46 protein-coding genes and 1 pseudogene are annotated in these 57,671 nt (G+C 45.9%); 33 read left to right on the top strand and 14 right to left on the bottom strand.

Features of this window, described 5'->3' with window-relative positions; translation table 11 throughout:
• Window positions 1–305 precede the first annotated feature (305 nt).
• The 8 genes from mtnB to A8709_RS13940 all read right to left on the bottom strand — a co-directional run bounded on the left by mtnB (window position 306) and on the right by A8709_RS13940 (window position 9,607).
• Window positions 306–941, bottom strand: coding sequence for a methylthioribulose 1-phosphate dehydratase (gene mtnB, locus A8709_RS13905; protein ID WP_065852981.1), 636 nt, complete (start codon window positions 939–941; stop codon window positions 306–308).
• Entirely contained in the window at window positions 938–1,600 is a 663-nt protein-coding gene (locus A8709_RS13910) for a 2-hydroxy-3-keto-5-methylthiopentenyl-1-phosphate phosphatase (RefSeq protein WP_065852982.1), read from the bottom strand. Before A8709_RS13910 ends, mtnB begins: the two co-directional genes overlap by 4 nt.
• Complete coding sequence (locus A8709_RS13915; RefSeq protein WP_065852983.1) at window positions 1,597–2,871, bottom strand: 2,3-diketo-5-methylthiopentyl-1-phosphate enolase; 1,275 nt, start codon at window positions 2,869–2,871, stop codon at window positions 1,597–1,599. Before A8709_RS13915 ends, A8709_RS13910 begins: the two co-directional genes overlap by 4 nt.
• A 58-nt stretch (window positions 2,872–2,929) precedes the next feature.
• Window positions 2,930–3,799, bottom strand: a complete 870-nt coding sequence (proC, locus tag A8709_RS13920; RefSeq protein WP_065852984.1) for a pyrroline-5-carboxylate reductase — start codon at window positions 3,797–3,799, stop codon at window positions 2,930–2,932.
• Window positions 3,800–3,827: 28 nt separating this feature from the next.
• Complete coding sequence (locus A8709_RS13925) at window positions 3,828–5,075, bottom strand: glutamate-5-semialdehyde dehydrogenase (protein ID WP_065852985.1); 1,248 nt, start codon at window positions 5,073–5,075, stop codon at window positions 3,828–3,830.
• An 11-nt stretch (window positions 5,076–5,086) separates the two neighbouring features.
• Window positions 5,087–6,793, bottom strand: a complete 1,707-nt coding sequence (locus A8709_RS13930; RefSeq protein ID WP_065852986.1) for a proline--tRNA ligase — start codon at window positions 6,791–6,793, stop codon at window positions 5,087–5,089.
• A gap of 26 nt (window positions 6,794–6,819) precedes the next feature.
• Window positions 6,820–7,920 (bottom strand): glutamate 5-kinase, encoded by a 1,101-nt coding sequence (proB, locus tag A8709_RS13935; RefSeq protein ID WP_065852987.1) that lies wholly within the window; start codon window positions 7,918–7,920, stop codon window positions 6,820–6,822.
• A gap of 487 nt (window positions 7,921–8,407) precedes the next feature.
• The gene (locus A8709_RS13940; protein ID WP_065852988.1) at window positions 8,408–9,607 is read right to left on the bottom strand and encodes a pyridoxal phosphate-dependent aminotransferase; all 1,200 of its coding nucleotides are present in this window, start codon (window positions 9,605–9,607) and stop codon (window positions 8,408–8,410) included.
• 153 nt (window positions 9,608–9,760) lie between these two features.
• Between A8709_RS13940 and A8709_RS13945 the strand changes: the two genes are divergently transcribed.
• The 3 genes from A8709_RS13945 to A8709_RS13955 all read left to right on the top strand — a co-directional run bounded on the left by A8709_RS13945 (window position 9,761) and on the right by A8709_RS13955 (window position 12,905).
• The gene (locus tag A8709_RS13945) at window positions 9,761–10,291 is read left to right on the top strand and encodes a DUF1572 family protein (RefSeq protein ID WP_065852989.1); all 531 of its coding nucleotides are present in this window, start codon (window positions 9,761–9,763) and stop codon (window positions 10,289–10,291) included.
• Window positions 10,292–10,371: 80 nt separating this feature from the next.
• Window positions 10,372–11,172 (top strand): carbon-nitrogen family hydrolase, encoded by an 801-nt coding sequence (locus A8709_RS13950; RefSeq protein ID WP_065852990.1) that lies wholly within the window; start codon window positions 10,372–10,374, stop codon window positions 11,170–11,172.
• 350 nt (window positions 11,173–11,522) lie between these two features.
• Window positions 11,523–12,905 (top strand): glycine--tRNA ligase, encoded by a 1,383-nt coding sequence (locus A8709_RS13955; protein ID WP_065852991.1) that lies wholly within the window; start codon window positions 11,523–11,525, stop codon window positions 12,903–12,905.
• A gap of 99 nt (window positions 12,906–13,004) precedes the next feature.
• Here A8709_RS13955 and A8709_RS13960 read toward each other — a convergent pair whose 3' ends face one another.
• Together A8709_RS13960 and A8709_RS13965 are read right to left on the bottom strand one after the other, a co-directional pair.
• Window positions 13,005–13,496 (bottom strand): cysteine dioxygenase, encoded by a 492-nt coding sequence (locus A8709_RS13960; RefSeq protein ID WP_065852992.1) that lies wholly within the window; start codon window positions 13,494–13,496, stop codon window positions 13,005–13,007.
• A gap of 286 nt (window positions 13,497–13,782) precedes the next feature.
• On the bottom strand, window positions 13,783–14,652 hold the full coding sequence (locus A8709_RS13965; RefSeq protein ID WP_065852993.1) for an SDR family NAD(P)-dependent oxidoreductase: 870 nt from the start codon (window positions 14,650–14,652) through the stop codon (window positions 13,783–13,785).
• Between the two features lie 423 nt (window positions 14,653–15,075).
• Between A8709_RS13965 and A8709_RS13970 the strand changes: the two genes are divergently transcribed.
• The 18 genes and pseudogenes from A8709_RS13970 to A8709_RS14055 all read left to right on the top strand — a co-directional run bounded on the left by A8709_RS13970 (window position 15,076) and on the right by A8709_RS14055 (window position 35,962).
• Window positions 15,076–15,921, top strand: a complete 846-nt coding sequence (locus A8709_RS13970; RefSeq protein WP_065852994.1) for a helix-turn-helix domain-containing protein — start codon at window positions 15,076–15,078, stop codon at window positions 15,919–15,921.
• 426 nt (window positions 15,922–16,347) lie between these two features.
• A complete protein-coding gene (locus A8709_RS13975; protein ID WP_065852995.1) occupies window positions 16,348–16,536 on the top strand; it encodes a hypothetical protein in 189 nt (62 codons plus the stop codon).
• 805 nt (window positions 16,537–17,341) lie between these two features.
• The gene (locus A8709_RS13980; protein ID WP_065852996.1) at window positions 17,342–18,376 is read left to right on the top strand and encodes a VanW family protein; all 1,035 of its coding nucleotides are present in this window, start codon (window positions 17,342–17,344) and stop codon (window positions 18,374–18,376) included.
• Window positions 18,377–18,455: 79 nt separating this feature from the next.
• Window positions 18,456–20,186: a GspE/PulE family protein gene (locus A8709_RS13985; protein WP_065852997.1), complete on the top strand. Its 1,731-nt coding sequence runs from the start codon at window positions 18,456–18,458 to the stop codon at window positions 20,184–20,186.
• A 43-nt stretch (window positions 20,187–20,229) separates the two neighbouring features.
• Window positions 20,230–21,441 (top strand): type II secretion system F family protein, encoded by a 1,212-nt coding sequence (locus A8709_RS13990; protein WP_244163188.1) that lies wholly within the window; start codon window positions 20,230–20,232, stop codon window positions 21,439–21,441.
• A gap of 147 nt (window positions 21,442–21,588) precedes the next feature.
• Window positions 21,589–22,119, top strand: a complete 531-nt coding sequence (locus A8709_RS13995; RefSeq protein ID WP_244163189.1) for a prepilin-type N-terminal cleavage/methylation domain-containing protein — start codon at window positions 21,589–21,591, stop codon at window positions 22,117–22,119.
• Window positions 22,120–22,193: 74 nt separating this feature from the next.
• Window positions 22,194–23,192 carry a type IV pilus biogenesis protein PilM gene (pilM, locus tag A8709_RS14000; protein ID WP_065852998.1) on the top strand — a complete coding sequence of 333 codons (999 nt, stop codon included), beginning with the start codon at window positions 22,194–22,196 and terminating at the stop codon, window positions 23,190–23,192.
• A 6-nt stretch (window positions 23,193–23,198) separates the two neighbouring features.
• Window positions 23,199–23,810, top strand: a complete 612-nt coding sequence (locus A8709_RS14005) for a PilN domain-containing protein (RefSeq protein ID WP_065852999.1) — start codon at window positions 23,199–23,201, stop codon at window positions 23,808–23,810.
• Window positions 23,811–23,818: 8 nt separating this feature from the next.
• Window positions 23,819–24,541: a hypothetical protein gene (locus tag A8709_RS14010; RefSeq protein ID WP_065853000.1), complete on the top strand. Its 723-nt coding sequence runs from the start codon at window positions 23,819–23,821 to the stop codon at window positions 24,539–24,541.
• A 30-nt stretch (window positions 24,542–24,571) separates the two neighbouring features.
• Window positions 24,572–25,642, top strand: a complete 1,071-nt coding sequence (locus A8709_RS14015) for a type IV pilus twitching motility protein PilT (RefSeq protein WP_279615863.1) — start codon at window positions 24,572–24,574, stop codon at window positions 25,640–25,642.
• Window positions 25,643–26,842, top strand: a complete 1,200-nt coding sequence (locus A8709_RS14020) for an S-layer homology domain-containing protein (protein WP_065853001.1) — start codon at window positions 25,643–25,645, stop codon at window positions 26,840–26,842. It abuts the gene before it with no gap.
• A gap of 16 nt (window positions 26,843–26,858) precedes the next feature.
• Window positions 26,859–29,237 carry a vWA domain-containing protein gene (locus A8709_RS14025; RefSeq protein ID WP_065853002.1) on the top strand — a complete coding sequence of 793 codons (2,379 nt, stop codon included), beginning with the start codon at window positions 26,859–26,861 and terminating at the stop codon, window positions 29,235–29,237.
• A 35-nt stretch (window positions 29,238–29,272) separates the two neighbouring features.
• Complete coding sequence (locus A8709_RS14030) at window positions 29,273–29,803, top strand: type IV pilus modification PilV family protein (RefSeq protein WP_065853003.1); 531 nt, start codon at window positions 29,273–29,275, stop codon at window positions 29,801–29,803.
• A gap of 6 nt (window positions 29,804–29,809) precedes the next feature.
• Entirely contained in the window at window positions 29,810–30,349 is a 540-nt protein-coding gene (locus A8709_RS14035; protein ID WP_065853004.1) for a PulJ/GspJ family protein, read from the top strand.
• 26 nt (window positions 30,350–30,375) lie between these two features.
• A complete protein-coding gene (locus tag A8709_RS14040) occupies window positions 30,376–32,259 on the top strand; it encodes a hypothetical protein (RefSeq protein WP_065853005.1) in 1,884 nt (627 codons plus the stop codon).
• 35 nt (window positions 32,260–32,294) lie between these two features.
• Window positions 32,295–32,645 (top strand): annotated as a pseudogene (locus A8709_RS35130) (response regulator); the annotation flags it as partial.
• A gap of 1,243 nt (window positions 32,646–33,888) precedes the next feature.
• Complete coding sequence (locus tag A8709_RS14050; RefSeq protein WP_065853007.1) at window positions 33,889–34,668, top strand: prepilin peptidase; 780 nt, start codon at window positions 33,889–33,891, stop codon at window positions 34,666–34,668.
• Window positions 34,669–34,702: 34 nt separating this feature from the next.
• On the top strand, window positions 34,703–35,962 hold the full coding sequence (locus tag A8709_RS14055) for a methyl-accepting chemotaxis protein (protein ID WP_065853008.1): 1,260 nt from the start codon (window positions 34,703–34,705) through the stop codon (window positions 35,960–35,962).
• Here the strand turns inward: A8709_RS14055 and A8709_RS14060 are convergent.
• The 4 genes from A8709_RS14060 to A8709_RS14075 form a co-directional block, all read right to left on the bottom strand.
• Entirely contained in the window at window positions 35,944–36,255 is a 312-nt protein-coding gene (locus A8709_RS14060) for a DUF5658 family protein (RefSeq protein ID WP_065853009.1), read from the bottom strand. The genes A8709_RS14055 and A8709_RS14060 overlap by 19 nt on opposite strands.
• Before the next feature lie 40 nt (window positions 36,256–36,295).
• Window positions 36,296–37,189 carry a LysR family transcriptional regulator gene (locus A8709_RS14065; RefSeq protein WP_065853010.1) on the bottom strand — a complete coding sequence of 298 codons (894 nt, stop codon included), beginning with the start codon at window positions 37,187–37,189 and terminating at the stop codon, window positions 36,296–36,298.
• Window positions 37,190–37,337: 148 nt separating this feature from the next.
• Window positions 37,338–39,383 (bottom strand): Fe(3+)-hydroxamate ABC transporter permease FhuB, encoded by a 2,046-nt coding sequence (fhuB, locus tag A8709_RS14070; protein WP_065853357.1) that lies wholly within the window; start codon window positions 39,381–39,383, stop codon window positions 37,338–37,340.
• Between the two features lie 11 nt (window positions 39,384–39,394).
• The gene (locus A8709_RS14075; RefSeq protein ID WP_341833425.1) at window positions 39,395–40,417 is read right to left on the bottom strand and encodes an ABC transporter substrate-binding protein; all 1,023 of its coding nucleotides are present in this window, start codon (window positions 40,415–40,417) and stop codon (window positions 39,395–39,397) included.
• A 240-nt stretch (window positions 40,418–40,657) separates the two neighbouring features.
• On the opposite strand from A8709_RS14075, the gene leuC reads away from it, so the two are divergent.
• From leuC to A8709_RS14135, 12 genes are all read left to right on the top strand, one after another.
• Complete coding sequence (gene leuC / locus A8709_RS14080) at window positions 40,658–42,079, top strand: 3-isopropylmalate dehydratase large subunit (protein ID WP_065853011.1); 1,422 nt, start codon at window positions 40,658–40,660, stop codon at window positions 42,077–42,079.
• Window positions 42,080–42,150: 71 nt separating this feature from the next.
• Window positions 42,151–42,756, top strand: coding sequence for a 3-isopropylmalate dehydratase small subunit (leuD, locus tag A8709_RS14085; protein ID WP_065853012.1), 606 nt, complete (start codon window positions 42,151–42,153; stop codon window positions 42,754–42,756).
• Between the two features lie 257 nt (window positions 42,757–43,013).
• Window positions 43,014–44,456: an N-acetylmuramoyl-L-alanine amidase family protein gene (locus tag A8709_RS14090; protein WP_065853013.1), complete on the top strand. Its 1,443-nt coding sequence runs from the start codon at window positions 43,014–43,016 to the stop codon at window positions 44,454–44,456.
• A gap of 69 nt (window positions 44,457–44,525) precedes the next feature.
• On the top strand, window positions 44,526–45,116 hold the full coding sequence (locus A8709_RS14095) for a GerMN domain-containing protein (RefSeq protein ID WP_065853014.1): 591 nt from the start codon (window positions 44,526–44,528) through the stop codon (window positions 45,114–45,116).
• A 31-nt stretch (window positions 45,117–45,147) separates the two neighbouring features.
• Window positions 45,148–47,874 (top strand): S-layer homology domain-containing protein, encoded by a 2,727-nt coding sequence (locus A8709_RS14100; RefSeq protein ID WP_065853015.1) that lies wholly within the window; start codon window positions 45,148–45,150, stop codon window positions 47,872–47,874.
• Between the two features lie 196 nt (window positions 47,875–48,070).
• The gene (gene nth, locus A8709_RS14105; protein ID WP_065853016.1) at window positions 48,071–48,742 is read left to right on the top strand and encodes an endonuclease III; all 672 of its coding nucleotides are present in this window, start codon (window positions 48,071–48,073) and stop codon (window positions 48,740–48,742) included.
• A gap of 25 nt (window positions 48,743–48,767) precedes the next feature.
• Window positions 48,768–49,043, top strand: coding sequence for a hypothetical protein (locus A8709_RS14110; protein WP_028554377.1), 276 nt, complete (start codon window positions 48,768–48,770; stop codon window positions 49,041–49,043).
• 86 nt (window positions 49,044–49,129) lie between these two features.
• The gene (locus A8709_RS14115; protein WP_065853017.1) at window positions 49,130–52,846 is read left to right on the top strand and encodes a dynamin family protein; all 3,717 of its coding nucleotides are present in this window, start codon (window positions 49,130–49,132) and stop codon (window positions 52,844–52,846) included.
• A gap of 263 nt (window positions 52,847–53,109) precedes the next feature.
• Window positions 53,110–54,957, top strand: a complete 1,848-nt coding sequence (locus A8709_RS14120; protein ID WP_065853018.1) for an ABC transporter ATP-binding protein — start codon at window positions 53,110–53,112, stop codon at window positions 54,955–54,957.
• A 2-nt stretch (window positions 54,958–54,959) separates the two neighbouring features.
• Window positions 54,960–56,807, top strand: coding sequence for an ABC transporter ATP-binding protein (locus A8709_RS14125; RefSeq protein WP_065853359.1), 1,848 nt, complete (start codon window positions 54,960–54,962; stop codon window positions 56,805–56,807).
• Between the two features lie 36 nt (window positions 56,808–56,843).
• Window positions 56,844–57,191, top strand: a complete 348-nt coding sequence (locus A8709_RS14130; protein WP_065853019.1) for a helix-turn-helix transcriptional regulator — start codon at window positions 56,844–56,846, stop codon at window positions 57,189–57,191.
• Window positions 57,192–57,208: 17 nt separating this feature from the next.
• A complete protein-coding gene (locus A8709_RS14135) occupies window positions 57,209–57,631 on the top strand; it encodes an ABC transporter substrate-binding protein (RefSeq protein WP_279615872.1) in 423 nt (140 codons plus the stop codon).
• Window positions 57,632–57,671 lie beyond the last annotated feature (40 nt).

Genomic DNA, 57,671 nt, shown 5'->3' on the forward strand with positions numbered 1-57,671 from the left:
ATGTCCCCAGCGCTCTTTGAGCAGCTATATTATCAGCGGGTGGCTTAACTTAGTGACGTCTACTTTCTTGACAGAAGAGCACAGAGGTGCTTATTTGGTTAAAATTACTGCAAAATTAGAGAATAAGCAAGCCTAACTTGCTTATTCTCCGTGAAGTAACCCACCATGCAGCGATTTGCAGATAATAAGCACACTCTGTGGTCTTCATCCATCAGATGCACCGATTTAATGATAAATAAGAAAAACTAGCTTGCTTATTTATTTTTTATATTTAACGCAGATGAGCAAGCTCGACATATGCGAGCTTACTTTTGCAACAAATGCAAACGATACACATATTCGAACAAGAACTCGAACGCTTCGAGATGGCGCTTCGCTTCGAACGCATTCGCTCCCCACGCATAGATACCGTGCTTACGTAGCACGATCCCTGGAATACGCGGCACGATCGCGCCTTCGACAAGAGCGGCGATACGCGGAATTTCCGCATAGTTAGGCAGAATAGGAATCTCGATTTGAGCTTCCTCATCCCAAATATTGAACGCTTTGATCAGCTCAACGCCATCAACGGGAATACTCCCGCGCTCCCCATACAGTTCGGAAATAAGATTGTTATAAATCGTATGCACATGGAAAATGGCACCTGCGCCTGTTAAACGATAGATCTCGCTATGGATCAAAGTTTCCGCTGAAGGCTTCAAGCTTGTAGCTTCCGTTGGAACGCCTTTCTCATTAACAAGCAGGAAATCCTCCGGTGTTTGGACGGATTTATCTCTGCCGCTTGATGTGATGGCAAAGGTAAATTCACTCGGCTCAAAGCCGCCTACGCGAATAGACAGGTTACCGCTAGTCGCTGGGAACCATCCGCGCGCTGCAAGATTGGCCTTAATATCACGTAAATCAGCGAATGCACGCTGTTTTTCTTCTAGTAAAATACTCATAGGACTGGTTCAGCCTCCAATTGCTTGATGATATCAAAGAAGGTTTCGAATGGGTGATACGCATAACCTAGCTGCTCGCATCGCTCGATGAGATGAGATCGGGCAAATATCGTATCGACCAACTTGGCACCTTCGAAATCGGTGATGCTATCTCCGATAATAATGCGCTCATACCGCTCAGAATCGTAGGACCGAATGATGCTCGTTTTGCACATGCCGCAATCTGTCTTGCAGTGTTCATCGCAACGATTCGGCCATAGAATCTCAATAGTTTCGCCTTCAAATGAGCTTGCGTTGCAATAAATATGTTCCTTAGGAATCGGAAAAGATTGAAGCAGCGGATAAATGAAGAAATCAATACCGCCGCTCGTAATCAACAGTGTAATCCCTTGCTCCTTGCAATAGGTGACAAACTCAGCGAAACCGTCGCGGATCACAGCATTATTAATGGCATAATCCACGATTTCAGCTTTGCGTGAGGTAGGAAGTAGGGCGAACATAGCCGCAACACCTTCACGAATGGAAATTTGCTGTGTCACGATTTTATCAACAAGATCATCCCAGCCTTCGGGTTTGAAATGCTTCATAATCGCAACGATGTTATCGTTAACGGTAATGGTACCGTCAAAGTCACAGAAGATAATGCGTTCCTTACTCATTCTTTAATCCCCCAAGTATCGATCGCGGATTGCAATTCTGGATGTGTTTGGGCATAGTCGCGCAATGATGTACCTTGTAAAGTGGCGTCAATCGCTTGACGGAAAGCTCGTCCACCAGCGATAGTACCCATCGGATGACCGTGAACACCACCGCCCGCATTTACGATAACATCATGTCCGAAGTCACGCAAAATAAGCGGAACGAGACCTGGGTGTATGCCTGCGGATGGTACAGGGAAGCTCGATGCTAATTTCAATTCTATCTCATCTGGCGCTTGATACGTGTAATCTTTACGTAAATCTTGCGTTAAGAGCACATGCTTAATCGCTAAATTCTCTTCTTTCGGCATCACAACGGAGCCGTAGGGAGAAGGGAACAGGACTAAGTCAGCGCCAGCAAGCCGCATTAGCTTACCCAACAATACGGAAGCAGATATCCCGTAATGCGATGAAGGATACATGGCGCCGGCCATAGCCGGGTGTGCCATTATAGGGATACGGATTTCAGGATCCGAACTTAACTCATGCAGCACATCGAAACCATAGGCTAATACGTTAAATAACAACGCATTCGCACCCTCCGCGATCGCTTTCTTCGCTTGCGAAGCTAACTTGGACGTTGGTCCCGTTAAGTTAACGGCATAGAGAAGCTTTTGGCCTGTTTCGCGTGTCGCTTGTTCAGCAGCTTCGAGGCAAATTGCAATCCGTTTCTCCATCGGCGTTAACGGATTCTCGAATAGAATCTCATCATCCTTGATGAGATCGACACCGCCTGCCGCTTGCAAGTAAAACTGTTCGCGAAGTGCTGGCAATTCGTAGCCCACGACGGATTTGAAAATACTCATTAACAGCGGGCGATCATGCACGCCAAGTAGGTCACGAACACCTTGCATCCCAAATTTCGGGCCAGGGAACCCAGCGAGGAAATCGGAAGAGAAGGCAAGGTCGATCAGTTTGATTTTGCCATCCATCGACAATTTGCCAAATACCGTGACCAACAGCGCGGGAATATCTCGACTGAAGTTCACATCGGGGTACGCGATCGTAATATCCGCATAGCGGCTCGAAGCTGGCTCACCAGGAGCGGGTTCATGAACCTCAACGGACACGACCTTGCCCAAGTGCTTCTCCATGGAAGCCTTCTGGGCTTCTGGCAATTCCGTCCAGCTGCCTACAGTCAGACCAACGGCGATGCCTGTGGCTTTTTTATGGAAATCGGCTTTCTCATCGAAACTCCGATAGGTAGCTAAACAATAAGAACTCTTCGTCATGTGGAACATTCACCTGCTTTAACTAGAATCAGTGCGTTAATTAGAGTTGGAAAATAAATTAAACCGATTTGCCTACTGGGCTACTCGAGGCAATTTGCTCGCCCATTTCTTTGGCTCGCGCGGCGGAATGAAACACGGCTTGTGCCACAGCTTCGCTGAATTGGTAGCGATCCAAGGCTTCAATTGACGCTTGCGTTGCACCGTTAGGCGAGGTAACTTTGCGGCGTAATTCCGCTGGATCTTCCTTCGTAATCTTCACCATGTGTGCGGCGCCAAGTACGGTTTGAAGTGTGAGTTGCTTCGCATCTTCTTCGTTAAGACCGCCTTCGATTCCCGCTTTGATCATGGCTTCCATGAAATAATACACATAGGCAGGACCGCTTCCGGATACACCAGTAAGAACTTCGAGCTTATCTTCATCAACAATGGTTACAATCCCTACGGCTTCAAACATTTGGATTGCAAGCTGCTTGAATGTATCATTAACCTTAGAGGAGAAGCTCATTCCTGTAGCGCCTAATCCGATGGTTGAAGATGTGTTTGGCATTGTGCGAACGATCGGCATATTCGATTGCAATAACTTCTCCGCTTTCTCGATCGATAAGCCAGCAATCACGGAAATAAGTAACTGGCCTTCGTTCAGAAGGGGCCTTAGCTCTGCGAATGCGGATTCTACATCCTTTGGCTTCATACAGAGAACGACGACGTCCGCTTCTCGGATAAAAGTATCTTTAGTTGCTGGATCTGAGCTTGCTTGCAAGCCGTATTCCGAGCGGAGATAGGCGAGTCTATCTTGATTGGAGCGGTTCATCATATATACGTGCTGCGGATTAGCTACTTCTTTCTGAATGAGGCCACGGGCGATGGCTTCGGCCATAGAACCTGCGCCGACAAAGGCAATTTTCGCTTGTGATAAAGCATTAGACATCAGATCTTCCTCCTAATTGGAATAGTAACTATTCGCGTATTTGTCCGCTTCCGTAGACGCGGTATTTGGTTGAAGTTAAGGCAGGCAGCCCCATTGGACCACGAGCGTGAAGTTTCTGCGTAGAAATACCAATCTCAGCGCCAAAGCCGAACTCAAAACCATCCGTAAAGCGAGTAGACGCGTTATGATAAACGGCAGCAGCATCCACTTCCTGCAGGAATTTCTCTGCATTGGCAGCATCTTCCGTCACAATACACTCGGAGTGCATCGTGCCATACTCACGGATGTGCGCTAAAGCTTCATCCAAATCTTTGACGACTTTTATATTTAAAATATAATCCCCATATTCTGTGCCCCAGGCAGCCTGTTCAGCGACAAGCATGCTTGGAACCAATTCGCGGGAACGCTCATCGCCTCGCAACTCCACGTGTGCACCTTGGAAAGCTTCTGCAATCGCTGCGAGATGCTGCTCCGCAATCGCCTCATGTACGAGCAAGGTTTCCATGCTGTTACACACAGAAGGACGCTGCGCTTTTGCATTAATTCCAATGCGAACAGCCATATCGAGCTGTGCACTTTGATCTATAAAAGTATGACATACGCCTGCGCCTGTTTCAATGACTGGAACGGAAGCGTTATTGACAACATTTTGAATAAGTGATTGTCCACCACGTGGAATCAGCACATCGATCAGGCCGTTCAGCTTAAGCATTTCATCCACAGAGCTGCGATCCGCACTAACGATTAATTGCAGGGCATCGGCAGGGAGGGCGGAGCGCTCCAAAGCTGTATGTAGGACCTCAACAATTTTCTCATTGGAAAATAGGGCTGAAGAACCGCCACGCAGCACAACAGCGTTGCCGGTTTTGAGACATAAGCCTGCGGCATCGACCGTTACGTTCGGTCTTGCTTCATAAATAATACCGATGACGCCTAACGGAACACGAATTTTACGAATGCGCAGACCGTTTGGACGGTCAAATGACTCTAGCGTATCCCCAATTGGATCTGGCAGCTCAGCAATTTGACGAAGACCTTCGGCTATGGCGGCAATACGAGACTCGTTTAAGGCTAATCGATCGAGAAGGGAAGCACTTGTGCCAAGCTCTTTACCCTTTTGCAAATCTTTCGCGTTCGCTGCAATAATCGCTTGCTGTTCGGTAATTAAGGCATCCGCCATAAGAAGCAGGGCCTCGTTCTTCTGTTCGGTTGTGAGATTGCCCATTAATTGAGCGGCATGTTTGGCTAGCTTGGATTTACGAATAACTTCACTCATGGAAAGACCTCCTAGTTGAATAAAGATTGGCAATGCGCTAACAATTGTTCAACGTTCATTTCATAAAGATCACCGTTATGGCGCTCTTTGCATTCGACGATGCGTTCGCTCGTTTTTTTGCCAACAGTTAGTCGGAGAGGGAAGCCAAGCAAATCAGCATCATTAAATTTCACGCCTGGGCGTTCTTCGCGATCATCCCAAAGGACGGAGAAGCCTGCACGGGTTAAGGTGTGATAAATCTCTTCAGACAAGGCCATTTGCGCCTCATCGCCAACTTGAACTGTCAAGAGATGAACAGAGTAAGGGGCGATAGCTGCGGGCCAAATAATGCCCTTCTCATCGTGATGCTGCTCGATAACGGCCGCCAGTACACGTGAAACACCAATGCCATAGCAGCCCATGATCATCGGCTCGGAGAGCCCGTTCTCATCACTGAAGGTAGCACCAAGTGATTCACTGTATGTAGTGCCAAGCTTGAAGACATGACCGACTTCGATCCCTTTGGCAAAAGCGAGTTCATGTCCACAGTGGATGCAGCTTTCGCCTAGACCCACATTTCGAACGTCCACATAGGTGATGTCGCCTAGATCGCGCGAGACGTCTACGTGCTGAAGATGATAATCAGCTTCGTTTGCGCCAATAACAGCGTTCCGCAAGCCTTGAATGGACGTGTCAGCGATCAACGTAACATTTGTAAGGCCAATAGGACCAATAAATCCAGCTACGGACCCTATAGCAGTAATGTCCGCTTCAGAAAGCATTGTAACTTCTTGTACGCCAAGCACGTGGTTAAGCTTGATTTCATTGATCTCGAGATCTCCTCGGACTAACACAATGACAGGTTTACCGTCTGCTAGTACGGCGAGCGACTTAATCATTTGCTTTGTATCCATGTGAAGAAATTGACTTAGTTGCTTGATGCTTGTGACACCTGGTGTGTGGATTTTGGTTGGTTGTAGAGTTGTCGCCACATCACTAGGAGATGCTAATTCGTTGGAGATACGTCCAACCGCTTTCTCCATATTAGCTGCATACTGGCAGGCAGGACAATGAACGATCGTATCCTCACCGACTTCTGCTAATGCCATGAATTCATGGGTATCTGTTCCGCCAATCGCGCCTGAATCTGCTTCAACGGCACGGAATTGTAAGCCGCAACGGGTGAAAATATTGACATAAGCATCGTACATCGCTTGATAGCTGGCATCGAGGCCGCTCTTAGAACGATCGAAGGAATAAGCATCCTTCATTAGGAACTCTCGTCCTCGCAAAAGTCCAAATCGAGGTCTGCGTTCATCGCGATATTTCGTTTGAATTTGATATAGGGTGACTGGCAGCTTCTTATAGGAATGAATTTCATCTTTGACGAGCGTCGTGATGACTTCTTCGTGTGTAGCGCCAAGGGCAAACTCACGACCATGTCGGTCTTCCAGCCGCATAAGCTCTGGCCCGTAGACATCCCAGCGGCCGGAAGCTTTCCATAATTCGGCAGGATGGAGAGCCGGCATGAGCATTTCCTGCGCGCCAGCACGATCCATTTCTTCCCGTACAATCGTTTGGATATGTTGGAGGGCCTTGAGACCCAATGGTAAGTAGGAATATATACCGCTGGAAAGCTGACGGATCAGTCCTGCACGCAGCATGAGTCTGTGACTGGCGGCTTCGGCATCTCCTGGCACATCCCGTAAGGTTGGATTTAATAGTCGTTGTTGTCTCATTGTTGGGAAATCCTCACTTTCCTATGTTAAGTCAAAGGCACCCATTCATCGCGGTGGATCACTTCGATGCGTGAGACCTCGACACGCTTCTGGACTTCATCGGTTGAGAGACCTGCTGCGGCTTGCACTTGCCAAGCCGCATAATTGACGACGCCGCGGCCAAGCAGCGTGCCTTCCGTGCATATCACCTCGACGACGTCGCCGGGGTGGAAGTCGCCGACAGCTCCCGTGATACCAGCAGGGAGCAGGCTCTTGCCGCCGTTGATTAGGGCCGCCTTGGCGCCTTGATCAACGATGATTTGCCCTTGGGGCAGCGAGTGGAAGCCGACCCATTGCTTCTTGACCGGCAGATTGTTCAGCGCCGTGTCAAAATATGTGCCCTTGCCGGTGCCGTTCACGGCAAGCTGTAAATCTCCGGGCTCCAGCACGCGCCCGATGAAGACTGGCACGCCCCCGCGCATCGAGATGCGGGCGGCCTCGACCTTGGAGCGCATGCCGCCGGTGCCGACCGCGCTCCCTGATCCCCCAGCGAAGCTGAACAGCTCATCGCTGATCGCATCTACGCGATCGATGCGCTGCGCGTTCGCATTCTTACGTGGATCGTCCGTGTACAGGCCGTCCATGTCGGTAATGATGATCAATTTGTGCGACTTGACCAAATTACCCACGAGTGCCGACAAGGTATCGTTGTCGCCGAATTTCAATTCATCGACCGAGACGGTGTCATTCTCGTTAATGATTGGCACGACGCCGCGCTGCAGCAGCTCGTCAATCGTCATCATCGCGTTCTGGACGCGCTTGCGGTTCGAGAAGTCGTACCGGGTCAGCAGAATTTGCGCCACGCTCACGCCGTGGGATGCAAATGCTTCGTGGTACGCCTGCATTAAGAGCGCTTGGCCGACGGCTGCGGCGGCCTGTTTCTCATGCAGCACCTTGGGCCGTGTGCGGTAGCCAAGGGAAGTGAAGCCTGCGGCTACCGCGCCTGAGGTCACGAGCAGCACTTGGTTGCCTTCTTGCTGCAAGCGCGCCAGCTCCGACGCGAAGAAACGTAGTTTATCCGGATTAAGGCCGCCCGTATCTGAAGTTAAAGAGGAGCTGCCGATTTTGACGACGATTCGCTGAGTCATACCGATCCCATCCTTTGATTTTACGAATTATGTATGAGAAAACCTATATCGCGGCCATTCGAGGATGAGCGACCCTGTTTTGATGTAGGTTTTATCGCCAAATAGAAAGATGTTTTCGAGAACCGAAAACATACACTTTCTATTGTGGTAAACAAAAAAGACTCCCGTCCTTATTACATAAGGACGAAAGTCTGTTGCTTCCGCGGTACCACCTTAGATTAGCGCATGTCAAATACAAAGCGCTCAACTCTAGATTCCCTCTGTAACAGTAGGGCACTGTTCAACTCATCGTTGACGGTTCAGGGGCGGGTTCGGATTCGGTTCACGGCAAGCTCTCTCAGTCAGTGGAGCTTACTCCCTGGTTACGTGCGGCACGTATCGTACTATTCCCATCATAACGTTGCTGTTTGTAATTTTGATTCTATCTAGAATAGCATGGTACGCAAGTTTTTGTAAAGGTGTAATAGCCTTGTCTAATAAGGTCCAACTAAAAAAGATTCAACTTCCCGATCCGTTGCACGGCTTCTGCCAATCGTTCTTCTGAGGATAATAAGCCTAATCGGACGTACCCCTCGCCATGGGTTCCAAAGCCTACACCAGGCGCAACAACGACCTTTGCCTCTTCGAGAAGCAAATCGGCAAGACTCTGTGACGAATGCCCCTTAGGAACAGGCAGCCACGAGAAGAAAGATCCTTGTGATGGTTTAGCGTTCCAACCGATGCTTGCCAGTGCCGTATAGAGTGCATTGCGACGACTCTCATACACATCGCGAAGCTCGGTTACACAGTCTTGCGATGCTGTCAATGCAGTAGCAGCAGCAGCTTGAATGCCGCCGAATAGGGAGCAGTAATAGTGATCCTGCATCAAATTGATGAGGCGGATCACTTCTTTGTTGCCGAGAGCGAAGCCTACGCGCCAGCCGGCCATGTTGTAGGTTTTGGAGAGGGTATAGAACTCGATCCCGACTTCTTTGGCACCCGGCGTTTGTAAGAAGGAAATCGGCTTCTGACCATCAAAACCGATGGCGCCATAAGCGAAATCACTGGCAACGACAACCCCATTTTTCTCAGCAAAGGCAACGGTTTCTTCATAGAAAGAAGCAGGAGCGGTCGCACCTGTTGGATTGTTGGGATAGTTGATGAACATAAGCTTCGCATGGTCGAGGTCCGACTGCTTCAACTGAGCGTAATCAGGCAGGAAATTATTTTCTTCACGGAGCGGCATGAAAGCCATCTCAGCACCTGCGAGTGCTACACCGGACCAATAGTCTGGATAGCCGGGGTCAGGAACTAGGCAGACATCACCTGGATTCAAAAGGCATTGCGCGATTTCAATCAGGCCTGTTTTGCCGCCGAACAGAATGGCGACTTCTGTATCTGGATCTAGGTCAACATTGTGATCTTCCTTATAACGCTGCGCGATCGCTTGTTTTAGGAAGGGAAAGCCGCTGAAAGGCGGATATTTATGATACAACGGATTGGCCGATGCTTCTTGGATGGAAGTCACGATATGTGGAGGCGTCGGGCGGTCTGGATTCCCTTGGCCTAAATTAATGACGTCATGGCCAGCGGCGATTTGGGCATTGGCTTTGCCAACGAGCGTAGCGAAAAACTGGGTAGGAAGACCCTTCATTCTTTCCGCAGGCTGTATGGCGAATTTTGAGGAAGTTGATGATACGTTTGTCACGGTTTAATTCACACTCCGGAGGTCGGGATTTTAAAAGATACCCTAAATGTAACATGATTAAACTTTTTTTCATAGTCGATATAGATAATCGATTGTACTTCATTTTACCCCTGTCATACAATGAAGGCATTCAAGTACAGGGAGTTGATGAGGATGACGGATAATCGGCAAGTGGCTGATGTTTTTCTGCAGGAATCGATTCGGGCATTTCAGAGTATGAAAAAGCTGGCGGATAAATCTTTCTCGCAAACAGCGGATGTGCATTTTTATGAGACCCTGGATAAAGAATCGAATTCGCTGGAAGTGCTGATCACGCATATGCATGGGAATATGTTGTCCCGCTGGACGGATTTCTTAACCTCAGATGGGGAAAAAGAATGGCGAGACCGCGATGGTGAATTTGAAGCTGGCACTCGCTCTCGAGAAGATCTGATTGCCCTATGGGAAGCCGGCTGGCAAGTCCTGCTGACAACCCTGGCATCTCTCACTCCTGAGGAGGTATTATCCCAAGTTCGAATTCGTGGTGAAAGCCATACCGTTCTGCAAGCGATACAGCGCCAAGTCTCCCATTATGGGTACCATGTTGGGCAAATTGTGATGCTTTGTAAGCACTGGTCTTCACTGGATTGGCAGACACTAAGTATTGCTAGAGGGGAATCTAAGCTTTTTAAACCTACAATTTAGAAAAGGTAGATGTTGAGTTGGACGTTCATTTCGACTAATATGTACAAATAGATGTTTTTTACCGGAAGGAGTCGAATGAAATGTCCCAAACCCAATTACTTCATCTTGCTCTTATTCAAATGGATATTACGATCGGTGAACCCGACACGAATTACGCTCATTTAGAAAAACTGCTTCTCGAAGCAGTGAATGCGGCTCAGAAGCCGGATGTGCTTATTTTTCCGGAAATGTGGAATACGGGCTATGCGCTGACTGAAATTCACGAACTTGCTGATATGAACGGGGAGAGAACGAAGGCGTTCTTAAGTGAATTCGCTCGAACACACGGTGTGAATATTATTGGTGGATCTATTGCTGATAAAAGAGACGATCGTGTACTTAATACCATATACGCTTGGGATCGTGAAGGCCGCGAGATCGCCGAATATTCCAAAATTCACTTATTCCGTTTAATGGATGAAGAGAAGTTCCTTCACAGTGGGGAGCAGCTGGGGTTGTTTGAGTTAGAAGGCGTACCAGCGGGAGCGATGATCTGCTACGATATTCGATTCCCTGAGCTTTCACGCAAATTGGCCCTTGACGGCGCACGCATCCTATTCGTACCAGCTGAGTGGCCGCATCCACGTTTGCATCATTGGCGCACACTGCTGATGGCGCGTGCCATTGAGAATCAAATGTACGTTGTTTCTTGTAATCGCGTTGGGACAAGTGGTACCACGAATTTCTTCGGTCACTCGATGGTCATCGACCCTTGGGGCGAGGTGCTGGTGGAAGGCGATGAGAGCGAAGCGATTTTGCACGCTAGCATTGATCTGGAGGAAGTTGTCCGTGTGCGGGGCAAAATACCCGTTTTTGAAGATCGCAGGCCCCATTTGTATTAGGGAAGTTGATTTTTGCGGCGATATTCTGTAAACTAAAACCAATTGAATGATCAATTGTGGCTGTGAAGGATGAATAGTACTTGAACGACTTCATGTTCAGCGAACTGGGGATGGTGAAAGCCCAGGATGAAGCTCAAGGAAACGGCTATCCGGAGCCAATACGATAAAGGGGATACATGCTTACAGCAGGTGTATCAACTAGGGTGGAACCGCGGGTGCTCAAGCTCTCGTCCCTAGGCATTATTTGATGCCTTTGGATGTTGAGCTTTTTTGATGTTTGCTCATATCCAGAAGGTCGTCACCGGGTGGTCAGCAGCCCACTAACTAGAAGCTTAAGGAGCGAATGAACAATGAGTGTAACGATGGAGCAAGTAGTCGCATTAGCGAAGCACAGAGGATTTGTTTTCCCAGGTTCAGAAATTTATGGCGGTTTGGCCAATACGTGGGATTACGGCCCGCTTGGCGTGGAATTGAAGAACAACATCAAACGTGCATGGTGGAAAAAATTCATTCAAGAGTCCCCGTACAACGTAGGGTTGGACGCAGCGATCTTGATGAACCCGCAAGCATGGGTGGCATCTGGTCATGTAGGTAACTTCAACGATCCGATGATCGATTGCAAAAGCTGTAAAGCCCGCCACCGCGCGGATAAATTGATCGAGAACAAGCTCGCTGAGAAAGATATCGAAATCATCGTTGACGGTATGACGTTCGATGACATGATGAAACTAATCGTTGAGCATAACATCGTATGTCCAGATTGCGGAAGCAAAGATTTCACGGATATTCGTCAATTTAACCTGATGTTCAAAACGTTCCAAGGCGTAACAGAAGCAAGTTCCAACGTTGTTTACCTACGTCCTGAAACGGCTCAAGGGATCTTCGTTAACTTCAAAAACGCACAGCGTACGATGCGTAAAAAGCTGCCATTTGGTATCGGCCAAATCGGTAAGAGTTTCCGTAATGAAATCACGCCAGGTAACTTTACGTTCCGTACACGTGAATTCGAACAAATGGAGCTTGAATTCTTCTGCAAGCCAGGCGAAGACTTGAAATGGTTTGAGTATTGGAGAAGTTTCTGCCATAACTGGTTGCTTTCCCTAGGTGCCAAAGCCGATAACCTTCGTCTTCGTGATCACAACGACGATGAATTGTCCCACTATAGTAACGCAACAACAGATATCGAGTACAAATTCCCGTTCGGTTGGGGCGAGCTTTGGGGCATCGCGGATCGTACGGATTACGATTTGAAGCAGCATATGACGCATTCCGGTGAAGATTTCAACTACATCGATCAAGAAACGAATGAGCGTTATGTTCCTTATTGTATCGAACCTTCCCTTGGTGCGGATCGTGTTACGTTGGCGCTCTTGATTGATGCGTTCGAAGAGCAAAAGCTAGAAGGTGACGACAGTCGTACAGTTCTTCATTTCCACCCGGCGTTAGCGCCGATGAAGGCAGCGATTTTCCCACTTTCCAAGAAGTTAAATGAAGGCGCACAAGCGGTATTTGCAGATCTTGCGAAGCACTTCATGGTTGATTATGATGATACAGGATCGATTGGTAAACGGTACCGTCGTCATGATGAAATTGGTACGCCATTCTGTATCACGTACGATTTCGAATCCGAGACGGATGGTCAAGTAACTGTTCGTGATCGTGATACGATGGAACAAAAGCGTATGCCGATTTCTGAATTGAAAGCATTCATCGAGAACGCTCTTCAATTCTAATTTGCACACCGTGCTTCATAATTTTCATAGCTAACAGCAAATAGCAAACCCCCTGTATGGGCGTCTTGGGACGCGTGAACAGGGGGTTTTCATTTTCTTTTAAATCACATAGTCCAGAACTTCACTATAAGGTAAGTAACGGCGTACTTCACGTAGAGGCGGTGTATAGACATGAATAGATATAGCTGGCTCATGGAATGGATTATTTAACTGGTGGATTTGTTCGGCAGGTGCCGTGAAATATTCCCCCGCTTGGATAAAATCATCCTTCTGTGCAACAGGATATCCTTCAGTATCTAATGTGAAGATGGAATTCACTAAGGATCCTGAAACTAAGCAAGCCGCACCAACGGACAGGCCATGGTTATGAATGGCTGTCGCCCGAGAGGCTGGAATGTGAATGATAATGACCTCAAGATGAGGTGAACTATACACGACATTTCTACCATAGGGGAATTGTGTTGGCTCAGTTTTGTAATCAGGGACTAGGGTGAAATTTCGCTCTATCGATTGAAGCGCCTCTTTCAATTGATCTAGCGACGGTGTCTGCAACTTACAGAATGTCTGTTCAATTGCTCTAATGAGCGTCATGGCTTCCGCCTCCTAGGCTTTCTTATCTCTTTATCAAAATAATTAGGGGAAAGGATAAGTTTTTTTTATATAATATGCCTTTGAAGTCGAAAGGGTTAGGGGTATTTGCAACATTTTTGGCGTAGAAATTGGTCAGGAGACGGGGAATTGTTCTTACTCTCGTGGTCTACTTTGAGAGAGTTGACTGATATTCAGAGAAAAGGCGAGTGGATAATCGCAGCTACTCACAATGGCCGCATCCAATCGCCTTGGTTTTATACCGAAAACCGCACTGACATAAGCGTTATTACACCCGAAAAGGCGGCATACGTCTGCCATCGATATCGGTAAAACCATATTCTTCGGCAAGTTGACCCACCTCTAGAAGTTGTCCAGCTTTTAGACTGACTTGAGGATCAGAAGCCAGTGCGACGACTGCCCTGCCAATGTACTCGACAGATTCTGATGAATGCATCTCTTCGATGTTCATGAACGAAGGATCACCAGGCTGTAAACCATAGTGTTGAAAAACGGCTTCGGTGCGCATCCAACCTGGAGCTAGTGCTACAGCAGTTACTTGCAACTGGTTCGCTTCGAGGTTCTGCGACATAGCGCGGGTCATGTTGACGACAGCTCCTTTGACCGTGTCATAGAAGACATTCACAGGATAATCACCGCCGATATCACTGTATACGCCTGTATTAATGAGTAAACCTCTTCTCTGATCCAGAAAAAAGGTGGACATCGCATAGCGGCTCGAAACCATCTGGGCGCGCAGTCCTGCGTTAAACATTTGATCCCAGCGAAGCATGGGCTGCTCCCAGAATGGGGCTAAAAAATCACCATCCTCGATATTTTCATAACCGCCCCAAGCGTTATTCACGAGAAGATCCAATTTACCTTGTTCTTGCTTGATCTGAGCAAAGAGCGCCTGAACATCCTCTTCGTTCGTATGATCACAGCGAACGGCGATTCCAACACCACCTCGAAGTGTTACGTCCTCTGCTGTATCCTCAATTGTTCCTATCGCATCAACTCTACTCAATTGGGCGCGTGTACTGCGACCTGTTACATAGACGGTTGCTCCTGCCTCGCCAAGAGCTAATGCGATGCCACGACCGCCTCCGCGGCTAGCTCCTGTTACCAAAGCGACCACGCCTTGTAGTTTTTGCGTCATATGTCTCGTCCCTTTCTATAAATAAGTGATAATGAGAAATTTCATGTTAGATTAGCTTTCACTATTGTAACCCATGTAAGGCCGAATGAGTCGATTTTCTTACATATTCATCCATATCAGCTACTTATGGGACATTTAAACACTTTTTATCCTACGAATGGCACGTGTCAGAAATCCTTAATTGCGGTGCTTCGGATGCAAACGCTGTCTTTATGTAGTACAAGTATACTATCTTCTTGGAATTACTACCTTTGCACTATTTCAAGCATTCAATTTGAGCCTTATAGTTAGTGACACATGCGCGAAAAATACATAATTTTGTAAGGGTGTTGATACAGACAGCGGCAGACGATAATTTCGATCATAAACAAAGAATAAATGCTAATTCATTTCGACGTTGTATAGGGAAAGAGAGTGGGATTGATGACAGGATTAGCTGAAGAGACGCAAATGCATGAATTCACAGAGAGAGTCGGTATCTCACAAGCGGAAATTGCCAAGCTGCATGAAAAATCGTTCCTGAATGGCGTTCAACGAGACTCGACGCGCGTGAGGTTTCGAGTGCAAGGCAAAATGATGGAACGGCTGCTAGCTAAAAACCAAGTACTCATGGATGTCATCCTTCGGCAAGCACATCTGAAGACGAACACCTTCTACTTTCCTAATTTATTGATGGTTACAGATAGTCATGGGGTTATTTTAACAATTAATGGGGATGAGAGGTCGATCCTCCAAGCAACGAATTTGAACAATATCGGCATTGGGTCATCCTTATCGCTATCTAGTGCAGGGACAAATGCGGTATCGGCGGCTATAGATCTTGGTCGTCCCGTATGGATAAGTGGAGAGGATCATTATCTCGATACGATGCATAATTGGGTTACGATGTGCGTGCCGATCAATACGGCTGATAATCAAGGAATTGGTTACTTGGTTTTGACTGCTTTTCAGCATATATCGGCGCCGTTCATGTATCCGTGTATTAAATCGATTGCCCTCCTGCTTGAATATGAATTACGCAAAACAGAGCTGCAAAGTAAAACGTGGTTCGTGGAAGAAATGCTGGAAGAACGCTTAAAAGCCTTTAAGCTTACGCTGCGCGAGAAAGAAGTCGCGACGTATTGGCTGCTAGATTATGATTATAAGCAAATTGGTAAAGTTCTTGGTATCAGTGAGAACACGGTTCGTGTCTATGTAACGAAGATTAATCGTAAGCTGAAGGTGAATTCCAAAGCTTCGCTGATTCTTAGTGTTCTTGGCGCGATATAGTGGAAGTTTGGAATGAAGGTGTCATACATAGGGAAAACCTGATTGTACAATGATGGATATACTTATTAGATTATTATACATATTGACGAATCAACACGAGTATTGGTTCAAAAAATTAGAAAAAGCTTCTGTCTCACCATTTTGGTGGGGATGGAAGCTTTTTTTATGATTGTTAGCCGGAAAAATCGGCTAATTCGTCGTGAACCGGTGAACGTGGGCTGGAGATCGTCGGAAAAGACGACTACCTCGGCGAGAAACGTTGCCTGTGGGCTGGAGATGGTCGGAAAAACCGATTAAATCGCTGAGGAGTGGTGCCGACAGGGTGGAGATAATCGGAAAAGCCGACTATCTCGGCGAGAAGGGGTGCCTGTAGGCCGGAGATGGTCGGAAAAACCGATTAAATCGCTGAGGAGAGGTGCCTGCAGGATGGAGATAATCGGAAAAGACGACTATCTCGGCGAGAAGGGGTGCCTGCAGGGTGGAGATAATCGGAAAAGCCGACTATCTCGGCGAGAAACGGTGACTGTGGGCCGGAGATGGTCGGAAAAACAGAGTAATTTAATGATAAGTGTTGCCTACAGACAGGAGTTGGTCGATAAAATCAACTACACATAAGCAAAAGTAGAACTTCGGATATTGGAAGTCGATAAAATCGACCTCGCAAAAGCAAAAGTAGCGCTCCGGATGTTGGAAGTCGAAAAAATCGACTACGCATGAGCAGAAGCAGCACTCCGGATGTTGGAAGTCGATAAAATCGACTACGCATGACCAGAAGTAGCACTCCGGATGCTGGAAGTAATAAAATCGACTTCGCATGGGCAAAAGTAGCGCTTTGGATGTTGTAAGTCGATAAAATTGACTACTCATAAGCGAAAGTAGCACTCCGTGTGTTATAAGTCGCTCAATCGACTTACTTTTCCAGAATAATTTCTTGCTGTTGTAGGAGATTGTTCCTGCTCTTGCGATTCTTTAGGATTCATTCATCCAGTCGATCCGTACAAACGCTGCATTTCGTTACTTCTACGTTTGCAATTTTTGTCGAGAAGCAGAAGTGGAAGACCCATTTTTATAAGAAAATGAGGAAATGGTGCGTTATATCACGTGTGTATGCATGTGTAATATCTATCGTGTTTCAACGCATGTAACTGTATGCGCTCCCAAAGAACTATCTCACATAGCTTCTTAAGAATGACTTCGTGCTAGAAATCCTGACTACATCCCCTCATTTCATGTTCAAGTAGCTTGAAATCCCTATAAAAGGTCCCGTTAGTTACCGACATGGCTTAAGAATTATAGTAAATGCATTAGGTCATTTGAATTAATAAATATGTATGATTTGCTCTACAGAAATTACCGTCTATATTTGAGGCATCCCACCGAAACGGGAGGGAAATTGTCGAGCTTTGAAGGACGGTAGGCTATGAGACAAAGAAGAAAGGCCTTGATCCTGCAGCCTATTAAATGGATTCTTCTTCTAGGCGTCGTCGGTTCTGGAAGTGTATATGGTTTATCGGCCGCAGGCTTCATCGAGTGGAAACCGGAGCATCAATTGGAAAGTCTGATGTTTTGGAAAACCACAAGCAATCATTTAACAGATGGCGTTGCCTTAGCAGCAGGCGTGGATAAAGAAAGCGCGAAGCCATCGGTTAAACCGACACCACAAGCAGGTGGAACAGCAACGGCAACTCCAACAGCTGATGTTATAAGCACGCCAGCAAGTACGGCAACAAGTGCGCCAACAAGTACACCGGCTCCCACGCCTGCAAGTACATCAGCAAGTCTGGCAGGAGATAAGTCAGCTACTTCAGGGCTTCAACTCATTTCGCAAGCCCAAAGTATCGTACCTGTGAGTGCGAATGAGAAAGCATGGCTGGAAAAAGCGGGCTTGATTAAGCTCGATCCGGGGAAGTTGTTCTCCTACCAAGCGTGGTTAACAGAAGTTAGCAAAGCGAAGATGCCAGAGAAGAAAGACGAAGAATTATCGCATATGGCTGGATTGCTGTATGAAGCTGCGATGCGAGCAGGGCTGCATGTTGGAGAACGCTATCCACATCAAGATAATCCAACCTACGCAGCTGCAGGGTTTGATGTTGATTTTCAACCGGAGAAACAAGATTTAACATTCTATAACTCGCTTGGTGTTCCGATAACGGTAGGTGTTATCTACAACGGAGAGTCACCGGTGGTTACCTTCAACGGGAAGCCGAAAGCGGACTGGAAAGCTCCGAAAATTACGGTTTCGAAAGAAGTTTTCGCACCGGAAAACATGGTACTTACGGATTTTACGCTAACAGGTCAAGGTGATGTTAAACGGAGTGAAGGTCAGTCAGGACTTCTGGTCAAGGTGTTTGCAGACGAGAAGAATGATGGCAAGAACGAGCTGATATATAAAGATTTTTACGCACCGCATCCGATTGTGATCGCCAAGGCGCCAACACCCGAAGACCTTAAATAAGGGTAGCATGTAGTACAGTCTTCCAAAAGGGTTTCATAGAATCGATACGTACGCTATCAACAGAAGGGAGGACCCCCCAATGCGCATTGGTGAACTTTTTGTCATGAACGGACTCATCACGGAGGACCAGCTGGAAGAAGGGCTGAAGCAGCAAGTGCACACCCGGAAGAAAATCGGTGAGATTCTAATTGATAAAGGGTTGATAACGGAGAGGCAACTGGTCGAAGTACTTGAATTTCAACTCGGGTTTCCAGTTGTCAATATGTTTGAGACACATCTTGATATGCAAACGGTGCAATTAATACCCGAAACGCTTGCAAGAAAGCATTGTGTCATTCCGATCGAACGGAAGAATGGCAAAATTAAGGTGGCGATGGTTGATCCGCTAAACTATGGTGCCATTGAAGAAATTCGTATGGCAACGAATATGAGCGTACAGCCGGTCATTGCGATTCGCTCAGAAGTCGAGCAGGCCATTACCAAAAACTACGGAATGAAAGAATCCGTTGACGAGCTGATGGTCGATTTGGATAAAATCGAAATCAAAGACGAAGAGTCGGAGGCGAATGATCAAGGTTCACCGATCGTCAAGCTGGTGAATCAGATTATTCAATCCGCTGTGCAGCAGAGGGCGTCCGATATTCATGTTGATCCACAGGAGAAGCAATTGATCGTGAAGTACCGGATTGACGGTGTCCTTCGGACGGAGAAAGCACTGCCCAAGCATATGCAGGGCGTGCTCACTGCAAGACTCAAAATCATTGCGAAGCTGAACATCGCGGAACGAAGACTTCCACAGGATGGACGTATTCAGATGCAAGTGGATAACCGCAGGATTGATATCCGGGTTTCGACTTTGCCGACGGTGCACGGTGAAAGTATTGTTCTACGGATTTTAGACCAATCGGCAGGGGTAAAGAAGATAGCCGATTTAGGACTCAGTGAAGCGAACCTGGTGAAATTCGACAAAATGATTCAAAAGCCGAATGGCATTATGCTCATCTCGGGCCCTACAGGAAGCGGGAAAACGTCAACATTGTATTCAGCGCTTGGTCAATTAAATGGGGATGATGTGAAAATCATTACCGTTGAAGATCCTGTCGAGTATCGTATGAACGGCGTTACACAAGTTCAAGTGAACTCGCAGATAGGCTTAACGTTCGCTTCAGGCTTGCGGTCCATCCTACGGCAAGATCCGAATATCGTCATGGTCGGGGAGGTCCGTGATGCGGAAACAGCTGAAATTGCTGTGCGTGCTTCACTGACAGGGCATTTGGTATTAAGCACGATCCATACGAACAGTGCAGTCAGCACAATCAGCCGACTTGTCGATATGGGAATCGATTCGTACCTCATTGCTTCTTCAGTGTCTTGCATTGTAGCGCAACGCCTTGTACGCCGGGTGTGCCGGGAATGTGCTGCACAAGTACCAGCAAGAGAAGATGAAATTAAGTTCTTATCCACCCATGGGCTGCTGAGCAGTCAAGAGCAGCAACTCGCAGGTACAGGCACAGGAGTCGTCGTACCGATAACGGCTCCAAAGACGACAGATAAACCGGTTATGGTGACCAGAGGCCGGGGCTGTGGAACATGTAATAAAACGGGCTACCGAGGTCGAATTGCTGTACATGAAGTACTCGTTGTCGATGAGGCTTTGCGCAGCTTGATTGTACAGAATAGACCCGTAAGTGAGTTAGAACAGCATCTGACGAAGCATGGGTTCAAGAATATGCTTTACGATGGCCTGCTCAAGATTCGGCAAGGGAATACCACGATTGAGGAAGTGTTAAAAGCGGTAGCAGACGAGTAATGGCTTAAGAAATGTCCACATGAGAATGGGGGTGAACAATAACTTGGCTAACTTTACGTATGAGGCCGTGAATGAGAGCGGCAAGAAGATGAAGGGAATGCTGAAAGCCCAGAACAAGCAGCTTGCTATTACGGAGCTTCGCGGTCGTGGAATGACGATCCGCAGCATTCAGGAGAAGCGGGCAGGGACCATGGATCTGGAGATTCATATTGGACGCGCGGTGAAGTTAGAGGATTTCGTTATCTTCTGTCGGCAATTCGCCACTTTAATCCGTGCCGGTATTCAAATTGATCAATCCGTTACGATTCTTGAGGATCAATCGACCTCCAAGTATTTGAAAGCGGCTTTGGGCGATATCTCTGAGCAAATCCGCAGTGGACATGCTTTATCGAAGGGGATGAGTGAACATCCGAAAGTATTTCCCGCCATGTTCGTCAATATGATCTCATCAGGTGAAACGGGCGGGAACTTGGACGAGGTTCTGGATCGGATGGCTGAGCATTATGAGAAGGAGCACAAAACGGTTCAAAAGGTGAAATCAGCGATGACGTATCCGATTGTTGTCCTGATCATTGCGATAGGCGTTGTTATTTTTCTCTTATTGAAAATTGTCCCGACCTTCGCTGATATGTTCCTCGAGCAAGGCTCGCAGCTGCCCCTGATTACCCGGTTTGTTATGAGTTCAAGCGATGCGATCGTCCATTATTGGTGGATGTTCTTAGTTGGGTTAATCGGCGTTATCGTCTTGTATCGAAGTTTTGCAGCTGGGGAAGAGGGGAAGTTCTGGATTGATACGATCAAGTTCAAGATCCCTGTCTTCGGTATTATTCTGAAAAAGGCTGCGGTTGCCCGTATGGCGCGCACGATGTCCTCGCTGTTCGTCAGTGCTGTGCCTGTTCTACAGGCACTTGATGTAACTGAGAAGGTCGTTGGCAATCGCGTAATTGCCAAAGTGCTTCGCGAAGCCAAAGACAGCTTGCAGCAAGGGAAGATGCTGTCGGAGCCGATCCAGAAAAGCGGGATTTTTCCCAAGATGGTTGTACAAATGCTGATCATTGGTGAGGAAACAGGGCAAGTCGATAATATGTTGGCGAAAATTGCAGATTTCTTCGAGGCAGACGTAGATCAGAGTGTAGATCGATTAAAGGCGGTGATTGAACCTCTTATGCTGCTGTTTGTTTCTAGTATTGTCGGAGTCATCGTGGCGGCGATCATGAGTCCGATGTTCAAAATGTACGATAATTTCCTGAATTAATGCCAACCATTAAAGTCAAATTAGCTTGAAGGGAGGTGATAGACAAACATGTCGCCGGTTTTATCAGCAACACAACATAACGTAAGGCAAGATTGGCAAGAGCACGTACATAATCAAAACCAAACTAAACCTAGAGGTGGGAATGCTATGAACGAATTGGCACTGGACAACAACAACAAATGGATGAAATTCCGTTTACCGAAAATTTCTTTGAAAGAGTTGAACAAGAACCAAAAAGGGTTAACGTTGATCGAGTTACTCGCTGTTATCGTCATTATCGCCATTATTGCAGCGATTGCGATTCCATCCATTGGTGGCATTCTGAAGAATACACGCGTTAGCGCTCATAAATCAAATGCACATATGTTCATTGATGCAACTAGAACGATGATTACTGGAGAAGGATTAACACCGAATGCAACTAAAAATTCATGGTCTCTGAAAGAACTTCACGATGGCGGCTTCCTAGAAACAGTGCCAAAAGATCCATCTAACAAAACACAAACGTACGATGAGGATGCTACAAAGGTTACTGTTGCACCAGATGCAACAACTGGAAATTTCGAGTATACCATTACAATCGTTGGTAAGAATGCTGTTACGCACATCACTGCCATTAAAGAAGCGGGCATTGATGACCTTAAATTCGGTACAACTGCAGCCGACGTTCAAGAGTAATTCATTCCAAGTGCGCGCTGTCCTCGGGCGGCGCGCCCATTTATAGTCATGCATAACCGAGAGGGGTTACCGCAATGTTTGCAAAGAAAACGAGCAAGTATACATACGGCATGCAAATTTCGGATACAGAAGCGAAGCTAGTTGAGATTATGAACGTGAATGGGCAGGTTACCCTGACACAGCGTCACTCCATTGCGCTGGATAGAGGCAGTATTAAACATGGAAAATTCGTGGATGAAGATTCGGTCATTGGTCGTATTTCTACCTTGGTCAAGCAAATTGGCTTGCAAGGAGCACCTATCAATGTAACGGTACCCCTATCTAATGTGGTGCTTCGTAAATCGATCTTCACCTCCTTAAAAGATAAAGCTTTACGCAACATGATCGATGTGGAATTGCATGGCGGGCAACAACTGCCTTTCAAGAATCCTGTCTTTGACTTCGTCCGACTTGGTGCACCCAAAGATGAAGCCGCAGTTTCGACAGAAGGTGTCTTGAAATCATCTAAAGCTTCATCGCAAGAAGAAGTACTGATCTTCGCAACGCCAGGCGAGGTCGTTGAAAGCTATGCGCACGTTGTGAAGCAATCGGGGCTTGTACCTGTGTCCGTTGATCTGGCGCCACTGGCGCTGCACCGCATGCTGGTACGCCATACACGCGTAACCAATTCCGCGATGAAGGATCGATTCATGCTGCTGCATGTCGAGCCAGATCATGCGGATATCAGCATATTCGTGGATGGTATTCCTGTATTTTTCCGTTCGATTCAGATTAATACAAGCTTCTTCTTAGATACAGGCACGGACCAGCTTGCTGCTTATGGCCGCAACTTGTCGATGGAACTGGGTCGCGTCCTGAATTATTTCCAATATACGGTTTCTACGGACCAGAAACATATTGAGCTTGTCTATCTGGTAGGGGCACATGACTGGATTACGGCGCTTCCCGAGCACTTGGAGAGTGCTTTTACAGGTGAAATTACCTCATTTCCACTTCAGTCGATTCTGAAAGATGAAGATACAACCTGTCATGCCTTTGCGGTTCCCGTTGGGCTGGCGATGAAAGGGGCTTAAGGCACGATGAGTACAGCCGTTCAGAAGCTTCAGTCTATTGAAATTAACTTGTTACAGACGCGGCAAGATGAACAAACAGGAACAAGTCCAACGTTGAAATATGTGTTTATCGCTGCGCTTGTAGTCGTTGTAGGCGGCATGGGGTGGATGTATACAAGTGCGAAGTCAGATATTAAAAGCTCAAATAAAGCATTGGAACAAATCAATTTGCAAATCAAAGAAGGGCAATCGAAGCTGGCTAGTTCGCCTACAGCAGGTGCAGTAGCAGATTTCTTAGCACTGCCTAAGCAATTGAGTGCGAGCAAACCGCTTGCCACCGATGTATTGGATAAGCTTTCGGCCCTAATGCCGCTATCATCCAATCTAACCGCTCTCTCCTTCGGAGAAGGGAATAAGCTGAAAATAACAGGAAATTTCGCTTCCAGCGAGGATATTATTACATTCATGCAAGCAACGAAGGCTTCTGCCTCATTTACGTTACTTTCAACAAGCGGTATGACGAAGGTTGTGGCTGCGGCCGAGGATAAGAACGCACCTGTCGTGATTGATCCTCCATTACCCGTCATTCAAGCTACATTTGAACTGCAATACAAGACAGATACCAATAAGAAAGGGTGATCGAACGCATGAATTTATTAAGCTCTGTTAGAAATCAAATCATCGTGGCGGTCATCCTCGCATTGGCTCTCGTCATGGTCTATATCAATTTCGTTTCACCGTTACAAAATGAGAAGGAGTCGAAAGCGAAGCTTTTGACACAAAAGAAACAAGAGTTAGATGCCTTGAATAAACGGGCTACCGGTGGAAGTGCACTGGGAGCCGAGGAGCAAGTCAGCTTATCCAAAACACGCAGTCGCGTACCTGAGGTGCCTGATGTCGAAGGATTAATCCGCAATGTTCGCATGTTAGAAGTAATCACGAAGATGCCGCTTGCCAGCTATAATTTCGAAATTGGTAAAGCAGCTGATCTTGTAACTCCAGTGGCTTCTAGCACACCACAAACAAGTCCAGCTCCAGCTAGTGGAAGCGCGACAGCAACGACGGCTACGCAGCCTGCGGCTCCATCCTTGGCGATTCCGATTAAGCTGAATACCACAGCGAAAGGGGATTATGCCCAGATTCATCGATTTCTGGAGGAACTTCAAACGACGAATCGTTTGATGCAGGTCGATAAACTAACGTTTGCAGTGAAAAGTGGAGCGCCAGTAAAGCTAAATGCATTGAAACGTGAAATAACCGTCAATGTTTCTTTAGTTTCGTATTATGCACCTGGATTGCAAAAGTTTTTCAGTGCGCCACTGCCAGTTAGTTACACGAAGCCTTCAGGGAAGTCTAATCCACTATACTAAACCGGTTATGTACCTAAAGGAGGAAATACGATGAGTATGATGGCGCCATCGAATTCGGACACGTTATCACTGAAGGATTTACTGCGTGTTTCGTACGAATCGAAAGCTTCTGATTTACACATTAATGCAGGTACCGAGCCGCTCATGCGATTACACGGAAAGTTGATGAAGGTCGTTGATGCCGTTCTTTCACCTGAGGATACACACCGTATGGCACAAGAAATTTTAACGAAAGAGCAATACGAGACGTTATCTAAAAAAGGGGAAGTGGACTTTTCCTTCGAGCTTCCAGGCTTATCTCGTTATCGTGGCAACGTATTCAAGCAGAAACGTTGTATTAACATGGTATTTCGGGTGCTGTCAACGACCGTACCTTCGCTATTTAGCTTGCACCTGCCTGATCTAGTTCAAGAGTTTGCTCACAAACATCAAGGTCTAGTACTAGTAACAGGTCCTACAGGAAGCGGCAAATCGACAACGCTGGCGTCTATCATTGATTTCATAAATGAAACACAAAAGAAGCATATCATTACGCTGGAAGACCCGATTGAGTATATTCATCCTAGTAAAAATTGCCTTGTCGCTCAACGTGAAATTGGTATTGATACCTTAACCTTCTCGAACGGATTACGCGCAGCGCTTCGCCAAGATCCAGATGTAATTCTGGTTGGGGAAATGCGGGATTTAGAGACGATTAAAACAGCTATAACGGCTGCTGAGACGGGACATCTTGTTCTGGCGACGCTGCATACCCCTGATGCCCCCCAAACAGTCGATCGGATTATTGATGTGTTCCCAACAGAACAACAAAGACAGATTCGGGTACAGCTTGCCTCTGTGCTTATAAGCGTTTTGTCACAGCGGTTAGTACCGCGAATGGATGGCCGGGGTCGAGCCATGGCACTAGAAATATTAATCAATACACCTGCGGTTGCCAATTTAATTCGGCAAGAAAAGATTTATCAAATTAAATCCGTCATTCAAACGAACCGGCAAATCGGTATGCAAACGATGGTCTCCAGCTTGAAACAGCTAGTTGAAGAAGGCATCATTCACCGAGATGCGATCCGAGAATATGAGATGAGCTTAGGAGAGGATTAAATGAAGAAGAGAAAACACGCAATCGTTACGACATTACTGGTCTTATCCATACTATCGCCGTCAGCAATCTACGCGAGTGAGGTGCCAAGTGCCGCTGTTACGGCTATTCAACCCGCCAACCCTTTTACAGCGATACAAGGACTCGATTATGAGGCACGGAATGCGCAATACGACAAGATGAAGCTTTCTCCAAAAGGCTGGCAAGTTGGCATGATTATTTCTAAAGAGCCTTATGCTGTTGTGACACAAGTGGATGCGGCTGGTGCTCATGTGAAAATTTGGACGGGTGCACTAGCGCGTGATTACAATGATCTCCTCGTTTTCTGGGATGAAATCGGTGTAGATCAGGCGGGTGTTCTTGATTTCCATGCGACTGACGTCGAAGAGACGACACGCTCTTACTTTGAAAGCGCCTCCCAGGAAACGTATCGCGTGAAAGCTTATTTAGGAAAAGTACCTTGGGCCAACATTCCAACGGATGCAGAAGCAGCTCAGAACGGAGCAGCGAAAGTCACTTCCAATGGGCTCATCAATGTGTATGGCATCACTTTTCAAGACCCAGACCGTGCGATTTCGCCAACACTGGGTTCAGTGAAGAAATCTACAGATATTCCAGAAGCAGTACCTACCTTACGGACTTGGAAAACGACGAAAGTTAGCTCCGTACCTACCGATGCGGAGACGCATTGGGCCAAAGATGAGATCCTTGATCTTATGCAAAAATCCATCATCGATGGCTACGAAGATCACACGATTCGCCCTAACCGAACACTTTCCAAAGCAGAGTTTGTAACACTAGTTGTTAAGGCGTTAGGGATTGAACCCGTGAAAACACCTGTATCTGGTTATGAGGATATGCGCAGCCATTGGTCAACAGCCATGGTGGCCTCCGCCCAAGAGATGGGATTACTCGATCATAAGCCCGTTGATGTGAATTTTTCGCCAGATTTACCGATGAGCCGTATCGAAATGGTGGAACTTGTCGATCGTATTTTGCACAAGTATAACGTAAATCTTCAATTAGGCTCTGGCGATTTCAATGATATCGCAAGTTTAACGGATAACAATAAAGCAGCACTGCAGAACGTCATTCATGCTGGTATTGTAGGCGGCTATGAAGATGGATCGTTCAGACCGCAGGGTTCACTCACGCGAGCAGAAACTTTCAAGGTAATCTCGCGAATCATTCATTTGGTGTAGAAAGGAGTTCGTATCTATGCATTGGTTTGTAAAAACGAAAAAGAAAAGCGCAATCCTGTTAGCTGGGTTGTTGCTCACGAGCATGTTGCCTGCTGTCATCGGAACGAATCCAGCTTATGCGGCAGGAACAGATATTGGATGCTTGGCGATCAGTGGTACGGGAAATGTACCAGTAACGAGCGTGGAACGTAATCAATTGGTCACGATCAATTACTCGCTAGATCCGAATGGGACACATACAGTTACACAAACACGGGATGCGGTAGATATTGCGTTCGTTGCCGATATTTCGGGCAGTATGGACTACCATATGAACAAAAGTGACAGTAAAACTCCGATTCGTATTGATATTTTGAAGAGTGCATCCACAACGCTAACGAATAAGTTCAAAACGGTGAATATGGGTGACCGCCTGGGGCTTATTAAATTCAGTACATCTGCAACGAAAGTCCTTGATTTATCAACAAATTACACCAATGTTCAAACTGAAATTAATAAACTGACAGCAGGTGGAAGTACAAATATCGATGATGGTCTGGCGAAAGCGAAAACCATGCTGACAGCGAGTGGCACGAAGCCCGTGAAACAAATTATTTTGCTGACAGATGGTAAAGCCACTGTTTGGACCGATGAAGCGGACGGTAATAAGCAAAAAACAGGCGATGTTAGCGCAGCGAATGCCGCACGTGCAGATGCGGATGTTCTTGCTGGACTAGGGATCAAAGTATATACGATTGCCTTGGCGACGCCAGGTTCTGACGAAATTGATCTTGATTTGCTGCAGTATATCGCGAATAAGACAGGCGGAACGGCTTATCAAGCGAGCTCTGCGAGCCAGCTTTCATCGATTTTTGATAACATTGCCACTACAATCGAAGCACCAGCTCAGCTCAAAAATGTAACGCTTCGTCAACCGATTCCTGCCGGATTCGTCCTTGCGCCTGGCGAGAATGCATCGAATGTGACGTATGACACGACAACACATGAAGTTGTAGTCAATGTGGGAAATATTGATTTCCCGTTCGTGCAAGACAAAATCGATCTAGCTGTTAAGTTGATTCCTGATACAGCCGCAGGTGATTATCCTTTGCAAGATGCCAAGGTAACTTACCAAGATGCTTGCAGCACGAATCGACAGTTTAACATTAATTTTGGTACACAGCTCTCTGTTAGTATTCGTGTGGTTGATAAATATGGCAACGTGTATATCGGCAATAGTGCAGGTGAAGTACAGCGTCTACGTAACAGCGATAAACAAAAACAATGGACAATTAAGAATAAGAGCATGGCAGTTTCTGACATTCGGTTCGTTGACCCTGATCTTCATTCGGTTGTGCGGATCGACTACAAAGATGGTACGACAGATCAGTGGGACTTAAAGCCATCGGCTCCAGCGAGTTATGAATTGGTTGATGGAAATGGTAAGCCTATCAATGAAAATGGTTGGCATATGGGTCCGGGAACGCTTCGTTCTGTATCTGGTTCCGGCACACAGCTGCCAGCTTCAACAGTCTATGCCAACGATGATTTCAAAGACGGCTATATTGCAGGCTACGAGAATTCCGTGGATAACGGTACTTGGAAAGCGCAAACCGCAGCAGGTGTTGCGATTCCCGATGGGAATGGTGTGAATTTCAAGACACGTGCTTTCACGAATGCCATTAGCGGCAGTGCATCGATCCCCATTGCAGGGGCAGTGGCAACAGGGAATGTCTCTTTAGATAGTACCGGCCCGATGATTAGTTGGAGCAGCTCCATCATTAATCCGACGGATGACGGTATCATTTACATCACAGCAACGGATAATTTGAGTCCAGTGACAAGTGTTAAGGTTTGGTTCGATAATAAATCACTTTCGATTTCTTCTAGCTCATCTAAGATGCAGCGGAATGGGAATACCTATGCGTTTCGATTAAGTGATGTAACTGGCTTTGATACGATCGAGAAGCGTCAAGGCTGGCATCAAATTCAGTTGGAGGCAACGTCAATCGGAGGAACGACAACGACGGCGCAAGCGCCAGAGTATTTTGTCATTAATCCAGGCCCATCAGCTACGCTCAAAGGTGTGAATTATACCGCAGGCGATATCGCTGATAAACCGGTAAGTGTCGTTGTTGAAGATTTGAAACTACCTGTTGCGGATCGCGCTTTCGGCAGTCATCAAGAGAAAGGTTACACGTTGAAAGGGATGTATTACGTCATCAAACAAACCCCAACAACACCGGATGCAGGTGAATGGAAGCAATTAGCAGCGAAACGATTGACGGTAACGACCAAAACGAATACGACGTCTGGCACCTACTATGTATTCTTGAAACTAGTGGACAGTTCGAATATTGAAATGGTGCAACAACCACTGGTCATTCAATTCGACACGGAACAGAACAATAATTAGCAGCACAATCGGTGAGGTAGTGAGGAGGACTTACGGTGCGCCGGAATGAACGTCTGAAGCAAGACAGCCCGAATGAAGACGGCATGTCACTCGTAGAAATCTTGATTGCTGTGACGATTATGTCGATTATCAGCGTCACGCTGATGGGTTATTTTACATCGGCGGTTGATAAATCGGCGCAAGAGAGCCGGAAAATTATCGGCGCTAACCTAGCTCGTCTGAAAGCAGCGGAGCTGCGGGATTCTTTTAAAAACGGTTATGATGACACCATTGTTTCCCAGTTGACGAGCAGTCCGAAATTCTCGGGTGATTTATCCAGTAACGGGTCTGAGCTGATGAGAGGTCGACTCTCGTCAACGGAGATTAATGGCACAACGTATCACTATTTGGTTGAGCTCGATAAGAGCTCGGACCGCTTTGAACCATCAGACCCGTTTCGCAATGATGCGGACGCATATTTGGCTCAAATGTATGTGACGGTATACTGGTCAGGTCAAGAGTCACTTGATGTTCCATCAGCGAAATCATCAACGACACTCGATACGTATCTTATCAAAAGGTGGTAACGCCACATGGCGCGCAATGAGAAAGGGATGACCTTGATTGAGCTATTGGCAGCCATCTTGATCTTCGGTATGGTTGCCTCCATCCTGTACTCTTTTATGCTGATGGGCGTGTCCATGTATAAACGAGTCACGATGGAAACCCAGATGCGTAATCAAGGAGACGGGTTGTATAGTCAGATTATTTCGGAGTTGAAAGAAGCCGTTTATGTTCAGGATGAAGGCACGGATAAGAGAGTCATTCGCTATGCGAAGAAGTCGCAAGATCCCAAGGCCTATATCGACCTTTATGAAATGGAAGTGTTCCCAGAACCGAATGGCGGGGGCAAAATTGAAGTAAGAAAAGCGGGCAGCTCAGTAGTAGAACAGGTGTTCCAGCTAGGGGGCAAATTCACGATTCGTGAGGGCAGCTTGAGTGAAGCAAGTCAGAATCATGATCGTGTCCAAGTTACGCTAGAATATGCCAGAACCAATGCGGATCAGTATAAGCTTGCGGATAGCCCGAAACTTGTCATTAATTCGCAAATCCCACTATTTCGCAATGATTAAATGTAACGGATGGGAGGAGGTACCTTGTGCACGCCGTGAATGTAGACAACCATGACCTCCAACCGAGGATACCGAATGAAGAAGGTTCAGCACTAGTCATCGCTTTACTAGCCGTCGTGCTTATGACCATGATGGGACTGATTCTAATCAGTGTGCTGCGTGGCGGTGCGATTCAAGCAGCTACAACGGAGTCAAGTGTTCAGGCTGAAGCCATCGCTCAGAAGGGCTTGGATGACACACTTGCACAAATAAGAAGAGCAGTTGCCAATGGTGAATCGATTGGTGGCACCAACTATCGAAATCGTGTGCGTAATGTGGAAAATCAATTATCCTTAATGCTTCCTTTTATCGATAAGCAAGTGGGGAATGGTTCGAATCTGGAGGACGAGAATGGGGAAGTGATTGCAGCCAAAAAAGGAAAATATCAGATTGATATCCTCTCGGCCAAGACACTGAGTAATCCAGAATCGCAGGTTCGACCCGTAACCAATCCAGATTTCCCTTATGTGCGGAAGTTTACCATTCGTTCTCGCGGCATCATCGAAGGGAAGCCAGGGAAAACAGTGACAAAGCAGATGACGATCTATGTGTCTACAATCAACCCTGTTTTTCGGTATCCCGTCTCCTCAGGTGGTGACTTGATTCTTAATGGAACCCCAACGATTACGGGGGATCTTTATGTAGCGAACCATGTGCAGATACGCGATGAAGCTCTTTTTACAGGAACTTCTAGCGGTACGAATCGAACTAAATTTGGGATACAGACAGGACTTCCAGCAATCCGGGGCTTCATTCGTGTGAATGGGAGTGGCGATGCAACAACCTTTGGGAAGTTTAATTTAACCCATGCGGATGGAGTAACCGAGTTTCCACCGTTAACGGGAACAAGTGAAATCGTACAACCTTCCTATTTTACACCGCAATTCTTTCCGTTAGAAGATCCTACTCTTGATGCTGATGTGGATGTAGATGTACAAGGGTATGTTTCGAATAAAACGCAGATCGATATGACAGCTAAGCTTGCCGCATTAGGCGGGTATAAGGTGCCTGATCCGGATCTGTTGGAGGTCCCACTTTTTTATGATTTGAACAAAAGTACACTGTACAACGATCAATGGCTCACTGTGCAAGGTGGTGTCCAGGTCAAGGATTCGGCTTCAGCAACGGCGGATGCCGATGTATTCGTAAATAACGGAGTTCTTACCATGGAAAGTCAAGATTCCAAGCTTACTTTAACGAATGGCTCGCTCTATGTGAAAACGCCCGATCCCAATTTAGTTGCAGCTGATCTCAGAGGCAAGCTTTCCCTTCAAGCAGGGAAATTCGTGGCGGTAGATGGCAATGTCACGATGAATAACGGCTTTGAATTTCCACAAGGAAGTATGTATATCAAGGGAGATTTGAAAATCATTGGCGATATTAGGCTGCAGGGTACCGTATATGTCGATGGGAATGTTGAGCTGAAGGAAATGACCTCGATTAATAAAATGAGAGCAGGTGATACTGCACCTATTCCACTTATTGTTATTGCCTCGGGTGAAATCGTACTCGGTAATAACACGAATGCAGGAGACGAGGAGATTCGCGCATTCTTTTACACGAAGCAAGGCATTCGGCTGTATGGTGTTATCTCTAAATTGAATTTGACTGGCGGTATTCACGGTGGTGTGAACGGGGTTGAACTCAATGCTGTTCGCGGTGACTTGGTCGCAGGTGGGGGTAGTTCAGTCACCAGATATCAAGGAGCGTCCAACTGGAATAAGGATGTACCTGAAATTCAATTGAACAACAGCAAACCCTCCAGGCTGCAGATTTCCTATGACGATAACCTCTATGATATGCCGCCTGACGGCATTCCAACGACGGATCTTTTCAATGTATTCGTAAAGAATGTTCAATACATCAAGTAACGACAGATTAACCATTCTGGAAGGAGGTACCTTCAATGTCATTCCAAATTCTGGTCGTTGATGACACGAAGTTTATGCGGAAAATGCTGACTGATATTTTGAAGCAATACGGGCACGAGGTAGTCGGGGAAGCAGAAAATGGCAGGCAAGCCGTACAGAAGTACGAGGAGCTTCAGCCGGATATCGTGCTTATGGATATTACGATGCCCGAAATGGACGGAATTGAAGCGATGAAGGAAATTCGGCTTCTGAATCCCACGGCCGTTGTTCTCATTTGCTCGGCGATGAGCCAGCAAGATCTAATCTCAGATGCACTGAAAGCTGGCGCGAATGGCTATGTAATGAAACCGTTTAAACCGAATCGTGTGAACGAAATTGTACGTAAATATGGTGTTCCCCGGGTCATCGGCCATTTAATCCCGCAAGATATGCAGCGCTCTGAGGTTGTACATGCTGAACCTGAGGTTGTTGAGACGACACATGTGGAGGAAGAATTGGCATTTCAGGCTGCGGTTGCTGAAGGTGCTGCTGCACAAGCAGAAGCAATGAAAGCTGTGGATCAAGCTTTTTCAGAGCCTGAAGAGCTGCAACCTACAGAGCTGGATATGGAAGTGTTACATGAAGTGGAGTCTAGCACGGGATTAGACAACGGGTTTGGGAGTAAACTGGTCCCAGACGTTGCGCGAGAGCCTGAAGTCATTGAACTCCAAGCTTCTCTATCGGAACCTGAGATAAAGCCCTTCGTCGTTGAGGAGAAGAAAATAGCAGCTAAACCATCGCAGGTCGTCAATGCACTAGAAGTGTTGCTAGCTTTTGCAGAAGTAGCTGAATCGAAAGAAGCTGCTGCCTCGGAGCACAAGGAAGAGATCACAGTAACAACGAACTTGCCAAGTGAGGATCGCACTTTAGAAATGGAGCGGCTTGCGGCTGTTATGCAAGGGGATATGGATGAGGAATGGGAAATTAACCAGCTGGAAGCAGCTTCTGCGCGTGAGTACGGAGAAGCTGCTGAGGGAAAATCTGCCTCTGATGAACCCATCGAAGGGGTTGCCGTGGACATTGAACCTCCTCCTATTGAACTGAGTTTAGAGGAGCTTAATGAGATGACCTTAGAGATGTCATTCGAAGAACCAACGCAGGAAACGCAAGAAATCCAAGGGATGGAAGAAATACGAGAGATCCATGATATCCAAGAAATTCATGAAATCCAAGCTTCAGAACTTGAAATGCCTGAAGCCAACGAACAGGTTTCAGTAAATGCTTCAAACAGAACGCAACCATTTAAAGCTGTGAATGGCGGTAAGATCATTAACTTATTTAGGGGGATTGGACCGATGAAAAACTTCACTAGCAGTGTGATGTGTAATTGGAGTGAGGAAGTAAACAATGATATGACACAATACCTGGTGGTCTGTACAGAAGCTGAGAATAAGATCGAGATTGAAATGGCAGGAGCGAATGGCCAGAAGCAATCGATCACCGTTACGATTGAAAGCTTTAACCAGTTGGCTGCTTGGTTGCAGGTTCAACTAGGGACAGCGCCTGTGAGTAACCGAGAATATGCGAAAAAGGCTGATTTTTAGCAGGTAATAGGGAATTAAAGTAGAGACATCATGAGGGGGTTAGGCAATGGGATGGGAAGCATGGAGTTACACAGTCTTTTTATTCATCGTGGGTGCCTTGTTCGGATCTTTCTTTAATGTGGTGGGATTAAGGGTGCCGAAAGGATTATCTGTCGTAACTCCGCGATCCAGCTGTGGAAGTTGTGGGCGTCAGCTTAACGCGATTGACTTAATTCCTATTTTTGGATGGTTAATTCGAAAAGGAAGATGTCATACATGCAACGCGTCCATTTCTCCCGTCTATATGGTCGGTGAGTTGGTAGGTGGACTCTTATTCGCCGCACTTCCCTTCATGGTCTCACTCCATGAACTGTGGATTGCGTATCCGCTGGTGTCTGTGCTTCTCATTCTCACGGTGAGTGATTTGGCTTACATGCTGTTGCCTAACAAAATCATATACCCCGCGATGCTTCTGTTTACTGGATTACGATTGTTCGTACATCCTTTACCGATTTGGCAATATGCGTTGGGGTTTATGGTTGGTGGAGGAACGTTGATACTGATTTCCCTAGTAGCAACTTGGATGGGGAAGCCTGCTATGGGCTTTGGGGATATACGATTGATGGCGTTAGTTGGACTTGTCATGGGAATCAAGCTTGTGCTTTTGTGCATCTTTCTCTCGGCGCTGCTTGGCAGCGTCATCGGTGTGGCTCTAATCGCCTCAGGTAAGCTGGATCGGCGTTCACCTATTCCCTATGGTCCTTTCATCGCAGTTGCTGGTCTAGTCTGTTTTTGCTTCGGAGACCCATTGATGACGTGGTATATGGACCTCATCCTATGGCAGTAAAACAACATTTTTGCAAAAGAGAGGTCGATCCCTTATGAACTGGTTTCTAGCTCAATCCTTTCGTGCTAAGCTGCAGCTAGGCTACTATACCATCGTTGTCTTTTACACAATTATTATCCTGACACTGATGCTGACAGCAGACGTATCCATTATTTTTGCCTTATCATCTTCGCTTATTCTGATGGTGTTTAGCTTTCCTTATGTGCGTTTCTTAGAAAAAGCATTAACAGAGCCGATTGATAATGTGACCCGCGTTGCAATGAATATTGCCAAAGGTGATTTCACGCAAACGGTAGATGCTTCCTCGAAGGATGCATTAGGCGATATGGGTCGTTCTTTTAACGCGATGATCGTGAAATTGAAAGAGCTCTTGAATGAGACAGCTTCAATTTCCAAGCATGTGGCGGACTCCAGCCGTGATATTTATCATAAAAATGAAGGCATTAATACGATGATTGTTGAAGCAACGGGATCCGTCACGTCTCTTGCCGAGGGAGCTAATGAGATTTCATCTGGTGTATTCAAGAGCTTCTCTGTCGTAAAAGAAATCGAAACGAAAATCACAGATTATGTTGATTCGACACATGAAATGAATAATCGCTGCGGTCAAACCCTTGAATTAGTGAAAAAAGGGATGAGGGCCGTTGAAAGCCAATCCGAGAGTGTATCCCATATCGTACTAGCGACGAGTAATGTATCGGGCACCATTGATGATCTTGTCAAAGAAGCCGCAGGCATTAGCTCTATCACGCGTACCATTTCGGAGATTGCTGAACAAACGAATTTATTGTCATTGAATGCTTCCATTGAGGCAGCACGTGCCGGTGAACATGGTCGAGGCTTTTCCGTTGTCGCACAAGAAGTACGCAAGCTGGCGGAGGAATCATCGAAATCGGCAAAAGGTGTATTCCATATGGTACATAATATCGAAAATAATATTAAGATGGCTCAGAAAAATATTCAAATCAATGAAGAAATTGCCCGCAGGCAGACAGAATCCATTGAGGCTACTGAAAAGATTTTTGGTGAGATGGTTGAAAGCATTCAGTTCATTACACAGCGTATGAGTGAGTTTACTGGGGAAAGTCAGAAGATGTTGAATGCGGCGCAATTTATTACCGGTACGATGGAGAACATATCAGCGATTACGCAGCAATCCGCGGCGGGAACTGAACAGGTATCTACATCGATGGTGCAGCAGACACGTTCAGTAAAAGCAGTTGTTATTCAATCGGAACAAATGCTGCGCATGGTCACCCAATTGCAGCGTACAATTCAAATATTCAAGCTGTGAGAGAGGGAAGTTGAAATCCAGTACGTATGTAAAAGTAGGATCCCCATATAGACAACGGTAGAAAAGCGGAACAAATTGTTAATCAGCACGCGCTTGCCAACTTTCGTTGCGATAAAGAAAAGCGAGAGGGGGAGAATGATTTTAATCCCGTAAAAAGCAAGATAGCTGTGTTCATACAGGAACGCCATGATCGGATTGGCTTCACCAATTAACTGCATACGAAGTCCCATATCTGTTAAACCGGCATCCAACAAGCTTGCTATACATAGAAAAATGATTAGTGTTCGACTCACATGGATTCCCTCCTAATCGGGTATCGAGGTTATGTAGATTCTATTGAATCGTTTGCATAACCTCTTTCATTGTGGAAATAAACGCTTCCGCGGCTTTGGAAATATAGCGGCCTTTGCGATAAGCGATAACAAGCTTGCGCGTGGGGCGCCCCTCTAAAGTAACATTGACCGGAGAAAGCTGACTCAAGCTTCGCTTGGAAATTAAATATGGCACGAAAGCAATACCCATCCCTGCGGCAACCAACGACTGTACCGTTTCCATATTGCTCGATTCAAAGACGATGTTCGGAGTAAAACCAGCCTCCTGGCACAGGTCAAGTGTTAGTTTCCGGAATCCTTGTCCTTTTTTCAAGGCGATGAAGGCTTCCTTTTCTAACAGCGAGATTTGAATAGGCTCTTTGCTTCTAGCCAAAGGATGCAGCGGCGGAACAGCGAGAATAATTTCTTCCTCTAATAATGTCTCATAAACGAGAGATTCCTCGCGCAAAGGCAGTGACAGAAGTGAAATATCGGTCTGGCCATTCACAGTTAATGTTTCGAGATTGGAAGATGTTTCTTCCACAAGTGAAATTTCTATATCGGGATAAGCTGCTTGAAAGACGGGTACGACGAAGGGTAAAATGGTTGATCCTGTGATCGGCATACTGCCAATGACAAGTCGGCCTTTCTTCATTTGGGAAATGTCTTCCATTTCTTTCTTGAGTCCTTCAATCATATCGAGTATTTTTTGAGACTTCTCAACGAATAATGAACCCGCATGCGTGAGCTCAACGGAGTTGGTGCTTCTTTGAAAAAGGAGTACACCAAGCTCTTTCTCAAGCTTGGACAATTGCTGACTCAAAGACGGTTGGGCAATGTGAAGCTTCTCCGCCGCTCGTGAGAAATTTCGTTCTATGGCAATCTGGATGGCATATTGTAACTGACGTAATTCCATTCGAAGAAAAGACTCCTTTATAGTTAGCTTGAAGGCTATCATATCAAGCTTTAAGGGCTGAAACAAGATGGAACAAAGGAATATATAACCAGAAGGGCAGTGACGACTGGATTCATCCAGTTACACTGCCCTTTATGGGTATATTTGGCTATTTTCGCACCGTGCTTCTATACATTAAGAACAATAAATAGGGAGCACCAATCATCGCTACGATGATACCGGAGGGTATCTCTTTAGGAAGGAGTATCGTTTTTCCTATGATGTCAGCTCCCGTAAGTAATATTGCACCCAGAATAGCAGATAGTACTACGGATTTCTGATGATGCTGGCCTAAGAAAAGACGTACAGCGTGTGGGGCTAATAAGCCAATAAAGCTTATCGTACCCACAGATGCAACTGCAATTGCAGCAACTAGGACGCCTATTGTTGCCGTAAGGAGGCGAGTTTTCTGTAACTTTAAGCCTAGTCCGAGCGAGACATGATCACCGAAAGCCAATAAATCGACACGACGTCCGAGGAACCACGCACTAGGGATTAAAATAACCGTTGTAATGAGCAGTTGAACACATTCTTTCCAGCCTCTTGCGTAGGTGCTGCCGGCCAGCCAAGTTAGTGCTGGTGCTGCGCCAAGCTTTGATTGGATGATCAGAAACTGGATCACGGCCGAGCCAAGCGCCGAAATTGCGATGCCCACAAGAATTAAAACAACGGGATTGAGCCCCTTTTTCCAAGCCAGGGCGTAAACACTTCCAGCGGAAAGGAGTGCACCAATAATCGCTCCAACGGGCACCCAAGTGCCTGAAGAAGTGGGCCAGATCGTCAGCACCAGTAGTGCACCCATCCCAGCCCCTGAAGTGACACCAACGACTGAAGGGTCGGCAAGTGGGTTTCGCACGGCTCCCTGCATCATGGAGCCTGCGACAGCTAAGGAAGCGCCTGCAAGTGCTGCAACAAGAATACGTGGAAGACGCAAGTTTAGGATTACATGGCGAAACATCTCTTCGCCATGTCCGGTTAATACGGCAATAACCTCTGATAAGGGGATGCGCATGGCACCTGAAGTAAGACCGAATAGGAGCAAGAAAACTAGCGCAAGGGATGAGAATATGATAAGCAGTACATAAGGAAGTTTGGTGCCCACATAACCAACGCTCATGGAACTGCTCTCTCCGCTTGACTTCATGCGAGACCCGCGTAACGCGAGCCAGATCAACCACGGTGCGCCAAGCAATGCTGTGACAGAACCAGCGGGGAGCTCGCCGAGTGTACTGCGAAACATTTTGGCGATGGTATCTGCACCTAGTAAAACAACGGCCCCCCAAAGGGCGCTGCCTGGAATCAACCAACGATGCCGCTGTAAACCGATTAGACGGACAAGGTGAGGGGCAATGAGACCGATAAATCCGATCGGTCCAACCACACTTACCGTGACACCAGCGAGAAGAATAGCTGCGGCTAAAGCAATAAGACGAACAAGATTCACATTCTCGCCTAAAGAGACAGCTGTTTCTTCGCTAAGCGCAAGCATATCTAACTTTTGACTGAAGAGATACGCTAAAACAAGTCCAATGCAAATCCAAGGTAACGCATATTGAACACCATGCCAGTCATTCTGACCTAAGGCTCCTGATCCCCACATGAATAAACCGTTTGTCTCATTTTCAAACATGATTTGAAGACCGCTCGTGAAAGCCGATAGAACTAGCGTGACGATCATCCCTGCCAGTGCCATCCGAAGCGGTGAGCTTTTACGCCCACCAGACATGAAATAGGCCATGAGTGCGGCGCCGCAAGCACCAACTAGTGCAAGCAACAGAGCGTGATCGGACTTGAGGCTTGGAAAATAAACCGCCGCAAGGACAATCACGAAATATGCGCCTGCATTCAGTCCTAACGTGGATGCAGAAGCCAGCGGATTGCGTGTCACCGTTTGAAGAAGTGCGCCAGCGACTGCAAGCGCAGCGCCAGCTAACATGCCCATGACTGCGCGCGGCATGCGAAGCCCCCGCACCATCAGATGGTCGGGGGTATCTTGTGGAGACAGCAAGGCTTGAATCACCGTATGAACGGAGATGCTTGCTTCTCCTTGCGTGATGTTTGCGAAGAGCAGCAGGCAGAGTGCAATCAAGCCACCGCCGAACACAAGGAGTGTTTTCCACTCAATTAAAACGAAAAGATTTGTTTTCGATTTCATCGCAGGTTTGATCATTTCATTAAGGAAGTAGCCGCCAACTCAGCGAATACTTTGGCAGATAACGGCCCGCCGAATGTCCAAGTGTTGCCAGGCAATTTGAACGTCTTGTTTTCTTTTACGAAGGAAAGACCTTTCCAAACCGCATTGTCTTTCAATTGTTTTTCAAAGACATTATCCGCATCTTGAACAATGTAGAAGAAGTTCGCATTTTGAACAGCAGGCAGAGCTTCTACGGAAGCAGTTGAGAACCCATAAAGCTCAAATTTGCTGGATTTAAATACATTTTTCAAACCGATACGTTGCAAGATTTGTACGACCATGGAGTTGTCCGTGAACATACGAAGCTCTGCATTGTTTTGATTGCTGTATGCTTGCGTTAAAGCAAACTCGGCGCCATCTTTTTTCGCAGCTATTAATTTCGTTTTCAAATCTGCAAATGATTTATCAAGATCTGTAGTAACTTTGTCACCCTCAGCTTTCTTACCTGTTACATCAGCAATTGTCTTGAATGTCGTTAACATTCCTTCAAATTGATCGCCTTTTCCTTCAGCTGGATAGGATTCAAATACGATGGTTGGCGCGATTTTGGAAAGAGCCTCGTAATTTTTACTCGAACGCAAAGTGCTTGTTATAATCAAATCTGGTTTCAAACCTGTGATGGTTTCTAAATTAGGTTCTTGACGAGTTCCTACATCGACAACTGAAGCATCTAATGCTGGCTTTACATTTACCCAATTTTGATATCCTTTAATATCAGCTGCACCTACCGGTTGAATGCCGAGCGCAAGTACATCTTCGGTGTATGCCCATTCAAGGGTGACGACGCGTTTGGGCGTGCCTTTAATTGTAGTTGTACCTAAGGGATGCGTGATTGTTTTCACTGCGTCCGTAGCGGGTGTTGCAGCTGGCTGTACAGATGGTGCAGACGTTGAAGTAGAAGTCGTTGACGTAGAGGTCGTACTACCGCATGCTGAGGTAATGAGAAGTAACATAAGTGAAAGAGTAAAAGTAATTGTTTTATTAAAATATCGCACAGTAATCCCCCTGAATGTATGTAGTCATCTAACATTGTGGTAGCGATGGCCATTTCATTACCGACAAGGAGAATGATAATCATTATCAATTGTGATGTCAATGCTTATTTGCTTTTATAGGATTCAGCTATCAAGCTTATAGTTATTATATCTTGGAACTATGACGCGAATCGTGCTAAAGTACTGTATGAGGGTAAGACATTAGCAAACTAATGCGGATAATGACAAGAGGTGACTGGTATGAGTAAAAAGACAATGTTCGAGAAGATTTGGGATAATCACGTTATTAACCAGGAAGATGGCAAGCCTAGCGTTATTTATATTGATTTGCATTTAGTACATGAAGTAACTTCACCGCAAGCTTTCGAAGGACTTCGTTTGTCCGGTCGTCAAGTTCGTCGTCCAGATTTGACGTTCGCAACGATGGATCACAACGTACCTACGAAGGATCGTTTCAATATTACAGATCCTATTTCGAAGCAACAAATTGATACACTTTCCCAAAACTGTCGTGATTTCGGTGTCACGCTGTTCGATCTAGACAGCCTTGATCAAGGGGTTGTTCACGTTATGGGGCCTGAGCTTGGTCTTACACACCCAGGTAAAACCATCGTATGCGGCGACAGCCACACATCGACACATGGCGCATTCGGCGCACTTGCTTTCGGTATCGGAACGAGTGAAGTTGAGCACGTTATGGCGACTCAAACGCTTCAACAATCCAGAGCGAAATCCCTGGAAGTTCGCATTACAGGCAGTTTGAAACCAGGCGTAACAGCTAAGGACTTGATTCTTGGTGTGATCGCGAAATACGGCACAGACTTTGCTACAGGTTATGTAATTGAGTATACAGGCGAAGCGATTCGTGGACTTTCCATGGAAGAGCGTATGACCGTTTGTAACATGTCCATCGAAGGTGGAGCTCGTGCAGGTCTAATTGCTCCTGACGCAACGACATTTGAGTATCTACGTGGTCGTGAATATGTACCACAAGGCGCTGATTTTGACGAAGCCGTTGCTGAATGGTCCAATCTTGTGACTGACGATGGCGCTGAGTATGATTGGGTATTGGAATTCGACGCTGATACATTAATCCCGCAAGTGACCTGGGGAACAAGCCCTGGCATGGGGACAAGTGTTACTTCTTTGGTTCCAGATCCACAAAGCTTTGAAACAGAAAATGAACGTAAAGCTGCTGAAAAAGCGCTTGAATATATGGATTTAACACCAGGAACGCCTATGACTGAACTGAAAGTGGATTATGTCTTCATCGGTTCTTGTACAAATGGACGTATTGAAGATCTTCGTGCAGCTGCTAAGATTGCACAAGGATACACAGTAGATCCAAGCGTAACAGCAATTGTAGTTCCAGGTTCAGGCCGTGTTAAAATTCAAGCTGAGAAAGAAGGTTTGGACAAAATCTTCTCCGACGCTGGATTCGAATGGCGTGATGCAGGTTGCTCCATGTGTCTAGCGATGAACCCTGACGTTCTTCAACCAGGACAACGCTGCGCATCCACATCCAACCGTAACTTCGAAGGTCGTCAAGGCCGCGGTGGACGTACACATCTAGTATCCCCAGCAATGGCTGTAGCTGCAGCAATCAAAGGTCATTTCTATGACGTTCGTGATTGGGAAATCAAAGAATATCAACAAGCTTAATTAAGTATTATGGAAATCAATGTTTACGATGCTAGTTTTGCAATAGCGAAACTTTAAGGAGAATGAGAACTATGGAAGCTTTCAAACAACATACAGGATTAGTAGGCCCTGTAGACCGTGTAAACGTAGATACAGATGCAATTATCCCTAAACAATTTCTAAAAAGAATTGAGCGTTCTGGTTTTGGACAATTCCTTTTCTTCGAGTGGAGATGGGACGAAGCAGGCAACGTGATCGAGAACTTCCCGTTAAATCAAGAACGTTATCAAGGAGCTTCCGTTCTGATTTCCAGAGCGAACTTCGGTTGCGGATCCTCCCGTGAGCATGCGCCTTGGGCGATTCAAGATTTCGGTTTCCGCGTCATCATCGCGCCTTCCTATGCAGACATTTTCTACAACAACTGTTTCAAAAACAGCATTCTGCCAATCAAATTGTCGGAAGAGCAAGTTGAGGATTTGTTCCAACGCACAGCGAAGCACGAAGGTTACAAGTTGAATGTTGACCTTGAGAACAACAAGTTGACAGATGAGTACGGGCTTGAAATCAACTTTGATATCGATGAACACCGTCGTCAATTCTTGCTGCAAGGCTTGGATGACATTGGTTTGACACTTCAACATGAAGCGAAAATCACAGCATATGAGCAAGCGCACCAAAAGCGGTTAGCTTACAAATAAGCTTGACAAATTAAGCGTATCCCCAGCGGGGGATGCGCTTTTTTGTTGTTTTATCCCATGATTTTTATGGAGAAATCTTGCAACTTTTGGCAACTTGTTACGTCTAATAGGTTACTAGAATGTCGAAGGAATGGAGGTTGTGCTGTCAGGAATAAGACAATTTTGCTATAATATTAAAGATGCTGATAGATTGATAGGTGAGATTACATACGGTTTTGTTTACATCCCCTAATTCCGACATTACATAGAGGTGAATGATGAAATTTCCTGCATTTTGTTTGTTCTTGCTTATTTGTCTGCTGCTCATTCCAACAACGGCCCTTGGAGCTGAAGCTCCTAAAGCGATTACACTATTTATGAATGAAAAGCAGTTGGATTCCGTTGATGTTCAGCCGCGTATCGTGAATGGGAATACGATTGTTCCCCTGCGCATTATTGTCGAGCAAATTGGTGCTCTTGTGACATGGGACGAAGCATCCCGGAAGGTGACGATTACAAAAGATAAAACGAATATTCAACTTGTCATCGATAATACAACAGCACTTATTAATGGGAAAAAAGAAGCATTAGAAGTAGGTCCTAAGATCGAAAATGGGACAACCATGCTGCCACTGCGTTTCATTGGTGAAGTATTGGGTATTGAATTTAAATGGGATGGCGCAACGTCTTCGGTTCATATGTTCAAGGACAACGACTCTGATTCCAAGCCTGTAACAGGGCCTGTTGACGGTACTGATCCTACAGATAATACCTCCAACCCTGAAGTCAAACCACCTGACACGAAGCCAACTACCGGGTCTGGAAGTGGAACAGTAACGCCTGATCCATCTGTTCATCTGATAACATCCATTGTTCTATCCGAAACTGATTTAACCGTGACAGCGAAGGATGGCCCTTTAGAGCCTAAGGTTCTTACTTTATCGAATCCATCACGACTTGTATTTGATTTTCCGAATACGACGCTGGATGATTCATTGAAGAAATTACTTGTGAAAAATTCTGGCGAATTGCCTTCCAAGCAAACGCGTGTTTCCAAGGTGCGGTTTTCTAATTTCAACGCTAATCCTGCTACAGTGCGAATTATTTTGGATTTAAATACACCAACGGATTATCAAGTTCAGCCAACCAAGCTGCCCAATCAATGGAAGGCTACGCTTGGCGAACGGAAGTTAACGGTCGTCATTGATGCAGGACACGGAGATAACGATCCAGGAGCACTTTCCATTACTGGGAGACACGAGAAGGATTTTACACTTGCGACAGCGAAGAAGGTAGAGGCGTTACTTGCACAGGATAAGCGGATTCACGTCCTTATGACACGTTCGGATGACACCTTTATTCCACTGGATGACAGGGTTTCTTTTGCCAATAACATTGCGGCGGATCTCTTCTTATCGATCCATGGGAACAGCGCCAAAGCTACGGTATCGGGCACAGAAACGTATTACAACAGACCAGAAAGCTTAGCTTTTGCCAATGTTATTCATAAGTATGCTGTGCCAGCAACGGGCTTTGCTGACCGTAAAGTGCGTGAAGCTGACTATCGGGTAATCACCAAAACGACCATGCCTGCTGTCTTGCTTGAAGTTGGTTACTTATCCAATAAGAATGATGAAACCGCGATGTACAAAGACGCTTTTCAAGACAAAATAGCGGCAGCGCTCGTTACCGCCATTAAGGAATATTTGAACCTAAAATAACGATTGAAACCAAGAAGCGGACGCTACATAGACTAGTTAGGCTAAGCATCACGCTAAGGAGTGAATAAGATGACCAAAACAAGTCGCCTAGTTCAAGGAGCGCTTCTTGTAAGTGCCATCACGTTGTCGTTGACGGCTTGTGGCCAAAAAGTGCAATTTACCGGAGCGGCAGCACCGACTGCAACTCCGCAAGCTACAGCTACACCTGTTGCCACAGCACCAGTTCAAACCACTGCACCTAAGGCAACGACAGCGCCAATGAAACAACAACAGGTGAAGGCTTACTACAGTGATCAAGACGAAATGAAATTGATAGAAAAAGTGGTTACTGTCAGTATTCCTAAGGAGTCAGACGTGTATGAAGCTGCCCTGAAGGCACTTCAGAAGAGCGACGATCCCAAAGCAGTACCTTTGTTCGATGATCTCAAGTTCACGAGTGTGAAGTTTGATTCGGCGAAAGGGGAATTGAGATTGGATCTGGCTTTCGGTCCCAAAACGCAGTTGGGAGCACCGGGAGAAGATTTATTTTTACAAGCGTTAAAGAAAACCATGTTCCAATTTCCGGAAGTGAAATCATTATACGTACTCAGAGATGGCAAACAAGTAGATAGTTTAATGGGGCATTTAGAGCTGCCATATCCAATTAAACGACCTAACTAAATGGGAAATTGTAGAGGAGTTTATACTTAATATGAAAAATAAAAAATTGGCGAGTGCTATCGTAAGCTCTTTGATCATCACAAGTCTAGCAGGTACGCCAGTCTTGGCTGCATCCGTCACTTCAACAACATCAACAAGTTCATCAAATTCAAATGTACGACTATCTTTCCCTGATGTGAGCAGCGATTATTGGGGGATTCGCCATATTTCCAAATTAGCTTTGGAGGGTATTATTCAAGGCTATGAGGACGGCGCTTATCGTGCTGAGAACTCCGTTTCTCAACAAGATGTGTTGATTATGGCTGTTCGGATGATGGGGTTCCAAGCGGATGTCGATGCCATGACGTCTGAAACGGTATTTCCTGATTTCATGCTGGTTGATAAATACGCACGTAATTATGTAGCCGTTGCACTTCAAAAAGGGTTAATTTCCACTGAAGAAGAGAAACAAAGAAGTGCGGGAACGAAGCCAACAGGCGTATGGGGGCAGCAAAAAGCTACGAGAGAATGGGTAGCTGAAGTTGTAATTCGCGCCATTGGGAAAGCTTCGCTAGCATCCAGCTTATCCACTTCGGCAACATCGTTTACGGATAACAATCAAATCAGCTCCACAACATTAGGATTTGTGAATGCGGCTGTTTCACTAAAAATTGTGGATGGTTTTGAAGATGGTACGTTCCAACCTAAAGGTGCTGTAACACGTGCACAGATGGCAGCTTTCCTTAGCCGTTCTCAGAAACAATTGACAACACTGCCTGACCATGTAGTTACGGGCTATATGACAAGCCTTACAAGCGGCAGCATCGGCATTATGGACAAAGACGGGAACACAAGTACATACAAATTATCACCAAATACAGTCTTCTATGGAACAGCGAATGACACGGCGATCTCCCCGAAGGATCTGCAAGAAACGAATGAAATTTCTCTAGTCCAAGTGAATGGCACAGCTTATTTCGTTGAAATTACAAGTGATGTAGTGCATATGGATGTACATGAGGGACAATTGCTGAAGCTTAACCTCGCAACGATGAAAGCTACCTTAGATGACTTTGAGAGCTATGATCTTGCTTCGGATGTGGCAGTAACTGATGTTAATGGACGTGGATTAAGCTTGGGTGACATTGTTACAGGGAGCACAATTCAAATTCGTAAGAGTCAGTTAGTCGATAGTGATAAATATACCTCTATCGTTGTGAAACAGGTCCCTGTGAACAAAACAGCGACTGGCGATATTCAAGCCCTAGACAAAAATGCGATGCAAATGACGTTGATGGATCCCGCATCTGGCACGACAGAATCGTTCGGCTTTTCTAGTAATTTAGTAGCGACACTTGCGGATAATACGCTGATTAATGTGGATGCCATCCATGTTGGCGATTCGATAGAATACACCGTTAAGAACAGTGAGATTGTTAAAATTGTAGTTAAAAAGCAAGCTGATGTGGGTACGACGGTAGAAGGTACCTTCAAGCAATTTACGGATGACAAATCGACGATTCTAATCAATAAAACGTCAGGTAAAACCGTAGATGCGTATGAATTGAGTGATAACCCGCGTGTCGTTATTAATGGTCTGGCGAACGCAAGCATTTATGACCTGGCTGCGGGTGACCAATTAAAGCTGGACGTGTTGAATAATAAAGTTACGATGATCACGGTAACGAATCGTTCGATTGAGAATAAATATTTTGCCAAAATAATTGATTACAAGGACTCATCCAAAATTTTAACCGTAACTGATACATCAGGTAGCCCTAGTGCCTATATTTTGAATGACGGTATTACCGTCATGTACAATGGAAATAAATTACCTTTCAGTTCGTTTAGCGGTATTTTTACACCTGGTAAATATGTAGATCTACTAGTTTCTAATAAAACAGTTTTACAAATTCAAATGTCTTCCCAGCTTGATGGTGTGCTGACCCAGTTAAATCTGTTAACCAATGATGTGACATTGAAGACGGATAGTGGCCAAAACTTAACGTTTAAACTAAACTATGCGCCTACTGTAGAGCTTGCCAATAAGCCAAACAGTACACTTGCAGATTTGAAAGTTGGCGACAATGTTAGTCTTATCTTAAGCTTTGATCAAAGTACGGTAAATAAGATTGTGACGTCCAAAACAACGGTATTCAAAACGCTTTTAATCAATCCAAACTTGAAACAAGCGACAGTTATGGATAGCGCGAATACGAATTATGTCATCCCGCTCGATGGGGTACCGATTGTAAGAGCAGATGGAAGCAGCGCAACGATTGCAGATCTTGCTCCTGATGATTATGTGAAAATGACATTCAAAGGTTTAACCGTGACGAGAGCGGAGATCATTACGCCAATTCGTGGTAAAGTGACGGCTGTCAATGCAGCGACAACTAGTTTGACTGTTCAAGATTTTACTGGGAAAAGTCAAGTGATTAGCGCCGGAAGCAACTTTAGTGTGAAGTTGAATGGTGGCATTGATTGGAGCTTCTCTTCGATTAAAGTCGGGGATCGAGTCCAAGTGATGAAAGATGCAACAGATAAAATACTTATTCAAGTTGCTGTTGCTTCCCAACGTCAAATTGATCATTACAGCAGTTCATTGAATCAACTGTATGTCAAAGCTGCTAGTGCTGGGGACCGCACGACCTACAATTTGTTCCCGAGAGCCTATTACCATAATGGTTCGACAATTGTGTCACCGTCCTCCTACGTTTCAGGTGATCTTGTGAACTTGTATGTGCTGGATGATAAAATTGTAGAAGTTGAAAAATAAGATAGTTGAACAAATATAGGTGTACAACCGTCTGTTAAAGAGAGGGAAATCTTCTCAAACAGGCGGTTTTTTACTTAATTTCAAAAAAAAAACGGATTTTTTTAGAAAATGTTCGCAATTTGACGCTTTCAAGGATTGATTCTGATCTTACAATTCGCTAAACTGGAGAATATTACGACCCTAAGGAAGATCAGCTATGACACAGAAGACAGTAAGACATATTCTGGATACCATCGGTGAACTTTATCCGGATGCTCATTGTGAGCTGAACCACAGTAACCCGTTTGAATTAACGATTGCTGTTTTACTATCAGCTCAGTGTACAGATGAAACCGTGAATAAAGTTACCAAGGACTTGTTTGAGAAGTACAAACGGCCTGAAGACTACTTGGCTGTTCCTTTAGAGGAATTGGAGCAAGACATTCGGCGGATCGGATTATTTCGCAACAAGGCTAGTCACATTCATAAGCTGTGTCAATTGCTGCTGGACAAGTTCGGCGGTGAAATTCCTGAAAAGCATGAGCAACTTGTTGAATTACCTGGCGTTGGACGAAAGACGGCAAATGTCGTTGTCTCGAATGCATTCGGTGTACCAGCTATCGCTGTTGACACGCATGTGGAACGAGTCTCCAAGCGATTAGGACTTGTGGGCTGGGATGATTCTGTGCTTGAAGTTGAAAAGAAGCTCATGAAGAAAGTACCACGCGAAGAATGGACCCTTACACATCATCGACTCATCTTCTTTGGGCGATATCATTGTAAGGCACAAAACCCGAACTGCACCCTATGTCCGTTATTGGACAATTGCCGAGAAGGTAAGAAACGTATGAAACCTAAGCCAACTAGGAAAACTATTACAAACAAATGAAATGCTGACAAAGGATGGGATTGAAATGAAATGCATCGCCGTATATACGAATAGCTTCGAATTGTTCTCTGATATTTATGAGCAAGTGATCAACACACCATTAGCCGATAATGAGGAAAAAGTCATTGAAGGTGTAACTGTCAGTGAATCCGGTGAGGTTCCTCAGAATTACATAGACAAAATGAAAACGAAATCCGAGGTTGTTGTGATGAAAGTGAAGGATTCGGACATTACGATTCTTCAACATCGTGACGTTTTTGAAATTTTCCTACCGGAAAAAGAAAAAATTGCCCTCACTTAAACCTGAATCTCCCCTTTGGGAGATTTTTTTTCTGTATAGCGACAAGAACGAAGTAAGTCAGGAATAAAGAGGAGCGGAATGGACGAATGACGCAATTGATGGATAGAAGCATCACGGTCATGCCGGATGCGATCAAAGGAATGAAGCAGGTGCTTCAGACTGCTGGGGATCATGATAATGCTGTGAAAATGGGGCAGCTGCTGGATAAAATCGACAGTGGGCGGATGAACATTGCATTCTGCGGTCATTTCTCTGCAGGGAAGTCGACGTTGATTAATCAACTATGCGGGCATGCATTATTGCCTTCGAGCCCAATTCCGACGAGTGCTAACATTGTTAGCATTCGAAATGGAAGCCCTGGTGCGCATGTTACGCATCGCAGTCAAGAAGGGATGATTACCTCTAACGGTCAAACTACGACAATCCCTCTTAGTGAATTAGAAGCATACTGTGTAAATGGCACGGATATTGAAACGGTAGAAATCACATATCCGATTTCCTTTCTAGGGGAGCATGCTGCATTGCTAGATACACCAGGTATTGATTCTACAGATGATGCCCATCATCAATCCACAGAATCGGCCCTTCACTTGGCTGATGTGGTGTTCTATGTAATGGACTACAATCATGTACAATCCGAAGTAAATTTAGCTTTTACGAAAAAGATGAAAGAATGGGGTAAACCACTTTATCTTGTCGTGAATATGATTGATAAGCATAAGGAATGGGAGCTGCCATTTGCCCAGTACCAATCGGGCACGAAGCAAGCTTTTCTGAATTGGGGCATCGAGCCAGATGATTTGTTATTCGTGACGATGAAAGAGCCGGCTCATCCGCATAATGAATATGCCAAGCTGCAATGGTTGCTAAACGGGCTAATTGAACGTGGGGATAGTTTAAGGAGCTATAGCATTGACGCTTCTGCACGTTACTTGGCCGCTGAGCATGGCAAATGGCTTGCGGAACAGCATGAATCGGAGAAGGCAGGGTTGTTGGAAACAATTAGCCAAGAAGGCGATGTAGAGGACGTTCAGGCGCAAGCTGCTAAGAAGGAAGCTGAGCTTACGACTTTAAAGAACTTGCCGGAAACGTTGATCATCGATATTCGTAAAGAAGTTGGCTCGATTATCGAAAATGCCAACATTACCCCTTCGTTAACGAGGGATTATGCGCATGCCTATTTGGAGAGCCGTAAGCCTGGTTTTAAGGTTGGCTTCTTCTCACGTGCAGCACAAACGGCTGCAGAGCTTGAGAAACGGCTAACAGCGTTTCAAACCGATTTGGCTGAGCAAGTAGAAGCACAACTAGACTGGCATCTGCGAGATGCACTCAAGAAAGCAGCCAATGAACAAGGATTGCATGACGTGGCGTTGATTTCACAAATCGAAGCGTTGAAAGTAGAAGTGACAGGTGCCTTGCTCGCGTCTCAGGTGAATCCTGGCGCGAGTTTCGGCGGGGAGTATACGCTGAACTACATGAAACAAGTAGCTGGCGAGATTAAGCTGCAATACCGCAAACAGGCGTTTGCGGTGATTGATATCATTGCGGCTGCGGTCCGCGATAGCTCGCTGCCAGCCGCCGCTGCGCTAGCGGCTGAACTTCAAGAGCTAAGCGGCCGGCTGAGCGCCTGCCGCGAGCTCGCACGCCTCGAGGAAGCCGAGGCGGCGGCAGAGACCCAGCTGCTGGCGATGGCCAGCTGGGTAAGACCATCTGCGCCGGCGCTGCCGGATGCGCAGCAGTTCACGGACATGGAGGAGCCGGCAGCAGCCCCGCTGAGCGGGGCTAACCTGCACGTGACCTCCATGGATATGATCCTGCAAGCCGCCGCGTCATCAGTTTCGGCGGCTGCGGGAGTGACAGCTACTGATGACGCGGAGGCAGCTGCGCCGTCATCAGTGCCGTCATCCGTGTTCACCACAGGTGAACACGGGCGGCGCATGGAGCGCAAGGCCGCCGACTTGCAGGCGGCCTCTGGCCTTATCGACGGACTGCCGTCGATGCGGTCGCTCGCGCGGTCCATGCGCGAGAAAGCGGATCGTCTGCGCCAGCGGACGTTCACGATTGCGCTGTTCGGCGCATTCAGCGCAGGCAAATCCTCCTTCGCCAATGCGTTGATTGGCGAGCGGGTGTTGCCGGTGTCGCCGAACCCAACAACGGCAGCGATCAACAAGATCATGCCGCCGACGGAAGAATGGCCACATGGCACAGCCAAGGTCAAGATGAAGAAGGCAGACGCCATCCTAGAGGATGTGCTGTATTCCCTTCAAATCCTTGGCGTGGATGCCACGGATATGACTTCCGCGCTGAAGCGGATCGGTCAGCTGTCACCTGCTGACGTTACAGCCAAAGGAAAGCCGCATTTCTCCTTCCTGAAAGCTGTTGAGAAAGGCTGGTCTGCAGCCGAAAATCAGCTTGGCACCGAACTTAAAATTACCAAGGATGAGTTCTCCGGCTATGTGGCGGAAGAGCACAAATCCTGCTTTGTTGAATTTATAGAATTATATTATTCGAATCCGCTTACCGATCAAGGCATTATCTTCGTAGATACACCAGGAGCAGATTCCATCAATGCCCGTCATACCGGTGTCGCGTTTAACTATATTAAGAATGCGGATGCAATCCTGTTCGTCACGTATTACAATCATGCTTTCTCACAAGCAGATCGTGAATTCCTTCTACAGCTCGGACGTGTCAAAGATAGCTTTGAGATGGATAAAATGTTTTTCATCGTCAATGCGGCTGATTTGGCTGCGAGCACAGAAGAGCTGGCAGGTGTTGTTCACCACGTGGAAACGAATTTAGTACAGCATGGGATTCGCCATCCGCGAATTTACCCGATCTCCAGTTATTTGGCGGCGGAAGGGAAAATTAACGGTAATGAAGGCCTGATTGAACAATCAGGTATTCAGCCTTTTGAACAACAATTTGTTCAGTTTACGTTAAACGAGCTCAGTGATGTTGCTATTCATTCTGCGAATTTGGAATTGAATCGGGCGATTACGACCATGCAGACATGGCTGGAACGTGCGCAGTCAGGCGAGGCGGAACGGAAGCTTCAGTTGATTATGCTAGATGAATCCGAGAAGCAGGGCTTAGATCTGTTGGAGGATACGCAGTATGATGCCGAGCTGAAGGAACTGAAGAAAGAAATTCAAGAGCTCATGTACTACGTCAAACAGCGTACGATGTATCGCTTTGGTGAGCTGTATAACTTTGCTTTCAATCCATCTACGTTCCGTGATGAAGCCAAGGACCCGAAAGCGGCCCTCCAATTCGCATGGAATGAGCTGCTGCGTATGATCGGACACGATTTATCACAAGAAGTACTTGCTACCACGCTTCGTGTAGAGAATCGCATGAATTTGATCAGTTCGAAACGGATGAATCGTTGGGGCGAGGAGCTCAGTCGACTATTAGAAGGCTTTGAACGTGCTTCCTATGAGGCGAATACGTTCGTAACCCCAGAGGTAACGACGAGGCTAGAAGCATCTGACGTCAGCTTGAAGCTGCTGCAGGGCTATTACAAGAATGCGAAGCAATTTTTCGAAGGCGATGGGAAATCGAAGCTAAGAGCCGATTTGGAAAATCGGATCAATGCGCCTGTCGTTGCTTTTATCGAGGCGCAAACGTCTGAGCTTGAACTCGCATATGGAGGCCAATTGGAAAATTGGTTGATTTCTCAGAAATTACTCATGGAACAGCAGGTCAAAGAGCACGCAGAAGGCGTGCGTGACGCACTCGAAATGAAGATTGATTTGGATGAACTCATATCCAAACAGCATCAGTTAAAGGCATTTGTTTAGCCATTAAACAAAAGGGTGATCGGGTTCAGTTGAACTTGATCGCCCTTTTTTTTGCAATGTCCATGTAAGGGCTTTCATTGGCGGGTATCCCGATGATTTAAAAGAATAGAGTGGATTCCTACACGATTTTGTGAAATTATGCCACATTAAGCGTTTAAATCCGAGTATCCCCTGATTGCTCACATATAGCGATGGTGTTAAGATTCATAAAGTGTTCACACTTACTAAGCTTTTCCAATCTAGCCTTTTAAGGAGGGCCCAAAGTGGATGTATTCAGGCAACTGAAGCCATATTTTTGGACAGAGAAGAAACTGTTTTTTGGAGCTATTGCATGTCTTGCAATCGCTACCGCGCTCGGCTTGGTGTATCCCAATTTATTGAGGTATTTGATCGATAATGTGATCTCCAAGAAGCAATTTGATCTTGTACCACGTTTAGCACTTATTGTTGTATTGGTTGTATCCACGAAAGGGATTTTCCAGTTTCTACATGGTCTGTGCGGGGGGCGCTTAGGGAACCGTGTTGCTTACCACTTAAGGAATGCTATGTACAATAAGCTGCAGTATTTGTCGTTCCAGTACTACGACCAAGCCAGAACAGGCGATTTAATGTCGAGGCTGACGGCAGACTTGGAAGCGATTCGTCAGTTTATCGGCTTTGGCTTCGCTCAATTGCTTAACGTCTTCCTTATGCTCGTATTCGGGATGGCGATGATGTTCTCAATCAGTTGGAAGCTAGCGCTACTTACGATGATTACGATGCCGTTCTTGGCTTTTACAGCAATCCGCTTTGAAGGCAAGATTCATCCTTCCTTCCGATTAGTACGCCAATCCTTGAGTACCATGACAACGGCTGTTCAAGAAAACATCACTGGGGTACGGACGGTGAAATCTTTTGCACGCGAATCACATGAGGTTTCCAAGTTTGCGGCACGCAACGAAGATTACAAATCAATGAACATTGATGCCTCAAGCATTTGGGCAAAGTATTTTCCGGTCATGGAAATTTTGGCTAACTTGAGTGTTGTCATCCTGCTCGGGGCTGGCGGTTATATGGTTATTAACGGATCGATCTCACTAGGAGAACTAGTAGCCTGCTTCAGTCTCATTTGGTACATCATTGGGCCGATGTGGGGATTAGGTTTCCAAATCAATAACTTTACGCAAACGAAGGCTTCTGGGGAAAAAATTCTAGATGTCCTTCATCACTATATGCATGTGAAAGATAGCGAGAACGCCGAAGCCTTAACGAAGGTCGATGGGCATGTACGGTTCGATCATGTGACGTTCAATTACCCTGAGAAACAACCTGCTTTGCACGATTTTACCTTAGATGCGCCGCCAGGTTCTGTTATTGGACTGCTAGGCAGCACAGGGTCAGGTAAAACAACAGTGATTTCACTCTTAATGCGTGCTTATAACGTCAAAGAGGGTAAAGTCATGCTCGATGGAAAAGATATTCGTAATTTACAGATCGAGAGCTTCCGGAGCCAAATTGCCCAAGTTTTTCAAGAAACATTCTTATTCTCATCTACGATTCGCAATAATATCGCCTATGGCCGTAAAGATGTGACGATGGACGAGATCATACGGGCTGCCAAGTTAGCAAAGGCGCATGGCTTCATATCGGAGCTGCCAGAAGGTTATGATACGGTCGTTGGCGAGCGCGGACTCGGACTATCTGGCGGACAAAAACAACGGATTGCGATAGCTAGAGCCTTGATCAAAGATCCAAGAATTCTAGTACTGGACGATGCCACAAGTGCGGTAGATATGGAAACCGAACATGAAATCCAAGCAGGTTTTGATGAAGTCATGGCAGGACGTACGACATTCATCATTGCACATCGGATCTCATCTTTGAAGCATGCAGATGAAATTATTGTGCTAGATAAAGGGCGGGTTATTCAAAGAGGAACGCATCAAGAGTTGCTTGCTCAAGAAGGTTTGTACCGTCAAACCTATGACATTCAGTATGCGGACGGGCCTCAAAATGCGGCCAACAACCAAGCGGCGGTAGCTAGAGAAGAGGACACTTCCATAGATTCAGTCGATGCTGAAGTCAATCCGATCACCCATTCCTCCATGCCAGAAAGAAGGTTGGCACATTGAGTATGCAATCGAAACATCCAGAAGCGGAGACAGCTTCAACAAATCCGGATTCGCAAACAGGTCATCGTTTCGTCTATCAAGATGACGAACTGATCGAAAAACCTTTTAACTGGGGTCAATTAAAACGCTTGTTTGGCTATATGAAGCCATATCGAAAGCAAATGCTGCCCGTTATTATCATCATGATGCTCGTAGGCGCGATTACAAAATTGACTGTTCCTTTGCTGATTTCAAAAGCGATTGACAATGCCATTATTCCTAAAGATAAACAGTTACTTTTCTTGATTGTCGGCATTATGCTCGGTGTGTATCTGATACAATGGATCGCCAATACATTTCGTATCAAATATACGAATATGATCGGACAGCGTGTTATCTATGATCTTCGACATGACCTTTTTAGTCATATTCAAAAGCTTTCATTTCGATTTTTCGATACAAGACCGGCTGGTTCTGTCCTTGTTCGTGTAACAAACTATGTAAACTCCCTGCAAGATTTGTTTACGAACGGCGTTGTCAATCTATTGATCGATGTCGTGCAGTTAGTTGGTATTATCATTATTTTGTTGTCTTTTAACTTTAAATTAGGTGCTGCGATTATCGTAACTGTCCCGATTATGTTCATCATTTCGACGAAGCTGCGGACCAAAATTCGCCGCGCATGGCAGGACGTTACGATGAAACAGTCGCGTTTGAATGCCCATTTGAATGAGTGTATTCAAGGAATTCGCGTCACGCAGGCTTATACGCAAGAGAAAGAAAACATCCAATTTTTCACGAAAATGAATATGACGAATCGGTTGTCTTGGAACCGTGCTTCTATGCTCAATCAGTCGTTTGGTCCGTTGATTGAAATTACAGGCGCGATTGGGTACTGCATTCTCTTCTGGTTAGGTGCGCATTTAATTCAAACCGAAGAGATTTCAGTCGGATTACTCGTAGCGTTCGCGACGTATATTGGTTACTTCTGGGAGCCGATTACACGTTTGGGGCAAATGTACTCACAGTTACTGATTGCGATGGCTTCAGCCGAGCGGATCTTTGAATACATGGATGAGAAACCGATCGTAGCTGAGATACCAGGTGCCAAAGATTTACCGCAGGTACAAGGAAATGTGAAGTTCAAAGATCTTGTTTTCGAATATGAAGCAGGACGACCTGCTTTAAATGGCATCAGCTTGGATGTGAAAGCGGGTCAATCCATTGCCTTAGTCGGTCATACAGGTTCAGGCAAAAGTACGATTATGAATTTACTTTGCCGATTCTATGATCCCAATCAGGGGCGCATTGAGATTGATGGTATTAACATTAACGAAGTGACCATTCAGAGCTTACGTTCGCAAATTGGTGTCGTGCTCCAAGATACGTTTATTTTCTCCGGTACGATCCGAGACAATATTCGTTTTGGGCGCTTGGATGCGACGAATGATGAAATTGAGCAAGTGGCCAAAGCTGTTCATGCTCATGATTTCATTGCTTCATTGCCGAATGGTTATGATACTGAAGTGCAAGAGCGCGGTAATGTGTTGTCGATGGGTCAACGTCAATTGATTTCCTTCGCTCGAGCGCTGCTCGCCAATCCGCGTGTGCTTATTCTGGATGAAGCGACAGCGAGTATTGACACCGATACGGAGCTTAAAATCCAAGAAGCACTCAAAACTCTCCTTGCGGGTCGGACTTCTTTCATCGTGGCGCATCGCCTATCGACCATTCGAAATGCCGATAAAATCGTCGTGTTAGACCACGGCCGCATGATGGAAATCGGTAACCATGATGAACTTATGAAGGAACAGAAGATTTACTACGGTTTGATCCAAGCCCAGTATAAATTTTTACAGGATGCTGGATAGTCACGAAATAGAGAGCTGCTTTGTCACTTGAGGGTGATGGAGCAGCTTTTTAGTTGTTTTCATGGATTAGCGAAAATGTTATTGGATGGTGAGAATGGTTATCAATTAATTCATCGAGCCATGCTTTTAATGGAGAATCCCAAGCTGAAGCTTTGTGAGGTTGCTAAACAAGTCGGCTACAATGACGAATATTACTTTATTCGAAAATTTAAACAGCTAGTCGGGATCCCGCCTGCGACGTATATGAAAAATAGACAACGCAAAGTGGCTGCGTATAGTTTTGCAAATATCGGACAACTGTTGGCGTTGAAAATAGAACCTTTTGCCGCTCCCATGGATCATTACTGGACGGATATGTATCGCAGGAACCGGCGACTGGCGTAGAAAACGTAGGAAGTCCGATTTCTAAGGAAAAAGTGCTATCCCTGAATCCGGATCTCATTATTTTACAAGATGGCGGTGCTGCAGCCAAAGTATATGATGACATCGCCAAAATTGCTCCAACTATTGTGTTATCCTACGGAGATGGGAATTCCAAAGATGTACTTGGTCAGTTACGTGATATTGGTGACGTGGTTGGTAAAAAGCAAGAAGCAGAAGACTGGATAAGTAAATACAACGCGAAAGTAACAAAATATCGTGATCAGATCGGTAAAGTGATCGGTCCTGACAAAACGTTCTCGATTGTTGAGCTGTGGGCTAAGCAAACCGTTGTTTATGGGAAAAACTTTGGCAGAGGCGGCTACAATCTGTATGAGGCACTAAAACTTTCACCGCCGAAAGCAGTCAAACAGACATGCTGGATAAGAATGAAAGCTTTCTAGAAATTTCGTTAGAAACGCTGCCTACCTATGCGGGAGACTA

The organism is Paenibacillus pectinilyticus (assembly GCF_001700435.1).
GTDB classification, from domain to species: Bacteria; Bacillota; Bacilli; order Paenibacillales; family NBRC-103111; genus Paenibacillus_E; species Paenibacillus_E pectinilyticus.

What these genes read in the sequence shown, in the direction of transcription:
- mtnB (WP_065852981.1), bottom strand. Translation starts at nt 941, where the DNA reads ATGAGTATTTTACTAGAAGAAAAACAGCGTGCATTCGCTGATTTACGT.
- A8709_RS13910 (WP_065852982.1), bottom strand. Translation starts at nt 1,600, where the DNA reads ATGAGTAAGGAACGCATTATCTTCTGTGACTTTGACGGTACCATTACC.
- A8709_RS13915 (WP_065852983.1), bottom strand. Translation starts at nt 2,871, where the DNA reads ATGACGAAGAGTTCTTATTGTTTAGCTACCTATCGGAGTTTCGATGAG.
- proC (WP_065852984.1), bottom strand. Translation starts at nt 3,799, where the DNA reads ATGTCTAATGCTTTATCACAAGCGAAAATTGCCTTTGTCGGCGCAGGT.
- A8709_RS13925 (WP_065852985.1), bottom strand. Translation starts at nt 5,075, where the DNA reads ATGAGTGAAGTTATTCGTAAATCCAAGCTAGCCAAACATGCCGCTCAA.
- A8709_RS13930 (WP_065852986.1), bottom strand. Translation starts at nt 6,793, where the DNA reads ATGAGACAACAACGACTATTAAATCCAACCTTACGGGATGTGCCAGGA.
- proB (WP_065852987.1), bottom strand. Translation starts at nt 7,920, where the DNA reads ATGACTCAGCGAATCGTCGTCAAAATCGGCAGCTCCTCTTTAACTTCA.
- A8709_RS13945 (WP_065852989.1), top strand. Translation starts at nt 9,761, where the DNA reads ATGACGGATAATCGGCAAGTGGCTGATGTTTTTCTGCAGGAATCGATT.
- A8709_RS13950 (WP_065852990.1), top strand. Translation starts at nt 10,372, where the DNA reads ATGTCCCAAACCCAATTACTTCATCTTGCTCTTATTCAAATGGATATT.
- A8709_RS13955 (WP_065852991.1), top strand. Translation starts at nt 11,523, where the DNA reads ATGAGTGTAACGATGGAGCAAGTAGTCGCATTAGCGAAGCACAGAGGA.
- A8709_RS13960 (WP_065852992.1), bottom strand. Translation starts at nt 13,496, where the DNA reads ATGACGCTCATTAGAGCAATTGAACAGACATTCTGTAAGTTGCAGACA.
- A8709_RS13965 (WP_065852993.1), bottom strand. Translation starts at nt 14,652, where the DNA reads ATGACGCAAAAACTACAAGGCGTGGTCGCTTTGGTAACAGGAGCTAGC.
- A8709_RS13970 (WP_065852994.1), top strand. Translation starts at nt 15,076, where the DNA reads ATGACAGGATTAGCTGAAGAGACGCAAATGCATGAATTCACAGAGAGA.
- A8709_RS13975 (WP_065852995.1), top strand. Translation starts at nt 16,348, where the DNA reads ATGGAGATAATCGGAAAAGACGACTATCTCGGCGAGAAGGGGTGCCTG.
- A8709_RS13980 (WP_065852996.1), top strand. Translation starts at nt 17,342, where the DNA reads ATGAGACAAAGAAGAAAGGCCTTGATCCTGCAGCCTATTAAATGGATT.
- A8709_RS13985 (WP_065852997.1), top strand. Translation starts at nt 18,456, where the DNA reads ATGCGCATTGGTGAACTTTTTGTCATGAACGGACTCATCACGGAGGAC.
- A8709_RS13995 (WP_244163189.1), top strand. Translation starts at nt 21,589, where the DNA reads ATGAACGAATTGGCACTGGACAACAACAACAAATGGATGAAATTCCGT.
- pilM (WP_065852998.1), top strand. Translation starts at nt 22,194, where the DNA reads ATGTTTGCAAAGAAAACGAGCAAGTATACATACGGCATGCAAATTTCG.
- A8709_RS14005 (WP_065852999.1), top strand. Translation starts at nt 23,199, where the DNA reads ATGAGTACAGCCGTTCAGAAGCTTCAGTCTATTGAAATTAACTTGTTA.
- A8709_RS14010 (WP_065853000.1), top strand. Translation starts at nt 23,819, where the DNA reads ATGAATTTATTAAGCTCTGTTAGAAATCAAATCATCGTGGCGGTCATC.
- A8709_RS14015 (WP_279615863.1), top strand. Translation starts at nt 24,572, where the DNA reads ATGAGTATGATGGCGCCATCGAATTCGGACACGTTATCACTGAAGGAT.
- A8709_RS14020 (WP_065853001.1), top strand. Translation starts at nt 25,643, where the DNA reads ATGAAGAAGAGAAAACACGCAATCGTTACGACATTACTGGTCTTATCC.
- A8709_RS14025 (WP_065853002.1), top strand. Translation starts at nt 26,859, where the DNA reads ATGCATTGGTTTGTAAAAACGAAAAAGAAAAGCGCAATCCTGTTAGCT.
- A8709_RS14035 (WP_065853004.1), top strand. Translation starts at nt 29,810, where the DNA reads ATGGCGCGCAATGAGAAAGGGATGACCTTGATTGAGCTATTGGCAGCC.
- A8709_RS14050 (WP_065853007.1), top strand. Translation starts at nt 33,889, where the DNA reads ATGGGATGGGAAGCATGGAGTTACACAGTCTTTTTATTCATCGTGGGT.
- A8709_RS14055 (WP_065853008.1), top strand. Translation starts at nt 34,703, where the DNA reads ATGAACTGGTTTCTAGCTCAATCCTTTCGTGCTAAGCTGCAGCTAGGC.
- A8709_RS14065 (WP_065853010.1), bottom strand. Translation starts at nt 37,189, where the DNA reads ATGGAATTACGTCAGTTACAATATGCCATCCAGATTGCCATAGAACGA.
- fhuB (WP_065853357.1), bottom strand. Translation starts at nt 39,383, where the DNA reads ATGAAATCGAAAACAAATCTTTTCGTTTTAATTGAGTGGAAAACACTC.
- leuC (WP_065853011.1), top strand. Translation starts at nt 40,658, where the DNA reads ATGAGTAAAAAGACAATGTTCGAGAAGATTTGGGATAATCACGTTATT.
- leuD (WP_065853012.1), top strand. Translation starts at nt 42,151, where the DNA reads ATGGAAGCTTTCAAACAACATACAGGATTAGTAGGCCCTGTAGACCGT.
- A8709_RS14090 (WP_065853013.1), top strand. Translation starts at nt 43,014, where the DNA reads ATGAAATTTCCTGCATTTTGTTTGTTCTTGCTTATTTGTCTGCTGCTC.
- A8709_RS14095 (WP_065853014.1), top strand. Translation starts at nt 44,526, where the DNA reads ATGACCAAAACAAGTCGCCTAGTTCAAGGAGCGCTTCTTGTAAGTGCC.
- A8709_RS14100 (WP_065853015.1), top strand. Translation starts at nt 45,148, where the DNA reads ATGAAAAATAAAAAATTGGCGAGTGCTATCGTAAGCTCTTTGATCATC.
- nth (WP_065853016.1), top strand. Translation starts at nt 48,071, where the DNA reads ATGACACAGAAGACAGTAAGACATATTCTGGATACCATCGGTGAACTT.
- A8709_RS14110 (WP_028554377.1), top strand. Translation starts at nt 48,768, where the DNA reads ATGAAATGCATCGCCGTATATACGAATAGCTTCGAATTGTTCTCTGAT.
- A8709_RS14115 (WP_065853017.1), top strand. Translation starts at nt 49,130, where the DNA reads ATGACGCAATTGATGGATAGAAGCATCACGGTCATGCCGGATGCGATC.
- A8709_RS14125 (WP_065853359.1), top strand. Translation starts at nt 54,960, where the DNA reads ATGCAATCGAAACATCCAGAAGCGGAGACAGCTTCAACAAATCCGGAT.
- A8709_RS14130 (WP_065853019.1), top strand. Translation starts at nt 56,844, where the DNA reads ATGGAGCAGCTTTTTAGTTGTTTTCATGGATTAGCGAAAATGTTATTG.